The sequence below is a fragment of the Rhodococcus sp. NPDC057014 genome (assembly GCF_042673295.1).
In the GTDB taxonomy this organism is placed as follows: Bacteria; Actinomycetota; Actinomycetes; order Mycobacteriales; family Mycobacteriaceae; genus Rhodococcus_F.
The window spans coordinates 1-40527 of the sequence record NZ_JBHUSF010000043.1 but is presented as its reverse complement, the minus strand read 5'-3'; the positions used below and the strand labels follow the sequence as shown (position 1 = coordinate 40527).

Genomic DNA, 40527 nt, shown 5'->3' with positions numbered 1-40527 from the left:
GGACGTTCGAGAAGTGGAAGCGCGTGTCGGACGTCGACGCCGACACGACCGGCATGCCAGGACCCCTCAAGAAGGCCGATCCGCGCTGGTTCCGCCTCGTCAAGCGCTGACCCACCTGTGAGTACTTCTTAACCGCGGGCGGTTAAGAAGTACTCACAGGTGGGGGGATAATCGCCAGGTGACTGCAACACTGCGCATCAGCGGACTGTCGGCTTCGCGCGGTGAGCGCACCCTGTTCTCCGGCCTCGACCTGACCGTCGCGCCCGGCGACGTGACCGGACTCGTCGGGGCGAACGGGGCAGGAAAGTCGACGCTGCTGACCACGCTCGCCGGGGTCGGGTCCGCGGACGTCGACGGCAGTATCGTGCTCAGCCCGCCCGACGCCGCCGTCGGCTACCTCGCCCAGGAACCGGACCGGATCGCCGGCGAGACCGTGCTCGACTTCCTCGGCCGCAGGACCGGCGTCACCGAGGCCGAGCACACCATGAACGCGGCCGCCGAAACGCTCGGCGAGTCGGACGAGGATCTCTACTCCCCCGCCCTCGAACGCTGGCTGGCGCTGGGCGGCGCCGACCTCGCCGAGCGCGCGGAGAAGGTCGTGAGCGAACTCGGGCTGGGAGTGCCGCTCGACGCACCCATGACGTCGCTGTCCGGTGGGCAGGCGGCGCGCGCCGGGTTGGCGTCGCTGCTGCTGTCCCGGTACGACGTGCTGCTGCTGGACGAGCCGACCAACGACCTCGACCTGGTGGGGCTCGAGCAGCTCGAGCGCTTCGTCGCCGAGAGCCGGGCGGCCCTGGTGGTGGTGAGTCACGATCGGGAATTCTTGGCGCGCACCGTGACCGGCATCGTGGAACTCGACCTCGCGCAGCAGCAGATCGCGGTCTACGACGGCAGCTACGACTCGTATCTCGCCGAACGGGAGATCGCACGCAGGCATGCCCGGGAGGCGTACGAGGAGTACGCGGGAACCCGTTCGGATCTCGAGGACCGCGCGCAGATGCAGCGGAACTGGATGGAGCACGGCGTCCGCAACGCCCGCCGCAAGGCGAAGGACAACGACAAGATCGGCAAGGGGCTGCGCACCGAGTCCACCGAGAAGCAGGCCGCGAAGGCCCGGCAGACGCAACGCCGGATCGAGCGGCTCGACGTGGTCGAGGAGCCGCGCAAGGAGTGGGAACTGCGGATGGAGATCGCCGCCGCCCCGCGCAGCGGTTCGGTCGTGGCGACGGCGAACGGCGCCACCGTGGCATGGGGCGGGGACCGCGAGTTCACGTTCGGCCCGGTCACCACTCAGGTGGACTGGGGTGACCGGATCATCGTCACCGGCGCCAACGGCTCCGGGAAGACGACGCTGCTGAAGGTGCTGCTCGGCAAGATCGCGCTGGACGCGGGCACCGCCTCACTCGGTTCGGGTGTGGCGATCGGCGAGATCGATCAGGCCCGCGGCCTGTTCGAGGGCGCCGAGAAGGTGGCCGACGCGTTCGCGGCGCAGGTCCCGGACTGGCCGGACGCCGACGTGCGGACGCTGCTCGCGAAGTTCGGCCTCAAGGGACACCACGTGCTGCGGCCGGCGGCGTCGCTGTCGCCGGGCGAACGCACCCGCGCCGCCCTGGCCTTGCTGCAGGCGCGGGGCGTGAACCTGCTGGTGCTCGACGAACCCACCAACCACCTGGACCTTCCGGCGATCGAACAGCTCGAGCAGGCGATGGAGAACTTCGACGGCACGCTGCTGCTCGTCACCCACGACCGGCGGATGCTGGATTCGACGCGCAGCACCCGCCGCTGGCGGATGGACGGCGGCCGGCTGTCCGAGGAGTAGTCAGTCGCCCTCGGCCATGGGCGGCAGCGCCTTGACGAACGGCGGGTCGTAGTCGACCTTCCCGAGCTTCGCGGCGCCGCCGGGCGATCCCAGGTCGTCGAAGAAGTCGGCGTTCGCCTTGGTGTACTCGACCCACTGGTCCGGGACGTCGTCCTCGTAGAAGATCGCTTCGACGGGGCAGACGGGCTCACAGGCACCGCAGTCGACGCATTCGTCGGGGTGGATGTAGAGCATCCGGCCGCCTTCGTAGATGCAGTCGACGGGACATTCTTCGATGCATGCCTTGTCCAGAACGTCGACACAGGGCTCCGCGATGGTGTAAGTCACGTCAGTAATCCTGTCCTTTCCTGCCGTCCTGCGCGAATCGCCTCCACTCTGCCACTCAATTTCCCGAGGTCAACCTGTCAGTCCGCGGGTCCGACGGCGAGGAGATGGAACGTGGTCCTGCCGGCGCGTCCGAAGTTGTCGTCCGTCACGACCACCAGTGAGCGCGATCCGTCCGGCAGCGTCGGCCCCCACGTGATGCCCTCGACACAGTCCGAGTCCGGCAGGACGTCGGCGAAGTCGAACACGCGTTGCTTGTCCATCCGACCCGCCGGGCCGTCGGCGCTCGCCAGGTAGAGCTTGCCCGTGAAACCCCGGCCGGGGATCATCGTCCGCTCCAGCACCAGGTACGTGTGCCCGTCGACGGCGAGGATCTCGGAGACGCCTGTCGCCTCGGGGACGGCACCGGGTGGCACCGCGTCCGCCGGGTACTCCCATTCGCCGAGGTACGCACCGCTCGCCCGGTCGAGCTTCAGAAGTTTTGCGGACGTGGGCCCCTGGGGGTTCGCGGGCGGACCGTCCTGGGCCAGCGCGTTCTCGGTCATAGCGGAGACGTCCGAGCCGTCCGGGGCGACGGTCATAGCTTCGAATCCGAGGTTGTCGCGGATCCCCGACACGATCGCGCCGTTCTCCCCGAGGACGGAGCGGTACGCGTCGGGCAGGGGCAGGTCCCGGACGACGCGTCCGTCGCCGCTCGCCTGCCGGATGAAGCCGCCGACGCCGGCGCGGTCCGCCCCCTCGCTGGTGTAGAGGTAGCCATCGGTTCCCGGATTCCACCGCACCGATTCGGTGTCGGCAGACCCGGGCACGTAGGGGTTTCCGTCGACGTCGCGCAGCACCGTCACTCCGTCGAACACCGGTGCCGACAACGCGCCGTCCCGGATCGGCAGTGTGAGCGTGAAGAGCCGCACCGGCCCCTGCTCGCCGCGGTCGTCGCTGATCGCGACGTACCGGTCCCGGGCCGCGTCGTAGTCGATCCCGGACAGTCCGCCGATCACCTCGCCGGCGTAGCGCTCGCCGGTGGGGACACCGACCGAGCCGACGTAGCCGATCACGGGGAGGGCCGGAGGTGGTGCGGCCGAGCCGAAATCCACCGAGCCGAAACCTGGGAAGGTGAGCGCGAGCGGCAGCGCCGCGGACACGAGAGTTCTTGCTGTGGCCATGACTGCCGAACGTAGGTCGGGGACGGTGACACCGGCAGGCGCCCTCCCGGTGTCCGGGAAGCGTGCGAGACCTGTTGTACACGGTTGACAAACTGTTGGGTTTTCACAACACTTTGTTGCATGAGCCCAGTACGGCGCGGGGACTCCCTGCCCATTTACAACCGCATCGGCGTCCTGCGCGCCGAACGCGGGATGAGCCGGGCTCAGCTGGCGGGACTGATCGACGTCAACCCCCAGACCGTCGGCGCACTCGAACGGGGCGACCACTACCCCAGTCTCGACCTGGCGTTCCGTATCTCGTGGGTGTTCGAACTGCCGGTGGAGGCCATCTTCTCTCGCACCGAGTTCGGGCCCCTTTCCACCGAGCTGTACCGCACCGACCGACCGCCCTCCACGACAGGAAGCGGGGAGAGTTCCCATGCCTGAGACCAATCTGATCGAGAGGTACCAGGGGTTCCGGACGCGCAGATTCCTCCAGAACGAAAGCCGTTACCGCACCTGGCTGCCGCGGTGGCGGACGCGCAGCCGCAGGCGAATCCTGGTGGTCGCACTCGCGGCGACGTTCGTGTTCATGACCGCCGTCGGGATCGTGTGTCATGTCGACATGACGGTCGGCCCGCTGCTCTGGCTGCCGGCGTGCCTGTTGTTCTTTCCGCTGTGGACGATGCTCCAGATCGTGTCCGGACGGCAGGGGGACGCGCCTCGCGACGCTCTCGACGAGTGGGAGATCCAGCAGCGCAACAGTGCCCGCTCGATCGGACTCACGGTCACCCAGCTGCTGACGCTGCTTCCGGCGATGTACCTGATCTTCGTCGGCGCGCTGGACGTCGATCACAGCAACGTGCCGTACGCCGCGGGACTGCTTGTCGTCACCGCGCTGATGGTCGGGGGTTGCACGCCGGCCATGATTCTCGGCTGGACCCGACCCGACCCCGAGCCCGACGACCCGGCCTCGTAGGAACATCCGCCTCCAGATGGGAAGGACCCATGTCTCACACCCTCACGATCGACGGCATCTCCAAACGGTACGGTGACGTCGTCGCACTCGACGACCTGTCCTTCGAGGTCCGCCCCGGTGAGATCTTCGGTTTCGTCGGCAGCAACGGCGCGGGCAAGACCACCACCATGCGCATCGCGCTGGGCGTTCTGTCCGCCGATTCCGGCGAGGTCCGGCTGGGCGGCAATCCGGTCGACCTGGACGTGCGGCGCACCATCGGCTACATGCCGGAGGAACGCGGGCTGTATCCGAAGATGAAGGTGGGCAAGCAACTCGCCTACCTCGCCGAGTTGCACGGCATCTCCCGCTCCGCGGCGCGGGACGCCGTCGCCCGCTGGACCGAGCGACTCGGCATCGCGGACCGTGTCGGCGACACCGTCGACGCACTCTCGCTCGGCAATCAGCAACGCGTCCAACTGGCCGCCGCGCTGGTCCACGACCCCGCGGTGCTGGTTCTCGACGAACCCTTCTCCGGGCTCGACCCCGTCGCGGTGGACGTCATGAGCGACGTACTGGTGGAGAAGGCGAACACCGGAGTGCCGGTGATCTTCTCGAGCCATCAGCTCGAACTCGTCCAGCGCCTGTGCCATCGCGTGGGCATCATCAGCCACGGCCGGATGCGTGCGGTCGGCACCGTCGACGAACTGCGCGGCGCAGGCAAGGCCCAACTGGAGGTCCACGCGCCGGAGGCGCCGGTGGGCTGGGCCCATCACCTCGACGGGGTCACCACGATCAGTCACCTCGACGGCCGCACGCTGCTGTCGCTCGACGACCACGTGGACGATCAGCTGGTCCTGCATACTGCCCTGAAAACCGGCCCGGTGCACGAATTCTCGCTGCACAGGCCCACTCTGACCGATTTGTTCCGAGAGGTGGTCACGGCATGAGTGCCCCACTGAGCCCCGCCCGCGCGATCGGCCTCGTCGCCCGCCGCGAATTCCTCACCCAGGTGGCGAAGAAGAGCTTCGTCATCAGCAACGTGATCATCCTGCTGGCCATCGTGGGCGGCATCGTCGCGTATTCGCTGTTCTCGGGCGGCGACGAAGACCGGGCGACCATCGGACTCGTCGGCGACCAGTCGCTCGCGCCCGTTCTCGTCGCCACCGGTGACGCGACCGGCACCCCGGTCGACGTCGTCCCGGCGGCCGGCGAACAGGCCGCACGGGACCAGGTGGGCAGCGGTGACCTCGACGTCGCGCTGATTCCGGGCACCGGCGGATCGGTCACGGCCGTCACCGAATCCGAGCTGAGCTCCGGGCTTCGCACCGTGATCGACGCGGCCGTGATGCAGCAGGCTCAGGCCGGCGCCCTCGCCGCGCAGGGTGTGGACCCCGCGGAACTCGCCGCCGCGACCGGCCGGGCGGTCGTCACCGTCGACGCACTCGACCCGCCCGACCCGGAAAAGGGCCAGCGCGTGGCCCTCTCCGTCGCCGTGGTCGTCCTGCTGTACATGCAGATCATGATGTTCGGCATGTACGTGGCGATGGGTGTGGTCGAGGAGAAGTCGAGCCGCGTCGTGGAACTGCTCCTGTCGACGCTGCGCCCGCTGCAACTGCTGTGGGGCAAGGTGATCGGCATCGGCGCGGTCGGTCTCGTCCAGCTGACCGCCTACGGTGTGGCCGGCGTCGCGGCCGGACTCGCGACGGGCGTGCTCACCGTGACCGGGACCGCGCTCGGGGTGCTGGCCGGAACGCTCGGCTGGTTCGTGCTCGGATTCGCGTTCTTCGCCGTCCTCTACGCCGCGGCCGGGTCGATGGTGTCGCGGCAGGAGGATGTCAATGCCACCGCGTCGCCGCTGATGGTTCTGATCGTGATCATGTTCTTCAGCGCCTTCTCGTCGGTGAGCAACCCGGACGGCACCCTGAGCAACGTCCTCAGCTGGATTCCGCCGTTCTCCGCGATCCTGATGCCGCTGCGCATCGCCGCCGGCGTGGCGTCCCCGGTCCAGGTCGTCGTCACCATCGCCCTGATGCTCGCGGTGACCGCCGCGCTCAGCGTGCTGGCCGCGAAGATCTACCAACGCTCGATCCTGCGGATCGGCAAGGTCGTGTCCTGGAAGGAGGCGCTCGGGAGGTAGTGAATTCCCGGCGCCCGCCCAAGTTCCCCGGGTAGTCTTCGAATCGTCGATCGATGCTGCTCAGCTGCCGTTTCGGAACGGGGAACACCATGGTCGTCCGCCGCAGGAAGCCGCTCGTCGCCCTCGCCGTCACCGTGGTCGCGTGCATGACGTTGATGCTGACGGCATGCACGTCCGACGAGCCGACCACTGCGGGCGGTGGCAACGCCGGCCCCGACGGCACCCCGGTCGCCTTCGAAGAGCCGGTCAGGCTGTCGAGCGAGAACGGGGTGCTCGAGGTCCGGCTGTCGGCCCACCAGGGCACCGTCGACCTCGACACCGTGTCGGAGCCGGTGTCCGGCTTCCTGGTCTTCGGATACGAGGTTCTGCAGGGCACCAGTTCGAACGGCTCGACCACGGGCGACGACGTCTACCCGGCGCCGACGTTGCGCGTCGATCCGGGCGAGCGCCTGATCATCCACTACGACAACGATCTGCGGGACCTGACGATCGAGGACTTCTACGACCCCGCGTTCACACCGGCGGGCGGAGACGTCCCGATCTATCCGCCTGCCCTCGAGTCCGCGCCGCTGAATCTGCACACCCACGGTCTGCACGTGAGCCCGGACGGCAACGCCGACAACGTGCTGCTCGACATCCCCGCCGGGATGGGCAACGTCTACGACTACGCGGTCCCGAAGGACATGCCGAACGGCATGTACTGGTACCACAGTCACCGTCACACCATGACCGCGCAGCAGACGTATGCGGGGCTCGCGGGACTGCTGGAGATCGGCAGGCCCGACGGCAACCTTCCCCTGGTGACGCAGAACGACGTCCCCATCCGCGACATGGCGTTGCAGTACAACTTCGTCTTCGACCGTAAAGGCAACGGCCACCAGCTGAACGACCCGAACTGGCCGCAGTTCGTCAGCACGCTGAAGCCGCCGGAGGGGACCGAGCTCGCCGACGGCACGTACGAGCCGAGCCTGGCGCCCGTGAACTTCTCGGAGACGACGGAGGGGGCCCAGTACGTCACCAACTGGTATGCCGGTCCGCTGTCCCCGGCCAATCACCGCGGTCAGAACCAGTTCGTGCCGGGCAATCTGCAGAGTTTCCGCAGTGATTCGACGAACGTGCCCGCCGATCCGTCGCTACCCGACAACGAGCGCGACGTGCAGTACACGATCAACGGGCAGTTCCAGCCGGAGCTGAAGCTGAAGCCGGGCCAGACGGAGATCTGGGTGCTGGCCAACATCAGCGACTTCGCGTACATGCCGCTCCGGCTCACCGAGACCGCGACGGGCACGCATCCCCAATTCTCGATCGTCGGCCAGGACGGCAACCCCTTCACGCAGGTGCAGCGGCCGGTCGGCGGTGACGGAACCCGGCTCGTCATCCCGCCGGGGTCGCGGTACGCGATCGCGGTGACGATGCCGGACACCGGCGATCTGGTGCTCGACATGCCGCCGCTGGACGGCGCGAAACCCGTCACCAATCCCGGCGTGCTCTACACGAACAACGGCACCGGCAACCCGCCGGCCGAACTGGGCACGGTGACCGTCGACCCGTCGGTCATCAGCTACGCGGACGGGTTCTTCACCTTCCCCACCCAGACTCTCGTCCACGTCACTTCCGACAGCGGCGAAGGGCGGACCACGCCGTTCGAGCCCGGCCAGAACCTCGACGCGTACACGTCGTTCGTGGACACGTCGGTGATGACACCCGACGTGAAGCGCACCCTCACGGTGTCGGGCGGGTTCGGCAACGAGAAGGCCAGCAACAGCGACCCGAAGGCGTTCACGTACGAATTCGACGACAACACGTTCCCGAACATCCCGTTGATCCAGCCGCGTCTCAATTCGGTCGAGGAATGGACGATCACGAACCTCAACAACGACGAGCATCCGATGCACATCCACGTCAACGACTTCCAGGTGATGGAAATCGTCGACCCGATCGCGGGCACCCGGACCGGGGTGCAGCCGTGGGGTGAGGACAACGTCAACGTGCCCGCGCCCGTCACGGACGCGAACGAGAATCCGCTGGTGCCGGCATCGGTGACGCTGCGCACCAAATTCACGGAATACACCGGCACTTTCGTGATCCACTGCCACCGCCTCAACCACGAGGACAATGGGCTGATGGCCACTGTCAACGTGATTCCGGAGGTGTCGACGTATGCGGTGGCGGTCCCGGGAACGCCGGGCACCCCCGCCACCGTGCAGGTCCACGACGGCAACGGCGACAGAGTGATCGCCGCCGTCACCCCGTTCCCGGCGTTCGAGGGTGCCCCGACGGTCGCGATGGCCGACGTCAACGGCGACATGATTCTCGACCTCGTCGCCGGGACCGGTGCGGGCGTCGCGCCGGAGGTCGTCGCGTACGACGGCAACGATGTCGGCTCCGGCCCGTTCACCGCGGAGCTGACCCGGTTCGCCCCGTTCGAGACCGGCTTCCGCGGGGGCGTGAACGTCGCGGGCGCGGACATCGACGGGAACGCGCTGGCCGACAACATCATCGTCGGCACCGGACCCGGGACCGAAACGCAGGTGACGGTGTTCTCGTCCACCCTGCCGACGGAGAAGGGCGCGGCACCCGAGACCTTCTCGACGTTCACCCCCTACCCCGGTTCGCAGTCCGGGGTCACCGTCGCCACCGGCCTGGTCGACACAGCCTCGGGCCGGGCGAGCATCGTCACCGCCCCGGGGCCGGGAGAAGCGCCTCGCGTGAAGACGTTCCGGTACGACCTGTTCGAGCCCACCGCCGCGGCGCAGGCCGACGGCACCGCGGACGAGCACGCCGGCCACACCGGCGGACCGCGGACGACGTCGGAGTTCCTGGCCTTCGACGAGAACTACCTCGGCGGCGTCTCCCTCTCGACGGGGTGGGTCGCCGGAGCCGAGGGCGGGGCGAGGAGCATCGTCACCGGCATGCTGGGCGGCGACGGCACCGTCCGGGTGTGGTCGAGCGGGTCACGCCTCGACGGTGAGCCGGGCATGTATCTGGAGAGCCCGGACCACCACTCCGGCGACGTCGTGTTCACGCAGATCGCGTCGTTCGCACCGTTCGCCGGCGGCACCCCCGGCAGCGGCGTGCAGGTCGCCACGACCAGCACCACCACGGGCGCCGACCTGCTCGTCAGCGGCGCCGGGCCGGGCGGGGCGGAGGTGCGCAAGTTCGGGCTGGGACGCCCCGACCCGCAGGCCACGACGCTGGTGCCGCTGCCCCTGGGCACGCTGCCTGCGCTCCCCGCGACGCAGGGGTCCGTGCCGCTCGGCGGCCGGTAGATGCCGGTGTCAGGCGGTCCGCTTCTCGGCGGCGGCCGCGATGTCGTCGAGATCCTGACGGATCATCTTGGTGGTGGCTTTCAGTGCGAACGAACCGAACACCTTCATCAGGAAACGTGAAAAGGCACTCATGCCGGTTGCTTCCGCCGAGAAGTGAAACGTCAGGGTGGTGTCGTCGCCGACGGGGGCCAGGGTGAAGACCGTCGTGTAGTCGGCGCCGCGGGACGACGCCTTCACCACGGTGCGCTTCTCCGGGTCGATCTCCGCGACCCACATCTCCTCGGACGACGACTTGCCGAATAGCACCCGGGTCTCACGCCACCGCGTGCCGACTTCGTATTTCGTCGAGTCCAGCCGCTCGAGCTTCTCCACGCCACTCAGAACCGACTCCGCGTTGTCCAGGTCGGTGAGGACATTCCATACCGCGCTCGCGGGCGCGTCGATCGTTCGGCTCACTCGGATTTCCGAGGCTGACATGTGGCACCCGTTTCTCTCGGTGTCAGGGCAGGGTCCAGAACTGGGTGGTCACCAGATAGAAGACGACGACCCAGAACACCATAGCCCCGGCGACGACGGCGAGCCCTCGACGGTTCGTCCGTGCTTCGGGAACACCCGGGGCCGGCCGCAGCCAGTGCCCCAGTATCCGGTTCACGTAGTACGGCATCGTCACGAAGCTCATGATGAAGCTGGACAGCAGATTCCCGACGAGCAGGCCGAGCCACAGCGGCATCTTCAGCGGCGACAGCACGAGGGTGAGGATCACGACCGTCGGATAGAGGCCGACCCACACCGCGATCGACGTCTTGGTCTCGGACGGCGGCGGCGCCTCGTGGCCGTTCTCGTCGAACGCGAACCAGCTGCCGAACGAGTTGTCGATGGTGCGCAATTCGAAGTCGTGGAACTTCTCCCCCTCCGCGAGCAGCTCCTGACGTGTCGCCGAGGTGAGCCACGTGTCGAGGTCGGCCGCGTTGTCGTAGCGGTACAGCGCGGTCCACTCGTCCTGGACACCTTCGACGGGGCGGAACAGTTCGCTCCCGCGGAATCCGTCGAACCTGCTCTCCTCCAGGCGCAGTCGGTCCTGCCACGCGAGGAAGTCGTCGACGTGTTCGGGGCGGACACGGTGCGTCACGACGACCGTCACGAGCGGATCCGCTTCCCGCACGCCGCCACCGGTGATGACCTGCTGGGTGGCGGGGCCGTCGAAGTACGGCTGCCCCGCGTCCAGCCGCTCCTGCCGGGTGGCGCTGTTGATCCACGCCTGCACGTGGGCGACGGAATCGAAGCGGTAGACCACCACCCAGTCGGGTTGCACGGCGGTGGGTGCGGAGATCTCGGCGCCCAGAAAACCGGGGTAGCGGGACGCGGCCGCGTTCATGTCCCGCTGCCAGGCCTCGAAGGCCTCCTCGGAACCGGCACGCACCTTCTGGCCGATGATGACCGTCGCGGCGTTGCCGGCGACTTTCTCGGTGGGCTTCTCGGTGTCCATCGCCCTCTCCTCACGGCTCAGGTCGTCGGAACCGATCGGTTCTCGCCGATACGGCTGTAGATGCGCTCGGGGGTGAGCGGCAACTCGCGGAAGCGCACGCCCGTCGCGTCTTCCAGCGCGTTGGCCAGTGCAGGCGCCACCGGGTTGATGCAGCACTCCGCCATTCCCTTCGCACGCATCGGCCCGACGGAGTCCGAAGAATCGACCAGCAGCACTTCGGTCCGGGGGACGTCGGCGAAGGTGGGGATGCGGTAGTTGCGCAGGTTGGGGTTGGTCATCACACCGTTGTCGTCGACGTGGAAGTTCTCGGTCAGCACGAATCCGATGCCCTGGGCGACGCCGCCCTCGATCTGGCCGCGCACTTGCACCGGGTTGATGATGACCCCGGCGTCCGTGGCCTGGACGCTGTCGAGGATGCGGATCTCGCCCGTCACCCGATGGACGGCGATGCGGAAACCGTGGGCGTTGGAGACGACGCTGCGCGGCGACCCGTACGCCTTGCGCGCCTCCGTGAACCGGATGCCGCGGGGGCGGGCGGCGTCGAGGAGTTCGGTCAACGGCACGCGTGTGCCGTCGCAGAGCACCCCGTCGTCGTCCATCGAGCAGGACGCGACATCGACCCCGGTGTGCGCGGCGGCGAACGCCAGGATGCGGGTGCGCAGCGCCTCCGACGCCTGCGACACGGCGTTACCCGCGACGAAGAGCCCCGCACTGGCGAATGCGCCCGTGTCGAAACCCGTGCGGTCGGTGTCGGACTGCACGAGACGCACCCGCGCCGGCGTGGTGCCGAGCTGGGTGGCCGCGATCTGCACGTGCGCCGTCGACGTCCCCTCACCGAATTCGACGGTGCCGACGGCGAGTTCGTATACGCCGTCGTCGCCGAGCGTCGCCCACGCCTCCGAGATGTGCTCGGTCGGGGGCGCGGTCTCGTGCAGCCCACACGCGGTGCCCACGCCGACGAGCCACTCCTCGCCCGGCACCTGCCCGTTCCCGGTCCGTCCCAGTGCGGCATCCACGAGGTCGAGGCACTGCCCGAGCCCGTCCTCCCCGAACACGACGTCGTCGGGCCCGTCCTCGATCGCCACCAGTGAGTCACCGGGGCGGACGATGTTGCGGCGCCGCAACTCGACGGGGTCGATGCCCAGCGCGACCGCCAGTTCGGTGATGGCGGACTCGACCGCGAACGCGGGCTGCGTCATGCCGTACCCGCGCAGCGCCCCGCTGGGCACTGTATTCGTGTAGACGGAGTACGCGTCGAACTTCTTGTTGAGGCACCGGTACGTCGAGATCGCTGCCCCGGCGGCGAACAACGTCTCGCCCCCGTGGTTGCCATACGCGCCCGTGTTCGACACGTTGCGCACCTGAAACGCCGTGAGCGTGCCGTCGGACCGGGCGCCGAGCTTGACCGTCAGCTTCATCGGGTGCCGCGGCGACGCCGTCGTGAACTCTTCTTCCCGGGTGAACTCGAGGGAGACCGGCCTGCCCGTGTCGAGGGTGGCGAGCGCAATCAGATCCTCCGTGATCACCTCCTGCTTGCCGCCGAACGCGCCACCGACCCGCTCGCAGAACACCCGCAACTGGTCGGGACGCAGGTCGAACAGGTGAGCCAGCTTGACCTTCGCGATCGACGGCGACTGCGAACTCGTGCGCACGTGCAGGCGGCCGTCCTCCATCCAGGCGATCGACCCGTGCGTCTCGAGATGCGCGTGCTGCACACGCGGCGTGAAGTACGTGCCCTCGTGGATCACGTCGGCCTCGGCGAACCCGGCCTCGATGTCCCCCACTTCACCGTGCAGCTCGAGCAGAATGTTGCGCACGGGGTCCTGAACGAACGGGTCGTCCGAACCGTGCAATTGCGGTGCGCCGTCGGCCATCGCCTCCTCCGGGTCGAACACCGCAGGCAGCACGTCGTACTCGACGACCACTCTGCGGCAGCCCTCCTCCGCGGCGCCGACCGTGTCCGCCACCACCGCGACCACCCGCTGTCCGGCGAAGCGGACCGTGTCGTCGAGGATGTACGTGTCGTCGGGGTCGACGAGGTGATCGGTGTGGATCGCGGTCGTGTACAACTTCCGGGGCACGTCCTTCCACGTGTACACGCGGTGCACTCCGGGGACGGCGAGCGCCGCGGTCGTGTCGATCGAGACGATGCGGGCATGGGCGTGCGGCGAATGCAGCACCTTCATGTGCAGCAGGCCCTCGATCTCGGTGTCCATCGTGAATCGGGCGCGGCCAGTGACGACGTCGGTGGCCGCGGGCGCCCCGACGCTGGCGCCGACGGCCCGGCCCGGTTCGGCGACCTCGATCGCAGCGACACCGTTCACGGCGTCCTCGATCGCGCGGTAGCCGGTGCAGCGGCACAGATTCCCCTTCAGCGCGCGAGGCAGGTCGGCTTTCTGCGCGTCGGTGAACGTCGCCGACGTCATGATCATCCCCGCGGTGCAGAATCCGCACTGGAACCCGGGGGCGTCCCGGAACTGCCGCTGCAGCGGATGCAGGTCGTCCGGCGAACCGAGGCCCTCGATGGTGGTCACCTCCCGTCCTTCGGCCCGGAACGCGGGTGTGATGCAACTGTGCACCGGATCGCCGTCGAGCCACACCGTGCACGCGCCGCAATCGCCTGCGTCGCAACCCTTCTTGACACCGTGATGACCGAGCGAACGCACGAACGTCCGCAGGCACTGCCCGGGATTCGGCTCCTCGTCGAACGTCCTGCCGTTGACGGTGTACGTCATCGCCGACCTCCTGCCGCGAGTTCCGTCCGGATCTCCTCGGCGTAATGCTTCGCGAGGTGACGGCGGTGGTCGGGGGTGCCGTTGGGGTCGTCGAACCACACGTCCTCGGGCAACGCGTCGATACTCTGCTGCAGCGTGCCGGCGTCGGGCACGGCGTCGAACGCGAACCGGATCGGACGGGTGGTGCCCGCCGTGATCGTGAGCAGCAGGTCGTCGGCATCGGGCGACCGGGTGCCGATCATGAACAGTGTCGACCTGCCCAGGTGGGTCAGCGTGAACCGGCGGTGCGCGTGACGCTTGCGCAGGGCGCCGATCGGGATGTCGATGCGCCGCAGGATCTCACCCGGCGCGAGGACGTTCTCGTGGTTACCCGTGACGAAATCGGCGGCGTCCACGATGCGCTCGGACCCGTCGGCCGCCCACAGGGTGTACGTCGCCTCGAGCGCGACGGCCATCGTGATCATCGGACCCGCGGGCAGCGACATGCAGATGTTGCCGCCCACCGTCGCCGAATTCCAGACCTTGAACGACGCCAGGAACGCCTCACAACTCGTGGCGAACAGCGAGCCGGCGGGCCAGTCACCCGGCGGCGCAAAGGCATACAGGTCGCGCACCGTGCACGTCGCCCCGATCTCCAGACCCGCATCGCTCGGCACCAGCGAATCCCAGCCGAGCGCCGTCAGATCGACGAGCCTGCTCAGGCCGGGTTGTGGCTCGGAGAACAACCACGTTCCCCCGGCCAGCCACGCATCGCCGTCCCGCCACTGCGCACCCGGCCGGTCGGGTGGGCGCCGCACGACATCGGTGATGGTGTTGAGGTCCATATGACTGCTCCACTCGGGAAAGTGTCGTCGTTTTCGTACCCGGCCTGCGTCAACTCACCTGACTCTAGACACCGTGACAGCCGTACCGGCGTTTTTTGCCTTGTTCCACCCGCGCCTGCGACCGTCACCCGTCGTAGCAGACATCTGCCGCCCCGGCCCGACCGTTACTCTCAGGTCCATGGCCGCCAAGATCTCCGCCCACGACGTGCTCGAGTTGGTACTGGACGCAGGCAGCTTCGTCTCCTGGGACACCACGCCCGTCGACGCGCGGCCGAACGAGAAGTACCGCGCCGACCTGCAGAAGGCCGCCGAGAAGTCGGGTGTCGACGAATCGGTGATCACCGGCGTCGGCACCGTCCGCGGTCGCCCGGTCGCGGTCATCGCCTGCGAGTTCGCGTTCCTCGCCGGTTCGATCGGTGTGGCCGCCGCCGAGCGGATCGTCTCCGCGATCGAACGCGCCACCCGCGAGGGCCTCCCCCTGCTGGCCTCCCCGACGTCGGGCGGCACCCGCATGCAGGAGGGCACCGTCGCGTTCGTGCAGATGGTGAAGATCGCGGCCGCCGTCGCCACCCACAAGGCCGCGCATCTCCCCTACCTGGTGTATCTGCGGAACCCCACCACCGGCGGTGTGTTCGCGTCCTGGGGCTCGCTCGGGCACATCACGGTGGCCGAACCCGGTGCGCTCGTCGGGTTCCTCGGGCCCCGCGTCTACGAGGCGCTGTACGGCGAAAAGTTCCCCGAAGGGGTGCAGACGTCCGAGAACCTGTACCGCAACGGCGTCATCGACGGCGTCGTCCCCGCGACCCGCCTGCGCAGGCTCGTCCATCGGGCGCTGCGGGTGCTGATCGATCCGCCGGCACCGGCCCCCGCCACCGAACCGGTGGCGGACGTCGACATCCCCGACGTTCCCGCGTGGCAGTCGGTGATGCTGTCGCGGCGCGCCGACCGGCCCGGCATCCGCCACCTGCTGCGGCACGCGGCCACCGAGCAGGTGCCCCTCAGCGGCACCGGTCAGGGCGAGACCGAGGGGACGGTGCTGTTGTCGCTGGCGCGTTTCCGCGGAGCGCCGTGCGTGCTGCTGGGCCAGGACCGCGCCGGCCAGTCGGCGCTGAACACGATGGGGCCCGCCGCCCTCCGCGAGGCACGCCGCGGCATGCGGTTGGCCGAGGAGTTGCAGATCCCCCTCGTCCTCGTGATCGACACTCTCGGTGCGGCGCTGTCCCAGGAAGCCGAGGAGCGCGGGTTGGCCCCCGAGATCGCGCGCTGCATCTCCGACCTCGTGACGTTGAAGACGCCGACCGTGTCCGTTCTGCTCGGTCAGGGCACGGGCGGCGGGGCGCTCGCGTTCCTGCCGGCCGACCGTGTGCTCGCGGCGCAGAACGGGTGGCTTGCCCCGCTGCCACCCGAAGGTGCCAGCGCCATCGTGCACCGCGACACCACCCACGCACCCGAGATGGCGGCCGCCCAGGGCATCCGTTCCCTCGACCTGCTGCGGGACGGCGTCATCGACGCCATCATTCCCGAGCATCCGGACGCCGCCGACGAGGCCGTCGACTTCTCCAAGCGGGTCGGCGAGGCCATCTCCCGGGAACTCCGCGCCCTGACCGGGGTTCCGGAGAGCGAGCGCTTCGCGGCCAGGCTCGCCCGCTACCGGAACCTCGGGCTGGGTCACGGCCTCGGCTAGGACAGTTTGATGGTCGGCTTGTACATGTCCATCCACAACGCGAGGTCGAGCGTGCGCTCGAGTCCGCGGCGCGACACCTGAGTGATCTGCGGGCTGCCGACGGACACCGCCCGCGACAGCCAGTCCGCGCTGACCAGACCGAACACCGGGTGCGAGGGGTCGCCGAGCAGATCTTTGCCGTGCTGCTGCAACGCCACCGCATACTTCGGGTCCTGGGTGGACGGGTACGGCGACTTCACGCGGTCGATCACCGACTGCGGCAGCACATCCCTGGTCGCGGCCCGCAGCAGCGACTTCTCCTTGCCGTCGAACGTCTTCAGCGACCACGGCGTGTTGTACACGTACTCGACCAGCCGGTGATCGCAGAACGGCACCCGCACCTCGAGTCCGACAGCCATGCTCGCGCGGTCCTTGCGGTCGAGGAGGACCCGGACGAAACGCGTCAGATGCAGGTAGCAGATCTTGCGCATCCGCCATTCGAAGTCGGATTCGCCGTCCAGCCGGTCGATCCCGGATATCGCCGCGTCGTACGAATCCTGCACGTAGTCGTCGATGTGCAGCCCCGCCGTCACGTCCGGGGTGAAGATGTTGCTCTCGTCGCCGAAGTGCTCGGCGAATTGCACGAGCCACGGGAAGGTGTTCGCCTGTTGCGCCTTCGGGTCGAAGAACTGCTTGTACCCGCCGAACACCTCGTCCGCCGACTCCCCCGACAACGCCACGGTGGAGTGCTGACGGATCGCTTTGAACAGCAGGTACAGTGACGCGTCCATGTCGCCGAGGCCCATGGGAATGTCGCGTGCCCGGATGACCTTCGCGCGCACCGCGGGATCCGCCAGGTCGTCGGAGTCGAGGACGATGTCCTGGTGCGCGGTTCCGGACCTGCGGGCCACGTCGTGCACGTACGGAGTGTCCGGGGTGCCCCGCAGTTCGTCCGCGACGAAATGTTCGGTCTGCCCGACGAAGTCGACGGCGAACGTGCGGACCGTCTCCCCCACCTCGGCGAGTTGCCCGGCGGCGATGCCCGTCATCGCCGAGGAGTCGAGACCACCGGACAGCAGCGTGCAGCGCGGCACGTCGGCGACCAGTTGCCTGCGCACGATGTCGTCGAGCAGTTCGCGGACGTGCGCGACGGACGTGTCCCGGTCGTCCGTGTGCGGGCGGGTCTGCAGGGTCCAGTACCGGTGCGTGCGCAGGCCGGCACGCGAGACGGTGACCACCGTGCCGGGCTCCACCTCACGCATGCCGTCCCACACGGCGTGGCCCGGCGTCTTCACGAACGCGAACAGCTCACGGATCCCGTCCATCGTGACAGTCGGCTCGGCGATCGGATTGGCAAGGATCGCCTTGGGTTCCGAACCGAACAGCACCCCGTCGGGGGTCTCGTAGTAGTAGAACGGCTTGATGCCCATGCGGTCGCGGATCATCACCAAGGTGTCGGTCCGCGAATCCCAGACGGCGAACGCATACATGCCGTTGAGGCGCTCCGCGACGGCCTCCCCCCACTCCAGATATCCGTGGAGCACCACCTCGGTGTCGGAGTGCGTGGCGAACCGGTGACCGCGCCCGTACAGTTCCTCGCGCAGTTCACCGAAGTTGTACACCTCCCCGGAGTAGACCATCGCCACGGGTCCGCCGGGGGTGTCCGCACTCATCGGCTGATGCCCGCCCGGCAGGTCGATGATCGCGAGCCGTCGATGCCCGAGCGCCGCATGTTCGACGACCCACGTACCGCGATCGTCCGGCCCCCGGCAGTTCATCGTCTCGGCCATGGCATCCACGGTGGACTGTTCGGCGCGTAGATCGCGGTCGAACGAGATCCATCCGGTGATTCCGCACATGTGTTCCTCCGACTGTCGCTGGCGCTCGTCCTTCGGCGCATGGTCAGTTGCGAGGCGGCCAACCGAGTCCGAACCGTAGCAATCGCATTGACAGTTCTTTACTCTTGCTAACCACCTATATTCCACGGTAACCCTTTTCGGCGCACAGGCGGTGAGCCCGCAATCACCGCCGGTCAGAACGGTGCGGGTTCGTCGGGTGCCGCGCGAGTGGCGGGTGGGCTGGTCGGCGGGTTCGGCGGCTTCGATGGATCCGGTGGGTTCGACGATTCCGACGCGCTCGGTGTCCCACGCCTGCGCCGTGCCGCGTCCAGGTGCGCCTGCCGGCGGCGGCGCTCGGCCCGAATCCGGGCCGCAGTGTTCTGCGCACGGGTGCGGCGGCGGGTCGTGGGGTCAGCGCCTCGGTCACGCCCGTGTCCGCCGAGGATTCCAGACGACCGCGGCCGGTATCGGTGTCCGGTGGGCGCGACCAACTCGATCCCACCGTCGGCGTTCACCTGCCAGTGACCGGAATGTTTGAGCCGGTGATGGTTTCGGCAGTAGGCGGTCAGGTTCCCGGCCACCGTCGGACCTCCGGCGGCGGGATCGGAATGGTCGAACGGCCGATGATGATCGAGGTCGGTGTTCCACGCCGCGACATCGCAGTGCAACCATTCGCACCCGCCGGCCAGCACCCGCAGCCAGGTGTCGAGCACGATGCCGGGACGGTACGTGGTCGGAGTCTCAGAGTTCGGAACCCGCACCGGTTCGACGTCGGCGTCGGCTGCGATCTCGCGCGCGTGTGCGGCGTCGACGATTCCGTAGCCGTCGAGGTAGCCCGGTTCGTCGTTACCTGCGAGCGTGAAGTCGAGCATGATCAGGTGCACGAGGGGCTTGCGCGCGGTGGTCGCGATGCGCGAGTCCTGACTGCAATCGCGCTGCCCGCATTCGCATTTCACGTACGCGGCACCGTCGACGAGCGCGGACAGTCCGTCGGCCCGTCGCTGTTCGTAGGTTCGAAGATCTTTCGGGCACACGGTGTTCGCGAGTTCGCGTAACCGTGCGTCGAATGCCCGGCCCTGCACGGCGGGGATGGATCCGAGGATGCGGCACATGCCGTCCTCGGCGGCGCTGACTCCGACGAACCTGTCGGCCTGCGCCTTCTCCCGCTTCGCCCGCACCCCTGCGAGATCGAGCTTCGCGATGATGCGGTTGGCCGCGTTGGTCAGCCTGCGGCCGGTCAACCCGGTTCCACCGGACCGTTGTGGGGCCAGAACCTGTTCGAGGAGTTGCCGTTCGACCTCGCCGATCCGGTCGTCGGTGACGTTTGCCGTCGCGTCTTCGATCAGGCGTACCCGGTACAGGTCGAGATCGCCGCGCGCCATGGCCTCGCGGGTCGCAGGCAACCGGGTGCGCAGCGACATGCCCAGGCCGATCAGCCGACCCGCCGCCGCTCGCCCCATGGTGAGTGCGGCACCGATCTCGGCCTCGACCACTTCGTGCGCGGTCGACGTCCATGCCCCGTCGGACTCGATCTCGGCAGTGCGGCGCACGAACAGCTCTGCGTTGACTTCCTCTCGGCCGTGAACGACCGAGATTCCCCGCGGGACTCGCGTCCCGAGGTTCCTGTTTCACCGACAGTCGCCTCCCCACACGTCATGTGCGGGGTGGTCTCACACCGTCTCCGCAGGCTGCCACCGCCAGTCCGACGGCCAAAATATTCCTTGCCGCGTTCACGTCCCGGTCGTGGACGGCGCCGCATCGGCACGTCCACTTCCGGACGTTCAGCGGCATCGTCGACGCGACCTCCCCGCACACCGAGCAGGTCTTCGACGACGGATAGAACCGGTCGACCGCGACCACTCGCCGCCCGTACCAGTCGGCCTTGGATTCGAGCATGGTTCGGAATTCGGACCAACTCGCATCGGAGATCGCCCGAGACAACGACCGATTCTTGACCATATTCCGCACACTCAGATCCTCGACGGCGATCACTTGATTTTCGCGCACCAATCGAGTGGAGAGTTTGTGCAGATAATCGCGACGCCGATCGGCGATCCGGCCATGAATCTTCGCGACCTTCAGTCGAGCCTTGGCCCGGTTACGCGATCCTTTCTCCTTCTTGGCGAGTGCCCGCTGCGCCTTCGCCAGCCGCTCACGGTCCGTGCGCTCATGGCGCGGGTTGGTGATCTTCTCCCCCGTCGAGAGCGTGTACAGGCTGGTGATCCCGGCGTCGAGCCCGACCACCCGATCAGTCGGCTCGAGTTCGGAAATTACGTCTTCGACGAGGATCGAAATGTGAAACTGACCGCGAGCATTGCGCGAGACCGTCACCTGCGACGGCACGGCCCCCTCCGGCAGCGGCCTCGACCACCGAATATCCAGCGGTTCGGACTGCTTGGCCAACCGGAGCTGCCCGCCGCGGTAGGTGAAGCAGTTCGAGAAGTAGGTCGCCGAATCCTTCGACTGGCCCTTCTTCTTGAATTGCGGGTAGCGGGCTTGCTTGCGCCAGAACTTCTCGAACGCGCCCTGCAATTGCCGCAGCGATTCCTGCAGCGGCCCCTTCGACGGCTCCGCCAACCACTCCGTCTCGGGATCCCGTTTCCATCCGGTGAGCATCGTCGAAGTGTCCGCGTAGGTGATCCGCCGCTGCTCCTGCGACCAGGCACGCGTCCGCTCGGCCAGTGCCCGGTTGTAGACATACCGGGTGCACCCGAACGTCCGAGCAAGCTGATCTGCCTGCACCGCAGTCGGATAGAAACGGTACTTGAACGCCCGCTTCACCACCCGCCCCGCCATGACCCAGACACTAACCCCATGGTCCGACAAATCCAGATCGGCTCACCCTGCCCTGGACGACCGGGTTTGCGCCGAAAGACTCACGGATCAACTCGACCAGACCCACGTCGGATTCCGCGTCGGCGAGACAGCAGACCGTCTCGCTAATCCCCGGTCCAATACCCCCGTATCGAACATGTGCCCCTCCTTACGTTTGTGTGGGCAGTTTTACCTCGATTCCGCCGAGATTGAGATAGATCATCGCCTTGAGTGATTCCGCTGAATGATGACCGTAACCGCGGGCATTGATCAGTCTGATCTTCGAGTTGATCCCCTCGATAAGGGCATTGGATATCCCCAACTCGATTGCTGCACAGATTTGCTCGGATTTCTTGTCGATCATGCGCGCCAGTTGTACGAACGCATCGATCCCGCAGGACCGCGCTTCTTCGATCCACCGCCGTAGATACCGTGCAGCGTTCTGGGGCGCGATCTTGCGGTAGAGATCGCGGAACTGCTCCTTCAGACGCCACGCTGTCCCGACCTCGGTATCGGCTGCGGTCACCGTCCGCAGCAACGACTTGTGTTTCTTGGTGAGCCGATTCTTACCGAGCCGCAACACTGTGCGAGCTTGACGCCATTCCGGGGCTTGCATCGACAAGGTCCGGCGAACAGACGCCGCGTCGGAGAACACACGATCCAATGCTCGGTTCACCCACTGCATCACATGAAAGGGGTCCATACACTGACGAGCCTGCGGGACGTGATCCTCTGCGGCGGCACGGAAGGCGGGAGAGCCGTCCATCGACACCACCTGCACCTTGTCGCGCTCCTTCGCCGACTGTTGCTCGAAGAACTCCGAAAACGAGTCTCGGCCTCGGCCCTCGGTGATGTAGACGACCTTGCCGGTGTCGTGATCGCCGACGATGGTGAGGTACTTGTGCGGATGCCGGTAGCAGATTTCGTCGACTCCGATTCGATACAAATTCTCGAGCCTGCGCGAGTCGATCAACGCATCGACTGCCCGCGTGACGATGGAGGTGACCGTCCGCCATGCACAGCGCATCAAGGTCGACACCGAGGTCCGATCGGTGCGGGTGACCAACCACAGCACCATGTCCTCGAAGTCGCGTGTGTGCCGTGCCGTCGGACGCGCCCACGGAATGTCCTCGGTCCGGACGCCGCAGGTCGGGCACTCGATCCGTCGGATCGGATACTTCAACCACACCTTGTGGCGGCCGAAGTCGAGATGGCGCCAGCGCCGCGGCGCGTGGTCGTAGGCAGCGGCGCTCGTGTAGCCGCATGGGCACTTCACACGGCGTGCTGCGAGTCTGACGGTGACCTCGACGGAGTCGTCTGTGATCGACACGCACGTGTAGCGGTCCTCCGGGTTGAGGTTGGTGTAGCAACCCCGAAATCTAGAGACCCAACACGTGAGCGTCCCTCATTCCACCGGCAACTCGCCGAACACTGCGTCCAACAACCCACCCTGAACAGTAGAAATGACGCCCACACAAACCTCAGGAGCGCCACATGTGTTCTACACTAGCGAAAACCCATGCGCTCCAAAATACCCCGACAGGACCCGCCTCTAGCCACTCCCTGCCACGATGGCGGGCACGGTGGCGGCGACGATGATGGCAGCGTTGACGGCGTCGACGGATGCACGTACGGCCTTGCCTGCCCAGTCGCCTTCGGCGATGTCTTTCGCCCGCTTCTTCACGGCGCGACGGTCGGCGTCCGGGAACAGCTTCGGGGCGGCGTCGACGGCGGAGAGGAGCGAGACGAGTGCGGCGGTGCGCGGAGTGGGGGTGACCCCGTCGAGGAGCGCGGCCCCCAGTTCGTTCCGCACCGCGCGTTCGTGGCTGCCGTCGACCTCCGGCCACCGGGTGGTGGGGAAGATGCCGAGCACCTTACCCTTCTCCTCGCGGACCCATCCCGCGTCGACGATGCGCTTCGCGAGTTCGTCGCGCAGATTCTTGGTGAGCTTCTCGATCGCTGCTTCCGGTTTCAGCGGCTTCGACCTACCGATGAGATCGACTGCCCGCGCGAGCAGCGGATCCTGCGGCCACGCGCCGTCCCGGACGACGAGGCGGCCCTTCTTCACGTCCTCACCGGGTTCGGCGGGCGTGACGACGTCACCGAGAGCCAGTTCCAGCAGAACGGCGCCTGCGAGGACGCGCGGCAACCTGGTCCCGTCCACGACGGGTTTGCCCGACGCGTCGTCGAGCAGCAGCAACAGCAGATCTTCGGCGAGCAGCGTCATGCTTCCACGATAGGTCCGGCGGCGACGCGAAGTCCGGTGTCCGTTCAGCCGCCCCGGGGAATGTTTGCCGGTTACCGTGAAGGGGGAATGTTTCCGAGTATCAGCGGACGGTTGTCGGGCACCGCAGTCAAGCACGAGGAGCGGCTATGAGCGCGATCGGACACTGTCGGGCACTCCTGGCGGTCGCCGTCCTTGCCTCGTCTGCCATGTTCGGTCAGGTGGCGACGGCGTCGGCGGACGAGTGGCGTGCCCTTCCCGCCGACAAGCCGGCCTCGGCGGACGGTTCGGCCCTCGACCACATCGAGGAGATCAACGACCGTCAGCTGAACATGTTCGTCTACTCGGCGGCGATGGAGAAGGTGATCCTCCTCGAGGTCATCCGCCCCGCCGACACGAGCGTCCCCCGGCCGACCCTGTACCTGCTCAACGGTGCCGGTGGCGGCGAGGATTCGGCGACGTGGCAGGCGCGGACGGACGTGGTCAGCTTCTTCGCCGACAAGAACGTCAACGTCGTCACTCCCGTCGGCGGCGCCTACAGCTACTACACCGACTGGGAGAAGCCCGATCCCGTCCTCGGCGTGAACAAGTGGACCACTTTTCTCACCGAGGAACTTCCCCCGATCGTCGACGCCTCACTCGGAGCGAACGGCGAGAATGCGATCGCGGGTCTGTCGATGTCGGGCACGTCCGTCCTGAGCCTGGCCGAGGCCGCCCCCTCGCTGTATCGCGCCGTCGGTGCGTTCAGCGGGTGCGCCGAGACGAGCACCCAACCGGGCCGGGACTACGTCACGTTCGTCGTCAGCTTCCGTGGCGGAGACGTCGAGAACATGTGGGGACCGCCCGACGACCCCGCCTGGGTGGCCAACGACCCCGTCGTCAACGCCGAGAAGCTACGCGGCATCGATCTGTACATCAGCAACGCCACCGGGCTTCCCGGCATCCACGAGAACCTCAACGGCCCGGACATCAACGGAGATGTGGGCGTCCTCGCCAATCAGGTGATCGTGGGCGGCATCATCGAGGCCGGAACCAACGAATGCACCCATCGCCTGGCCGACAGGCTGAACGCCCTGGGAATCCCGGCCACGTACGACTTCCGGCCCACCGGCACCCACTCGTGGGGCTACTGGCAGGACGACCTGCACAACTCCTGGCCGATGATCGCCGGTTCCCTCGGCGTCTGACCGGGCGCACCCGACGTCGCATAGGGTGTTTCGGGTCACACGACGACGAGAGGACGTGCATCGATGAGTTCCCCGGGAACTGCGCCTTCGAGCGACGACCATGGCCACAGCTACGCCGAGGTGTACCGCCGGAGCACCGACAGTCCCGAGGAGTTCTGGCTCGCCGCGGCCGGGGCCGTGGAGTGGGGGCAGCCGCCGACGCGGGCGCTCGACGACTCCGCCGCCCCGATGTACCGGTGGTTCCCGGACGCGTCGCTGAACACCTGCTTCAACGCCCTGGACCGGCACGTGCGCGACGGCAACGGAGACCGGGCGGCGTTGATCTACGACTCGGCGATGGTGCCCGACGCGTCCCGCACGTACACCTACGCAGAACTTCTCGACGAGGTGTCCCGGTTCGCCGGCGTCCTGAGGGATCAGGGTGTGGTGGCCGGGGACCGGGTGATCGTCTACATGCCGATGATCCCCGAAGCGGCGATCGCAATGCTGGCCTGCGCCCGTATCGGCGCCGTGCACTCGGTGGTGTTCGGCGGGTTCGCCGCGAAGGAACTCGCGACCCGCATCGACGACGCCGGACCGGTGGTGCTGGTGACGGCGTCGGGCGGCCTCGAGCCGGGGCGCACCGTCGAATACCTGCCGATGGTGGCGAAGGCGCTGGAGTTGTCCGCCACCGCTCCGCGCACGGTGATCGTCAAGGACCGCGTGCAGGTTTCCGGTTCGGCCGCCGACTACCGGGGCGGCGAGGCGGCGTGGTTCGACTGGGACACGCTGATGGCGGATGCCGCACCCGCGGAACCGGTTCCGGTGGCCGCGACGGACCCGCTGTACATCCTCTACACGTCCGGTACCACGGGGAAGCCGAAGGGCGTGATCCGCGACAACGGCGGGCACGCCGTCGCGCTGACGTGGTCGATGCGCAACATCTACGACATCGGTCCGGGCGACGTGTGGTGGACCGCGTCCGACGTGGGCTGGGTGGTCGGCCACTCGTACATCGTCTACGGGCCGCTCCTGGCCGGCGCCACGTCCGTGCTCTACGAGGGCAAGCCGGTCGGGACCCCGGATGCGGGGGCGTTCTGGCGGGTGATCTCCGATCACGGTGTGTCGGCGCTGTTCACGGCGCCAACCGCGATCCGCGCGGTGCGCAAGGCCGACCCGGACGCGAAGGAGATCGAGAAGTACGACATCTCGTCGCTGAAGACGCTGTTCGCGGCCGGCGAGCGCCTCGACCCCGACACCTACGCATGGGCCACGCGCGTCCTCGACCGCCCCGTCGTCGATCACTGGTGGCAGACCGAGACCGGCTGGGCGATCTGCTCCAACCTGCGCGGGCTCGAACCCATGCCGCTGAAGGCCGGCTCTCCCACCGTCCCCGTCCCCGGGTACCGGGTCGGGGTCGTCGACGGCGGGGGGAACGCGGTTCCGGCGGGGGCCGAGGGCAACATCGTGATCGGCCTGCCCCTGCCCCCGGGGACCCTGGCCGGGTTGTGGCGCGACCCGGAGCGGTACGTGAAGTCGTACCTCGCCACGTTCGAGGGCTACTACCTCACCGGCGACTCTGGGTACATCGACGAGGACGGGTACGTGTTCGTCCTCGGGCGCAGCGACGACGTCATCAACGTTGCCGGACATCGCCTTTCGACCGGCAGCATGGAGGCTGTGGTCGCGGGTCATCCCGCGGTGGCCGAGTGCGCGGTGGTCGGGATCCGCGACGAACTCAAGGGGCAGCGGCCCAGCGGCTACGTGGTGCTCAAGGCCGGCGTCGACATCGACCCGGAGACGCTCCGCACCGAACTGGTCGCGATGGTGCGTGAGCAGATCGGCGCCGTCGCCACGTTCCGCGACGTGACGGTCGTGCAGGCGCTGCCCAAGACCCGCTCCGGCAAGATCCTGCGCAAGACGATGCGTCAGATCGCCGACCACGAGGAGTACACGGTGCCATCCACCATCGAAGACGTCGCCGTCCTCGACGCGCTGAAGAAGCAGTTGGGCGGCTGACCGCTCAGACCCGGACGGCCGCGTCGAGTGCCTGATCCACCAGCACCTCGACGCGGTCCGCTTCGAGTGGATCGAGGTCGAACAGGATGCGGTAGACGATCGGCGCCACCACGTGGTCGATCACATGCTCGACCACGCCCTGACCACCCGAGCCGGCCGGCTCCCCGCGTCCGAGGATCGTCTCGATCTGGGTGCGGCAGAACGTCGCGCACTGGAGCGGATTGGTTTCGCCGCTCATCACGACGTCGCGCAGCGCCGACCGCCCCACCGGCGAGGACATCTCCTCGAGGTACTCCTGCGCCCAGGCGACGAGGTCGCCTCGCACACTGCCGGTTTCGCGCGGCGGCGCGTCGGGACGCAGTCGCTCGATCGCAACGTCCGCGAACACCTCGGTGATGTCGCCCCAGCGCCGGTAGATGGTCGACGGGGTGACCCCGGCGTCGGCGGCGATCATCGGGACGGTGATCTCTGCTCGGTCGCGCTCGTCGAGGAGCTTGCGGGTGGACGCGTGCACCGCCTGCTGGATGCGGGCGCTGCGCCCACCGGGGCGTGGACCTGGAGCCGGACTCATGACCCCATGCTAACGCAAAGCTGTTGCATTAAGAATGGCCGCGGCGTAGCGTCCATTAACGCAAACCTTTTGCTTTAACGTTCTCCGGGAGTACGCCCATGCCGACCCTTGCACCCGAAGCACCACCGACCTCTCGACCCGCGCTGCGCCGCGGCGCCGCCTTCACCCTCGTCGCGGTCGTGATCGCCACCCTGCTCGGCGCCTCCGCCGCCCCGACACCGCTGTACGAGCTGTACCAGTCGAACTGGGGCTTCTCTTCGCTGCAGTCGACGCTGGTCTTCGGCATCTACGCCGTGAGCCTGCTGCTGGCGCTGCTCACCGTGGGGTCGCTGTCGGACTACGTCGGCCGGCGCCCCGTCCTGATCACCGCGCTCGCGTTCGAGGCGGTCTCGATGATCATGTTCGCGACCGCCGAAGGCATCGGACTGCTGCTGCTCGCCCGGGTGGTGCAGGGATTCGCGACCGGCGCCGCGATCAGCGCCCTCGGCTCCACCCTCCTCGACCTCGAACGCACACCGGGACGCGGCGCCACCGTCAACAGCATCGCGCCCACCGCCGGCCTCGCGCTCGGCGCTATCGGATCGAGCCTCATCAGCGAACACCTTCCCCGGCCCACCAGCACCGTGTTCGTGGTGCTCCTCGCGCTGTTCGTCGTCGAGATCCTCGGCATCTGGGCCGCACCCGAGACGGCGGTCCGGCAGAAGGGCGCGCTGGCGTCGATGCGACCGGCGCTCGCGGTCCCATCGACCGCACGGAGAATGCTCGTCGTCACGGGACCGTGCCTGATCGCCGTCTGGGCGCTGGGCGGCTTCTACCTGTCGCTCGGACCGTCACTCGCCCGCAACGCACTCGACGTGCACACGTCGCTGATCGGCGCGATCATGGTCGCGACGCTCACCGGGACCGGCGCACTCGCGGTGTTCCTGCTACGCAACGTCGCGGCACGGCGAATCCTCGTCGTCGGAGCGTCCGCCCTCGTCGCCGGCGTCGCCGTCACCCTGATCGGCGCCGAAACATCCTCGGCGCCGTGGATTCTCGTAGGAACCGCGGTCGCGGGCATCGGGTTCGGCGCCGGCTTCCAGGGCACCATCCGCACCGTGATGCCGCTCGCCGCACCACACGAGCGGGCGGGCCTGCTCTCGAGCATCTACGTGATCGCCTACCTCGCCAACAGCGTTCCGGCGCTGGTCGCCGGATACCTCGTCGGGCAGGTCGGGCTCGTCGACACCACCCGCATCTACGGCGGACTCGTCATCGTCCTCGCCGCGGCGGCCCTCGTGCGCCGCGCACCCGTGAGTACTTCCTAACCGCCCGCGGTTAACAAGTACTCACGGGGACTTGATCTCCCCGTACCGGGCCAGGGCTTCCTGCCGTTCGTGGGCGTGGTCGACGATCGGCGGCGGATAGTCTTCGGGACGACCGTCTTTCAGCGCGTGGACGGCCTTCCCGGAGATACCGCACAGCTCGGGCACCCACCGCCGCACGTATTCGCCGTCGGGGTCGAACTTCTCGCCCTGCGTCGTCGGGTTGAACACCCGGAAGTACGGCGACGCGTCCGTCCCCGACCCCGCCGTCCACTGCCAGCCGTGCTGGTTGTTCGCCAAATCGCCGTCGACGAGCTGGTTCATGAAGTAGCGGGCGCCTTGCCACCACGGCAGGTGCAGGTCCTTGACGAAGAACGACGCGACGATCATCCGCACCCGGTTGTGCATCCAGCCTTCGGCTTTCAGCTGACGCATCCCGGCATCGACGATCGGGAACCCCGTCCGGCCCTCGCACCACGCCGCGTACGCCTCCTCGGCGTCGGGCCCGCTGTCGTAGCGGATGTGGTCGAACCGGCGGTCGTAGTTTCCCCGTGCGCTGTCGGGGCGCTGGAAGAGGATGTCGGCGTAGAAGTCCCGCCACGCAAGCTGCCGCCGGTACTGCTCGGCGCTCTTGCTGCGGCGGCGGGCGAGATCGCGGAGCATCGTCCGCGGATGAATGTTGCCGTACTTCAGGTACACCGACATCCGGCTGGTCGCGTCGAGCCCGGGACGATCCCGCGCGTCCTCGTACCCGGCGAGGTCGTCCTCGCAGAACTCCGCCCACCGTTCCAGCGCCGCCGCCTCACCCGCGGCGTACCCGTCGGATTCGGGTTCGGGGATCGTCACCCGCCGCGTCTTCACGTCGTCCGGGTCCATCCACTCCACCGTCGCGGGACCGGTGTCGATCGGCGCACGCCATCCGTGCTCGAGCCACTGCCGGAAGTACGGGGTGAACACGCGGTACGGTTCCCCGTCCGCCTTGGTCACCCGGCCGGGCGCCACGGCGTACGGCGACCCGGTGGCCACCAGATCGACGTGCTCGGCGACGGCGGCGTCCCGCTCGCGACCGTAGGGCCCGTAGTCGGCGCTGACGTGCACTTCTTCGGCCGACACCTTCTTCGCGATCCGCGGAACCACGTCGACGGGATCGCCCTTCACCACCAGCAACCGGCCGTCGAGTTGGTCGTCCAGTGCGGCGAGGCTGCGGAACAGGAAGTCCCGGCGGGCACCGCCCGACGTGGTCAGCAGCCGGTCGTCGAGCACGAACAGACCGAGTGCACGCGCCCCCGACTCGGCGACCGTGTGGAGCGTCGGCAGGTCACCGAGCCGGAGGTCGCGGCGGAACCAGACGAGTGCGGTGTCCATACCTGCCACGGTAACGAAGCGCGGGCCGCTCAGTTGGTGGAGCGGGCCGAAGACAGCACCGACAGGTACGGGGCGTCGATGTCGTAGTGCGTGAACGCGGACAGCGCCGCGCGGGCGAACGTCCGCTGCACCGCCCACTGCCTGCCGGGCTTGGTCCGCGCGGTGATCCGCAGCGTGACCGATTCCGCGGTCACCGAGTTCACGCCCAGCAGTTCCGGGGGTTCGAGCACGTCCGCCGCGATCGCGTCGCCCTTGGCCGCTTCGGTGACCGCCTCCAGCGCCACCTCGCACGCCCGCTGCACGTTGGCGGCGTGCGCGATCGGCAGATCGACCACCGCGACCGCGTACCCCTGACTCATGTTGCCGACCCGCACGATCTCACCGTTGCGGCAGTACCAGAGGGTGCCGTTGACGTCGCGGATCGTGGTGACCCGCAGACCCACCGTCTCGACCGTTCCCACGGCCTCGCCGAGGTCGACGACGTCGCCGACCCCGTACTGGTCCTCGAGCAGCATGAAGATGCCCGACAGGAAGTCCCGGACCAGATTCTGGGCACCGAAACCGAGTGCGACACCGATCACACCGGCGGACGCGATGAACGGCGCGACGTTGACCCCGAGGACCGCGAGGACCTGCAGCACCACCCAGATGAGCACCACGATCGACACCGTCGACTTGAGCACCGACCCGATGGTCCGGGCGCGTTGCGCGCGACGCTCGTTGACCATGGCTTCCTTGACGCCGCGCGGGGCGCGTTCCCGCAGAGGCCGGAGCATGGCCGGCTTGTCCGAGGGCTCCCGGGGACGTGTCATCCGTTCGATCATCCGGTGCAACGCGAATCGCAGTACGAGCGCCAGGACGACGTAGGTCGCGATCTCGGCCGGCCGGTGAATCAGCCAGTCACGGTTGGTTTCGGTCAGTTCGAATGCCTGCAGCGAAGGAAACATCCCCAACGAGTGTACGGACGAGACACGCTCTCACAACTGCCATCCGCACGCTCTGTGGTCGCGCCCACGGCACAATGCAGGAGTGACCGTCACCGACTCAGCCAGTGTCCTCGTGGTCGACGACGACGAGGACGTGCGGACGTCCCTCGAACGCGGCCTGCGCCTGTCCGGATTCACCGTCCTCACCGCCGTCGACGGCGCCGACGCACTGCGGGTGGTCAGCGAACAACGTCCGGACGCGATGGTGCTCGACATGAACATGCCGGTCATCGACGGCACCGGCGTCGTCACTGCGCTGCGCGCGATGAGCAACGACATCCCGATCTGTGTGCTCAGCGCCCGCGACACCGTCGACGACCGCATCTCGGGTCTGGAGTCGGGTGCCGACGACTACCTGGTCAAGCCGTTCGTCCTCGCCGAACTGATCGCCCGGATCCGGGCGATGCTGCGACGGCGCGGCACGACCGCCGCGGCGCCGGCCGACTCGCCCGCCTCCCCGCCGATCCGCATCGGTGCGCTCGAGATCCGGCTGTCCGAACGGCGGGTCTTCGTCGCGGGCGAGGAGGTGACGCTGACCAAGCGGGAGTTCGAACTTCTCGAGGTTCTCGCCCGCAACGTCGGCATCGTCCTGAGCCGTGAGCGGCTCCTCGAACTGGTGTGGGGATACGACTTCGTCGCCGACACCAACGTGGTGGACGTCTTCGTCGGCTATCTGCGGCGCAAGTTCGAGGTCGGTGGTCAGCCGCGCATCCTGCACACGGTTCGCGGTGTGGGGTTCGTGCTGCGGGAACCGTCGTGAAACGCTCGTTCTCCCTCCGGACCCGTGTGGCCGCGGCGACGGCGCTGGGGGCGACGATCATCGTCGTCGCGCTCGGCATCCTGGTGTCGCTGGCGATCAACCGGAACAACCTGTCGCAACTCGACCGGCGACTGGAGACGGCGTCGGATGTCCTGGTGCCCAACGCGGCCACGGCCGGGCTGTTCCTCGGGGCGCTCGGCGACAAGGGTGCGTTCGCGATCACGATCCGTTCGGCCGACGGCGACACCGTGCTGGTCAGCACCCCCACCCAGCTGCCCGAACTCGATCCGGGCACGCAGACCGTCGAGGTCGGTGACACTCAGTACCGGGCATATACCGCCACCGTGCCGCTCCTCGGCACCCGGATCTCCCTGGCCGTGCCGTACGCCGAGGCGCAGGACGTGACGTCCGAGCAGCAACGGCAGGTGGCCCTCGTGGGGGTCCTCGCCGTCGCCGCCGCCAGCGGCCTCGGGTGGCTGTTCGGTGGCCGTGCGGTGCGACCGCTGGTCGACCTGACCGGCCGCATCGTGCGCCGCGAACCGAAACTGACGCCCACGACCTCCGGCGTCCGGGAGGCCGACGAACTTGCGTCCGCCGCCGAGTCGATGCTGCGCGACGTCGCCGAGGCACAGAACGCGACGACCGCGGCCCTCGCCACCGCCCGCGACTTCGCCGCCGTGTCCGCACACGAACTCCGCACGCCGCTCACCGCGATGCGCACCGACCTCGAGGTCCTCACCACTCTCGACCTGACGCAGGAACAGCAGCACGAGATCCTCCGCGACCTCGCCCGCTCACAAGCCCGGGTGGAATCGACGCTGTCCGACCTCGAACGCCTCGCCCGCGGCGAACTGTCCACCGACAAGGACTTCGTGGACTGCGACCTCGTCGACATCAGCGACCTCGCCGCGGAGGAGGCGATGCGTCACAATCCCGGCCTGCAGGTGACCGTCGACGCGGCCCCGGTGACGGTCCGCGGCATGCCCGGCGGGCTGCGCCTCACCCTGGACAACGCCATCAAGAACGCGGTCCGGCACGGCGGCGCCACCGCGGTGACGATCACACTGAGAGCAGCCGACGGCATCACCACCGTCGTCGTCGACGACAACGGTTCCGGGGTGCCCGAGGCCGAACGGACCGCGGTGTTCGAACGGTTCCACCGCGGTTCCAACGCGACGAAGAGCGGATCGGGCCTGGGCCTCGCGCTCGTCGCCCAGCAGGCCGCATTGCACAACGGCAGCGCACGTTTCGAGGTCAGCCCGCTCGGCGGCGCACGGCTCGTCGTGGAGCTGCACACCGACACGACCCGGAAAGCGGAAAGCCCCGCCTCACCCTGAGGTGATGCGGGGCCTTCCGACCGTGGTGACTATTCCTTCACGTCCAGCAGGTCGATCATGAACACCAGCGTCTTGCCGGACAGCTGGTGTCCGGCACCGGCGGGACCGTAGGCGAGCTCCGGCGGGATGGTGAGCTGACGACGTCCGCCCACCTTCATGCCGGGGATGCCGTCCTGCCAGCCCTTGATGAGGCCGCGAAGCGGGAACTGGATGGACTCGCCGCGGCTCCAGGAGGAGTCGAACTCCTCGCCGGACTCGAACTCGACGCCGACGTAGTGCACCTCGACGGTGCCACCGGGGACGGCCTCGGCGCCGTCTCCGACCACCACGTCCTTGACGACCAGGTCGGTCGGGGCGGGTCCCTCTTGGAACTCGATCTCGGGCTTGGTCATGTGTCCTCCTCGATGAGGGCTCTATGGTTCGGCACAGGTGTTCGCGATCAGCGACCTGTGACGTCCTTGTAGTCACGCTCGGTGTAGCCGGTGTAGATCTGGCGCGGACGGCCGATCTTCGTAGCGGGATCTTCGTGCATCTCGCGCCAGTGTGCAATCCAACCGGGCAAGCGGCCCATGGCGAAGAGAACCGTGAACATGCGCGTGGGGAAGCCCATCGCGCGGTAGATCAGACCCGTGTAGAAGTCGACGTTCGGGTACAGCTTGCGCTCGACGAAGTAGTCGTCGGTCAGCGCCGCCTCTTCGAGGGCCATCGCGATGTCGAGCAGTTCGTCGTCGCCACCGAGCTTGTCGAGGATGGTGTGCGCCGTCTGCTTGACGATCGCTGCGCGCGGGTCGTAGTTGCGGTAGACGCGGTGCCCGAAGCCCATGAGCTTCACGCCGTCTTCCTTGTTCTTGACCTTGCGGACGAAGTCGCCTGCGTTGCTGCCGCTGGCCTTGATCTCGTCGAGCATCTCCAGCACCGCCTGGTTGGCGCCGCCGTGCAGCGGACCCCAGAGTGCGTTGATGCCACCGGAAATCGAGGTGAACAGGTTGGCGTCGGAGGATCCGACCAGGCGCACCGTCGACGTGGAGCAGTTCTGCTCGTGGTCGGCGTGCAGGATCAGCAGCATGTCGAGTGCCTTGGCGATCTCGGGATCGATCTCGTAGGGCTCCGCGGGGAAGCCGAACGTCATCCGGAGGAAGTTCTCGACAAGGTTCAGGGAGTTGTCCGGGTACAGGAACGGCTGCCCGACGGACTTCTTGTACGCGTAGGCCGCGATGGTCGGCAGCTTCGCGAGAAGGCGGATGGTCGACAGTTCGACCTGCTCCGGGTCGGCCGGGTCCAGCGAGTCCTGGTAGTACGCGGACAACGCGTTGACGGCACTGGACAGCACCGGCATCGGGTGTGCGTTCCGGGGGAACCCGTCGAAGAACCTCTTCAGGTCCTCGTGCAGCAGAGTGTGGCGCCGGATCCGGTCGGTGAACGACTCCAGCTGCGCCGCGGTGGGCAGCTCACCGTAGATCAGCAGGTAGCTGACCTCGATGAAAGTCGACTTCTCGGCCAGCTGTTCGATCGGGTATCCGCGGTAACGGAGGATCCCCTTCTCACCGTCGATATAGGTGATCGCGGAGCTGGTGGAGGCGGTATTGACGAAACCCGGGTCCAGGGTGGTGTACCCGGTGCTGGCGAGCAGCTTGCCCAGTTCGATACCGTCATTGCCCTCGGTTGCCCTGGCAATGGACATCGTGTGCTCACCACCAGGGTAGGTAAGCGTGGGCTTTGTGTCATTGTCAGGCACGAAGCATCCCTCTCAAGCTCAAACCAATGAGTAACAACTTCATTCAGGTAGAAACTAGTCCCACTCTGGCCTGCCTGCCGAAGGCGGGTCCGCTCAGGGGCCGTGACGCGGCCTCCCCGCGGGATGCGCGGCGACCTCGGGGAAGGGTCGGCGAACGGGTTGGTCGAGTGTCCGATTTGCCCGCACGGCGCGGGGCCGGAATCCGTGAGGGCCAGTTGCACGGGACTGGACTGGCCTCGTTACCTGCACCGATGCCGAGGACGGCGGAGAACGCACGCCGTAACGCCCGATGCGGTGAGGGAAGTACAGAGGCTGACACAAAGACCGTCGGCCGCGACGGAAGAACCCCCGCCGGACGTATCGACCGGACCGCGACCGGTGTTACACCGTCTCACCAAGTGGGCACCCGGCGGTCGAAAATCGAACCGCTACGACCCCAGCGCCGACATGCCCCACACACCGGTCCACTGCTGTCCCGGAGCGAGCACCAACTGATCGATTCCGGAGTTGAACGCATCCGGCGGGCACGTCATCGGTTCGAGGGCCAGCGCGCGGCCGCGGCCCGGGTACGACTTGCCCGCGTCGGGATCCGCGACGAACGCCTGCAGCCAGCCGAACTCCCGGGCCGCCCACAGGACCGTTCCGGTGCCGTCCGGTGCGCGCAATTCGTGCCGCGACCTGCCGTCCACGTCCACATCCAGTGCGCTGAACGGGGTGTCGAGGGCCACGCCTGCCAGCGGCCGCCGGCTGGTGAAGTCGTAGTCGGTGCCCGCGACGGCCTGCGAACCGCCGCTGGGCAGCATCCGCTCGTCGAGCGGCAGCCGGGTGCCCGCGGACAGGCGCAGCGTGCACTCGTCGAGGGGAACGTCGCCGGCGCGGACGTAGGAGTGGAAACCCATCCCGAACGGCGCCGGGATGGCTCCCGTGTTGGTGGCGGTGTGCGTCACGGTCAGGCCGTCGTCGCCCAGGACATATGCGACGGTGAGCCGCAGCGGGTACGGCCACCCCTTGTGCAGGCCGACGTCGATCGACAACTCGATGCGGTCGTCCGTGTGATTCACGACACGCCAGTCCCGGCGGCGGACGAATCCGTGGCTCGCGTTGGCGAACCCCGGCTCCGTGATCTCGAGTTGGTGGTCGATGCCGTCGAAGACGAACCGGCCGTCGCGGATCCGGTTGGGCCACGGCGCGAGGATCAGCCCGGCCGACAGCGGTGGCCGGGTGCCGAGGTCCCACGTTTCGGTGAGCGCCGTCGGCCCGTCCGGACCGTCGTGTTCGAGTAGCCGGAGTCCGGCACCGGTGGCCGCGATACCGGCCCGGTAACCGCCGCCCCGGATCTCGAATCCAGCCGTGGCAGGCCTGTCCGTCTTCGACGACTGCGATTCACCCATGCAATTCAGTGTGCACGAGATCTGCACGAGATATGTGACGGCGCACGGGAACCTAACGCGTGACCTTGTACCGCATCAGTGCCGGGAAGGCGAGCGCGGCGATCACCACACCGATGACGACGAGGACGCCGCCACCGGCCGCGGCGACGCTCGTTCCGACTGCCGCAGCCGCGGCGCCGTGCAGCACGTCACCGATCCGCGGGCCTCCGGCGACGACGACGATGAAGACACCCTGGAGTCGTCCGCGCATCTCGTCCGTGGCGACCTGCTGGAGCATGGTGCTGCGGAACGCCGCGGAGACCATGTCGACGGCGCCGCCGAACGCGAGGAACGCCAGAGCGATCCACAACAGGGCGGGACTGCCGCCGGGTGAGGCGAGCCCCACGACGACACCGAAGCCCACCATCGCCAGACCCCACAGCGCGATGCACACGATCACGGCGCGGCCCTGCCGCCGGACCCTCGGCAGCCAGCCGGAGAACACGCCGCCGGCCACCGCGCCGACGGACATCGCCGCGAACAGCAGGCCGAGCGCCACACCGCCGGAGGCCGGGTCGCCGAACGTGTCGTGCGCGATCTGCGGGAACAACGCGCGCGGCATGCCGAACACCATCGCGATGATGTCGACGACGAACGACGCGAGCAGCACCTTCTGGGTGGCGAGGTAGGCGAACCCGTCGAACACCTCGCGCAGCCCGGCACGCCGGGACTCCCCCGTCGGCGGGATGGCCGGCAGCCGGAGTACCGCCCACAGGGTGGCCAGGAGGGCGATCGAATCGACGAGATACAGCGTGGACAGCCCGACCACCGGGATCATGACCCCGGCGAGCAACGGTCCGGCGATGGCACCGAACTGCATGACCGTCATGTTGAGCGAGTTGGCCGCGGGCAGCTGTTCCACCGGAATGAGCCGCGGGATGATCGCGCTGCGGGTCGGCTGGTTGACCGCGAAGAAAGCCTGCTGCAGGCCGAGCAGTCCGAGCACCAGCCACACGTTGTTCAGGCCGAGTGCCGCCTGCACCCAGAACAGCACCGCCGTGACACCGAGTCCGACGGTGGTGATCGTCAGCAGTTTCCGCCGGTCCATGACGTCGGCGAGGGCGCCGCCCCACAGTCCGAACACGATCAGCGGCACCAGCGCGAAGACACCGGTCAGACCCACGTACGCCGAGCTGCGGGTGATCTCGTACACCTGCTGCGGCACGGCGACGACGCTGAGCTGCCCGCCGATCACCGTCACGATCCCGGCCGCCCACAGGCGCCGGTAGTCCCGGTTCTGCAGCGGCGCCGTGTCGGCGAGCAGCCGCCGCTTCTTCTTCTCGGTGACGGTGTCGGTCATTCTTCCCTTAGCTCGTTTCCCATGCTCACTATTCCCCGGCGGTCACGGCTGCAGCCGTTCCACCGTCCACGAGCCGTCGGCCAGCGACGTCCGGATGCGGTTGTGCATCCGATTGGCGCGGCCCTGCCAGAACTCCACCATGGCGGGGCGGATCAGGATTCCGCCCCAGTCCGGCCGCACCGGGATGTCGACGTCGACGGGGAAACGCTCGCCCGCGTGCAGCAGCGCCGCGTCCAGTTCGGCCCGCGACGCGATCGGCCGCGACTGTTCGGACGCCCACGCGCCCAGCCGGGATCCGCGGGGTCTGCTGTGCCAGTACTCGTCCGTGACCTCGGCACTCACCCGCTCGGCGGGGCCGCGGACGGTGATCTGCCGGGCAACGGGCACCCACGTGAACGTCACCGACGCGTAGGGCACCGCCTCGAGGTGGCGGCCCTTGTCCGATGCGTAGTTGGTGAAGAACAGCACGCCGTCGGCACTCAGCCCCTTGCACAGGACGGTGCGGGTGCACGGGTGACCGTGCTCGTCGACGGTGCCGAGCGTCATCGCGTTGGGTTCGGGCACCCCGGCCTCCACGGCGTCCTCGAGCCACCGGCGCATCAGGGGAAGCCAGCCGTCGCTCAGCTGGTCGGCGTCCAGATCGGCGTCGTCGTACCGTCCGTCGGCGCCCTGCTGCCCGTAGCCGACGCGCATCGCCGCGAGGTCCTTGTTCACCGGTTTCGGCTGTTCTGCATCTGGAGACACAGCCGAGAACGCTACTCCCGGGTATGCACTGATCTGCTCTCCGGTGACACCGGCTAAAGTTTTGGGGACCGAACCCGTCCCCTCGGATTGCAGCCGCGATCGTGCGATGCCCGGGGACGGCACGTCGATTGCGCGGACGAGGGTGCCTGCCCATCCCGCATGCACGCCCAGCGCAATTGTCGAACGCCGAGACAGTGCCGCTCTGACCGGGGGCACTCGAACGAGGAGAGTCCACGAGCTATGTCAGCTAGCGCGGCAATACCGGACGATTTCGTCAGCGGACTGGAAGGCGTGGTCGCGTTCACCAGCGACATCGCCGAACCCGACAAGGACGGCGGCGCCCTGCGCTACCGCGGCGTCGACATCGAGGAACTCGTCTCCAAGCACGTCACGTTCGGCAACGTGTGGGCTCTGCTCGTCGACGGCCGCTTCGGCCCCGGACTGCCCCCGGCCGAACCGTTCCCCCTGCCTGTGCACACCGGCGACGTCCGCGTCGACGTCCAGGCCGGCCTCGCCATGCTCGCCCCCATCTGGGGATACCAGCCCCTCCTCGACATCGACGACGACACCGCCCGCGAACAACTCGCCCGCGCCTCCGTCATGGCCCTGTCCTACGTCGCCCAGTCCGCCCGCGGCATCTACCAGCCCGCCGTCCCGCAGAAACGGATCGACGAGGCCAAGACCGTCACCGAACGGTTCATGGTCCGTTGGAAGGGCGACCCCGACCCCGCCCACGTCGCCGCCATCGACGCCTACTGGGTCTCCGCCGCCGAACACGGCATGAACGCCTCCACCTTCACCGCCCGCGTCATCGCCTCCACCGGCGCCGACGTCGCCGCCTCCCTGTCCGGGGCCATCGGAGCCATGTCCGGCCCCCTGCACGGCGGCGCCCCCGCCCGCGTGCTGCCGATGATCGAGGACACCGAGAAGTCCGGCGACGCCCGCGCCCTGGTCAAGGGCATCCTGGACCGCAAGGAAAAGCTGATGGGCTTCGGGCACCGCGTCTACCGCGCCGAAGACCCCCGCGCCCGGGTGCTCCGCGCCACCGCCCAACGGCTGAACGCACCCCGCTTCGAGGCGGCCGCCGCCCTCGAACAGGCCGCCCTCGCCGAACTGCGCGAACGCCGCCCCGACCGGGCCATCGAGACGAACGTCGAATTCTGGGCCGCGGTCATCCTCGACTTCGCCGAGGTCCCCGCGCACATGATGCCCGCGATGTTCACCTGCGGCCGCACCGCCGGCTGGTGCGCCCACATCCTCGAGCAGAAACGCCTCGGCAAGCTCGTCCGCCCCGCCGCCATCTACACCGGGCCGGCACCCCGCACCCCCGAGTCCGTCGAGGGCTGGGACCAGATCGCCCACACCAGCTGACCGTCTCCCCCGCCTGAATCAGTAAGGAACAGAAAGTAGCGATGACCTCCACACCGATCATCCCCGCAGACCTCCTGCCCGCCGACGGACGGTTCGGCTGCGGACCCTCCAAGGTTCGCCCCGAACAGCTGCAGTCGCTGGTCGAGGTGGGCTCCTCGGTGTTCGGCACCAGCCACCGCCAGAAGCCCGTGAAGGACGTCGTCGCCAGCGTGCGGTCCGGCCTCGCCGATCTGTTCTCCCTGCCCGAGGGTTACGAGGTGGTGCTCGGCAACGGTGGCACCACCGCGTTCTGGGATGCGGCCGCATTCGGCCTGATCCGGGAGAAGTCGCTGCACCTCACGAACGGCGAGTTCAGCTCCAAGTTCGCGTCGGTCGCGAAGAACAACCCGTTCATCGGTGATCCGATCGTCGTCTCCGCCGACCCGGGCAGCGCACCCGAGCCGGTCTCTGATCCGTCCGTCGATCTCATCGGCTGGGCGCACAACGAGACGTCCACCGGTGTCGCGATCCCCGTCTCGCGTCCCGCGGGCTCGGAGAACGCGCTCATCGCCATCGACGCCACCTCCGGCGCCGGCGGCCTGCCGGTGAACGTCGCCGACGCCGACGTGTACTACTTCGCGCCGCAGAAGTGCTTCGCCGCCGACGGTGGCCTGTGGATCGCGCTGATGAGCCCGAAGGCGCTCGAGCGGGTCGCGGAGATCAAGGATTCGGGTCGCTGGACCCCCGACTTCCTGTCGCTGCCCATCGCCGTGGACAACAGCTCCAAGGATCAGACGTACAACACGCCTGCGGTCGCGACGCTGCTGCTGCTCGCCAACCAGATCGAATGGCTCAACGCCAAGGGTGGCCTCGACTGGGCCACGTCGCGTACCGCCGATTCGTCCTCGCGCCTGTACAGGTGGGCCGAGGCGAGCGAGTACGCGACGCCGTTCGTCACCGATCCCGCGCACCGCTCGCAGGTGGTCGGCACCATCGACTTCGACGACAAGATCGACGCCGCCCAGGTGGCGAAGATCCTGCGCGCGAACGGTGTCGTCGACACGGAGCCGTACCGCAAGCTGGGCCGCAACCAGCTGCGTGTCGGCATGTTCCCGGCGATCGATCCCGAGGACGTCTCGCAGCTCACCAAGAGCATCGACTGGGTCGTCTCGCAGCTCGGCTGAGACCCGGTAACTACACCCGTCAGCCCCCGGCACCGAAGTGCCG

The 40527-nt window shown here is 68.0% G+C and carries 33 protein-coding genes; 14 read left to right on the top strand and 19 right to left on the bottom strand.

From position 1 onward, the window contains the following. Positions 1-178: 178 nt before the first annotated feature. Entirely contained in the window at positions 179-1819 is a 1641-nt protein-coding gene (locus ACFTZB_RS12075) for an ABC-F family ATP-binding cassette domain-containing protein (protein ID WP_378431828.1), read from the top strand. Here ACFTZB_RS12075 and fdxA read toward each other — a convergent pair whose 3' ends face one another. Further along, positions 1820-2146: a ferredoxin gene (fdxA, locus tag ACFTZB_RS12070; protein ID WP_005244047.1), complete on the bottom strand. Its 327-nt coding sequence runs from the start codon at positions 2144-2146 to the stop codon at positions 1820-1822. A gap of 77 nt (positions 2147-2223) precedes the next feature. Further along, entirely contained in the window at positions 2224-3306 is a 1083-nt protein-coding gene (locus ACFTZB_RS12065) for an esterase-like activity of phytase family protein (protein WP_378431827.1), read from the bottom strand. Between the two features lie 120 nt (positions 3307-3426). Between ACFTZB_RS12065 and ACFTZB_RS12060 the strand changes: the two genes are divergently transcribed. From ACFTZB_RS12060 to ACFTZB_RS12040, 5 genes are all read left to right on the top strand, one after another. Further along, a complete protein-coding gene (locus ACFTZB_RS12060; RefSeq protein WP_072944757.1) occupies positions 3427-3732 on the top strand; it encodes a helix-turn-helix transcriptional regulator in 306 nt (101 codons plus the stop codon). Then, positions 3725-4264 (top strand): hypothetical protein, encoded by a 540-nt coding sequence (locus ACFTZB_RS12055; RefSeq protein ID WP_378431826.1) that lies wholly within the window; start codon positions 3725-3727, stop codon positions 4262-4264. Before ACFTZB_RS12060 ends, ACFTZB_RS12055 begins: the two co-directional genes overlap by 8 nt. 29 nt (positions 4265-4293) lie before the next feature. Continuing rightward, positions 4294-5190 (top strand): ABC transporter ATP-binding protein, encoded by an 897-nt coding sequence (locus ACFTZB_RS12050; RefSeq protein WP_378431825.1) that lies wholly within the window; start codon positions 4294-4296, stop codon positions 5188-5190. Beyond that, positions 5187-6380: an ABC transporter permease gene (locus ACFTZB_RS12045; protein ID WP_378431824.1), complete on the top strand. Its 1194-nt coding sequence runs from the start codon at positions 5187-5189 to the stop codon at positions 6378-6380. Before ACFTZB_RS12050 ends, ACFTZB_RS12045 begins: the two co-directional genes overlap by 4 nt. 89 nt (positions 6381-6469) lie before the next feature. Further along, on the top strand, positions 6470-9649 hold the full coding sequence (locus tag ACFTZB_RS12040) for a multicopper oxidase family protein (protein WP_378431831.1): 3180 nt from the start codon (positions 6470-6472) through the stop codon (positions 9647-9649). Positions 9650-9658: 9 nt separating this feature from the next. Here ACFTZB_RS12040 and ACFTZB_RS12035 read toward each other — a convergent pair whose 3' ends face one another. The 4 genes from ACFTZB_RS12035 to ACFTZB_RS12020 are packed head-to-tail and all read right to left on the bottom strand — an operon-like array spanning position 9659 to position 14694. Then, positions 9659-10126 carry an SRPBCC family protein gene (locus ACFTZB_RS12035; protein WP_378431823.1) on the bottom strand — a complete coding sequence of 156 codons (468 nt, stop codon included), beginning with the start codon at positions 10124-10126 and terminating at the stop codon, positions 9659-9661. Between the two features lie 22 nt (positions 10127-10148). Beyond that, positions 10149-11135: an antibiotic biosynthesis monooxygenase gene (locus ACFTZB_RS12030; RefSeq protein ID WP_378431822.1), complete on the bottom strand. Its 987-nt coding sequence runs from the start codon at positions 11133-11135 to the stop codon at positions 10149-10151. 17 nt (positions 11136-11152) lie between these two features. Then, positions 11153-13870 (bottom strand): molybdopterin-dependent oxidoreductase, encoded by a 2718-nt coding sequence (locus tag ACFTZB_RS12025; RefSeq protein WP_378431821.1) that lies wholly within the window; start codon positions 13868-13870, stop codon positions 11153-11155. Continuing rightward, the gene (locus ACFTZB_RS12020) at positions 13867-14694 is read right to left on the bottom strand and encodes an FAD binding domain-containing protein (RefSeq protein WP_378431820.1); all 828 of its coding nucleotides are present in this window, start codon (positions 14692-14694) and stop codon (positions 13867-13869) included. The genes ACFTZB_RS12025 and ACFTZB_RS12020 overlap by 4 nt, the downstream gene beginning before the upstream one ends. A 178-nt stretch (positions 14695-14872) precedes the next feature. Between ACFTZB_RS12020 and ACFTZB_RS12015 the strand changes: the two genes are divergently transcribed. Then, complete coding sequence (locus tag ACFTZB_RS12015; RefSeq protein WP_378431819.1) at positions 14873-16378, top strand: carboxyl transferase domain-containing protein; 1506 nt, start codon at positions 14873-14875, stop codon at positions 16376-16378. Here ACFTZB_RS12015 and asnB read toward each other — a convergent pair. The 5 genes from asnB to ACFTZB_RS11990 form a co-directional block, all read right to left on the bottom strand. Further along, positions 16375-18216, bottom strand: coding sequence for an asparagine synthase (glutamine-hydrolyzing) (gene asnB, locus ACFTZB_RS12010; RefSeq protein ID WP_378431818.1), 1842 nt, complete (start codon positions 18214-18216; stop codon positions 16375-16377). The genes ACFTZB_RS12015 and asnB overlap by 4 nt on opposite strands. Positions 18217-18389: 173 nt before the next feature. Continuing rightward, entirely contained in the window at positions 18390-19790 is a 1401-nt protein-coding gene (locus ACFTZB_RS12005) for a DUF222 domain-containing protein (protein ID WP_378431830.1), read from the bottom strand. 58 nt (positions 19791-19848) lie between these two features. Then, the gene (locus ACFTZB_RS12000; protein ID WP_378431817.1) at positions 19849-20991 is read right to left on the bottom strand and encodes an RNA-guided endonuclease InsQ/TnpB family protein; all 1143 of its coding nucleotides are present in this window, start codon (positions 20989-20991) and stop codon (positions 19849-19851) included. 187 nt (positions 20992-21178) lie between these two features. After that, a complete protein-coding gene (locus tag ACFTZB_RS11995; RefSeq protein ID WP_378431816.1) occupies positions 21179-22339 on the bottom strand; it encodes an ISL3 family transposase in 1161 nt (386 codons plus the stop codon). A gap of 222 nt (positions 22340-22561) precedes the next feature. Further along, the gene (locus ACFTZB_RS11990) at positions 22562-23236 is read right to left on the bottom strand and encodes a GPP34 family phosphoprotein (RefSeq protein ID WP_378431814.1); all 675 of its coding nucleotides are present in this window, start codon (positions 23234-23236) and stop codon (positions 22562-22564) included. A 146-nt stretch (positions 23237-23382) separates the two neighbouring features. Between ACFTZB_RS11990 and ACFTZB_RS11985 the strand changes: the two genes are divergently transcribed. Together ACFTZB_RS11985 and ACFTZB_RS11980 are read left to right on the top strand one after the other, a co-directional pair. After that, positions 23383-24420, top strand: a complete 1038-nt coding sequence (locus ACFTZB_RS11985) for an alpha/beta hydrolase (protein WP_378431813.1) — start codon at positions 23383-23385, stop codon at positions 24418-24420. 63 nt (positions 24421-24483) lie between these two features. Then, a complete protein-coding gene (locus tag ACFTZB_RS11980; RefSeq protein ID WP_378431812.1) occupies positions 24484-26418 on the top strand; it encodes a propionyl-CoA synthetase in 1935 nt (644 codons plus the stop codon). A 4-nt stretch (positions 26419-26422) separates the two neighbouring features. Here the strand turns inward: ACFTZB_RS11980 and ACFTZB_RS11975 are convergent, their stop codons facing one another. Further along, entirely contained in the window at positions 26423-26989 is a 567-nt protein-coding gene (locus ACFTZB_RS11975; RefSeq protein WP_378431811.1) for a TetR/AcrR family transcriptional regulator, read from the bottom strand. Positions 26990-27087: 98 nt separating this feature from the next. Here ACFTZB_RS11975 and ACFTZB_RS11970 point away from each other — a divergent pair, with 98 nt between their 5' ends. Then, positions 27088-28296 carry an MFS transporter gene (locus tag ACFTZB_RS11970; RefSeq protein WP_378431810.1) on the top strand — a complete coding sequence of 403 codons (1209 nt, stop codon included), beginning with the start codon at positions 27088-27090 and terminating at the stop codon, positions 28294-28296. Positions 28297-28317: 21 nt separating this feature from the next. On the opposite strand, the gene ACFTZB_RS11965 is transcribed toward ACFTZB_RS11970, so the two are convergent. Both ACFTZB_RS11965 and ACFTZB_RS11960 read right to left on the bottom strand, forming a co-directional pair. Continuing rightward, positions 28318-29658 (bottom strand): cryptochrome/photolyase family protein, encoded by a 1341-nt coding sequence (locus ACFTZB_RS11965; protein WP_378431809.1) that lies wholly within the window; start codon positions 29656-29658, stop codon positions 28318-28320. A gap of 29 nt (positions 29659-29687) precedes the next feature. Continuing rightward, entirely contained in the window at positions 29688-30605 is a 918-nt protein-coding gene (locus ACFTZB_RS11960) for a mechanosensitive ion channel family protein (RefSeq protein ID WP_378431808.1), read from the bottom strand. Between the two features lie 82 nt (positions 30606-30687). Here ACFTZB_RS11960 and ACFTZB_RS11955 point away from each other — a divergent pair, with 82 nt between their 5' ends. Continuing rightward, a complete protein-coding gene (locus ACFTZB_RS11955) occupies positions 30688-31404 on the top strand; it encodes a response regulator transcription factor (RefSeq protein WP_378431807.1) in 717 nt (238 codons plus the stop codon). Beyond that, complete coding sequence (locus ACFTZB_RS11950; RefSeq protein ID WP_378431806.1) at positions 31401-32741, top strand: sensor histidine kinase; 1341 nt, start codon at positions 31401-31403, stop codon at positions 32739-32741. Before ACFTZB_RS11955 ends, ACFTZB_RS11950 begins: the two co-directional genes overlap by 4 nt. A gap of 29 nt (positions 32742-32770) precedes the next feature. Here the strand turns inward: ACFTZB_RS11950 and ACFTZB_RS11945 are convergent, their stop codons facing one another. The 5 genes from ACFTZB_RS11945 to pdxH all read right to left on the bottom strand — a co-directional run bounded on the left by ACFTZB_RS11945 (position 32771) and on the right by pdxH (position 37920). Then, positions 32771-33133, bottom strand: coding sequence for an FKBP-type peptidyl-prolyl cis-trans isomerase (locus tag ACFTZB_RS11945; RefSeq protein ID WP_015888813.1), 363 nt, complete (start codon positions 33131-33133; stop codon positions 32771-32773). 47 nt (positions 33134-33180) lie between these two features. After that, entirely contained in the window at positions 33181-34476 is a 1296-nt protein-coding gene (locus ACFTZB_RS11940) for a citrate synthase (RefSeq protein ID WP_124394967.1), read from the bottom strand. 428 nt (positions 34477-34904) lie between these two features. After that, on the bottom strand, positions 34905-35867 hold the full coding sequence (locus tag ACFTZB_RS11935) for an aldose 1-epimerase family protein (RefSeq protein WP_378431803.1): 963 nt from the start codon (positions 35865-35867) through the stop codon (positions 34905-34907). A gap of 52 nt (positions 35868-35919) precedes the next feature. Next, a complete protein-coding gene (locus tag ACFTZB_RS11930) occupies positions 35920-37206 on the bottom strand; it encodes an MFS transporter (RefSeq protein ID WP_378431801.1) in 1287 nt (428 codons plus the stop codon). A 42-nt stretch (positions 37207-37248) separates the two neighbouring features. Further along, positions 37249-37920 (bottom strand): pyridoxamine 5'-phosphate oxidase, encoded by a 672-nt coding sequence (gene pdxH, locus ACFTZB_RS11925; RefSeq protein WP_378431829.1) that lies wholly within the window; start codon positions 37918-37920, stop codon positions 37249-37251. A gap of 270 nt (positions 37921-38190) precedes the next feature. On the opposite strand from pdxH, the gene ACFTZB_RS11920 reads away from it, so the two are divergent. After that, positions 38191-39321, top strand: a complete 1131-nt coding sequence (locus ACFTZB_RS11920) for a citrate synthase 2 (RefSeq protein WP_378431800.1) — start codon at positions 38191-38193, stop codon at positions 39319-39321. 41 nt (positions 39322-39362) lie between these two features. Continuing rightward, positions 39363-40484, top strand: a complete 1122-nt coding sequence (serC, locus tag ACFTZB_RS11915) for a phosphoserine transaminase (protein WP_378431799.1) — start codon at positions 39363-39365, stop codon at positions 40482-40484. Positions 40485-40527 lie beyond the last annotated feature (43 nt).

Bases quoted from the DNA above. Each gene is read 5' to 3' on its own strand.
- ACFTZB_RS12065 (WP_378431827.1), bottom strand. From the start codon at position 3,306: ATGGCCACAGCAAGAACTCTCGTGTCCGCGGCGCTGCCGCTCGCGCTC.
- ACFTZB_RS12060 (WP_072944757.1), top strand. From the start codon at position 3,427: ATGAGCCCAGTACGGCGCGGGGACTCCCTGCCCATTTACAACCGCATC.
- ACFTZB_RS12055 (WP_378431826.1), top strand. From the start codon at position 3,725: ATGCCTGAGACCAATCTGATCGAGAGGTACCAGGGGTTCCGGACGCGC.
- ACFTZB_RS12050 (WP_378431825.1), top strand. From the start codon at position 4,294: ATGTCTCACACCCTCACGATCGACGGCATCTCCAAACGGTACGGTGAC.
- ACFTZB_RS12045 (WP_378431824.1), top strand. From the start codon at position 5,187: ATGAGTGCCCCACTGAGCCCCGCCCGCGCGATCGGCCTCGTCGCCCGC.
- ACFTZB_RS12040 (WP_378431831.1), top strand. From the start codon at position 6,470: ATGGTCGTCCGCCGCAGGAAGCCGCTCGTCGCCCTCGCCGTCACCGTG.
- ACFTZB_RS12035 (WP_378431823.1), bottom strand. From the start codon at position 10,126: ATGTCAGCCTCGGAAATCCGAGTGAGCCGAACGATCGACGCGCCCGCG.
- ACFTZB_RS12030 (WP_378431822.1), bottom strand. From the start codon at position 11,135: ATGGACACCGAGAAGCCCACCGAGAAAGTCGCCGGCAACGCCGCGACG.
- ACFTZB_RS12025 (WP_378431821.1), bottom strand. From the start codon at position 13,870: ATGACGTACACCGTCAACGGCAGGACGTTCGACGAGGAGCCGAATCCC.
- ACFTZB_RS12020 (WP_378431820.1), bottom strand. From the start codon at position 14,694: ATGGACCTCAACACCATCACCGATGTCGTGCGGCGCCCACCCGACCGG.
- ACFTZB_RS12015 (WP_378431819.1), top strand. From the start codon at position 14,873: ATGGCCGCCAAGATCTCCGCCCACGACGTGCTCGAGTTGGTACTGGAC.
- asnB (WP_378431818.1), bottom strand. From the start codon at position 18,216: ATGTGCGGAATCACCGGATGGATCTCGTTCGACCGCGATCTACGCGCC.
- ACFTZB_RS12000 (WP_378431817.1), bottom strand. From the start codon at position 20,991: ATGGCGGGGCGGGTGGTGAAGCGGGCGTTCAAGTACCGTTTCTATCCG.
- ACFTZB_RS11990 (WP_378431814.1), bottom strand. From the start codon at position 23,236: ATGACGCTGCTCGCCGAAGATCTGCTGTTGCTGCTGCTCGACGACGCG.
- ACFTZB_RS11985 (WP_378431813.1), top strand. From the start codon at position 23,383: ATGAGCGCGATCGGACACTGTCGGGCACTCCTGGCGGTCGCCGTCCTT.
- ACFTZB_RS11980 (WP_378431812.1), top strand. From the start codon at position 24,484: ATGAGTTCCCCGGGAACTGCGCCTTCGAGCGACGACCATGGCCACAGC.
- ACFTZB_RS11975 (WP_378431811.1), bottom strand. From the start codon at position 26,989: ATGAGTCCGGCTCCAGGTCCACGCCCCGGTGGGCGCAGCGCCCGCATC.
- ACFTZB_RS11970 (WP_378431810.1), top strand. From the start codon at position 27,088: ATGCCGACCCTTGCACCCGAAGCACCACCGACCTCTCGACCCGCGCTG.
- ACFTZB_RS11965 (WP_378431809.1), bottom strand. From the start codon at position 29,658: ATGGACACCGCACTCGTCTGGTTCCGCCGCGACCTCCGGCTCGGTGAC.
- ACFTZB_RS11960 (WP_378431808.1), bottom strand. From the start codon at position 30,605: ATGTTTCCTTCGCTGCAGGCATTCGAACTGACCGAAACCAACCGTGAC.
- ACFTZB_RS11945 (WP_015888813.1), bottom strand. From the start codon at position 33,133: ATGACCAAGCCCGAGATCGAGTTCCAAGAGGGACCCGCCCCGACCGAC.
- ACFTZB_RS11935 (WP_378431803.1), bottom strand. From the start codon at position 35,867: ATGGGTGAATCGCAGTCGTCGAAGACGGACAGGCCTGCCACGGCTGGA.
- ACFTZB_RS11930 (WP_378431801.1), bottom strand. From the start codon at position 37,206: ATGACCGACACCGTCACCGAGAAGAAGAAGCGGCGGCTGCTCGCCGAC.
- ACFTZB_RS11920 (WP_378431800.1), top strand. From the start codon at position 38,191: ATGTCAGCTAGCGCGGCAATACCGGACGATTTCGTCAGCGGACTGGAA.
- serC (WP_378431799.1), top strand. From the start codon at position 39,363: ATGACCTCCACACCGATCATCCCCGCAGACCTCCTGCCCGCCGACGGA.